The sequence below is a fragment of the Sphingomonas pruni NBRC 15498 genome (assembly GCF_001598455.1).
Taxonomy (GTDB): Bacteria; Pseudomonadota; Alphaproteobacteria; order Sphingomonadales; family Sphingomonadaceae; genus Sphingomonas; species Sphingomonas pruni.
In genome coordinates this window covers 1-47,571 of record NZ_BCYZ01000001.1, presented here as the reverse complement: position 1 = coordinate 47,571, position 47,571 = coordinate 1, and the positions used below count along the sequence as shown (strand labels likewise).

Here is a 47,571-nt window from a genome sequence, read left to right as displayed (position 1 = left end):
GGGCCGGTGCGGTCTCAAAACTCGCTCTTTCGCGAGTTTTCAACAGACGCTTAGCGGATACGAAAAAGGGCCGCGCCTCGCGACGCGGCCCCTTGTTCATTCGAGTCGTCGGATCAGGCCGGCTGCGGCACGCCGGAGGCCGCCGCGACTTCCGCCGCGAAGTCCGATTCTTCCTTCTCGATGCCTTCGCCGAGCTGGAAGCGGACATAGTCCTTCAGCGTGATTGGCGAGCCGGCTTCCTTGGCAGCCGCGGCGACCACGTCGGAGATCTTGGTCTTGCCGTCCATCACGAACAGCTGGCTGACCAGGGCATTCTCCTTGCGGTACTTGGCGATCGCGCCGTCGACCATCTTGGCGACGATGTCGGCGGGCTTGCCGCTCTCGGACGCCTTTTCCTGGGCGATCGCGCGCTCGCGCTCGATCACTGCCGGGTCGAGGTCTTCCTCGTTGAGCGCCAGCGGGAAGGCCGCCGCGATGTGCATCGCCAGCTGCTTGCCGAGCGCTTCGAGCTTGTCGGCCGGAGCCTCGCTCTCGAGCGCGACGAGCACGCCGATCTTGCCGAGGCCCGGCGCCTGCGCGTTGTGGACGTAGGACACGACCGCGCCCTTCGACACTTCGAGCTTCTTGGCGCGGCGCAGCGTCTGGTTCTCGCCGATCGTCGCGATGTTGTTGGTCAGCACTTCCTCGACGGTCTTGCCGCCGAGCGGCGCCGCCTTGATCGTCGCGATGTCGTCGCCCAGCTCGAGCGCGACCGAGGTCACGTCGCGGACGAACGCCTGGAACTGGTCGTTCTTGGCGACGAAGTCGGTTTCCGAATTGACTTCGACCGCGGCGCCCTTGGTGCCGGAAACCTCGACGCCGACCAGGCCTTCGGCCGCGGTGCGGCTCGACTTCTTGGCGGCGGCCGCGAGGCCCTTGGTGCGCAGCCAATCCATTGCTGCGTCCATGTCGCCGCCGGCTTCGCCCAGCGCCTTCTTGCAGTCCATCATGCCCGCGCCGCTCTTCTCGCGCAGGTCCTTGACCATTGCTGCCGTGATCTCGGCCATGTCTTCAGTCCTTCTAGTCAGAATGTGGTTGCGGGCGAGGCGGGGCTGCGTCGCCCTACCCCGCCCGCATGACGGTTCGGCGACGGATTAGGCGTCGATCTGGCGCTCGGCCTCGGCGGCCATGTCGGCCTGCTGGGCTTCGTCACCGACGACCGGCTCCGCGTTCAGCGCTTCCTCGACCGGGGCTTCGACCTGCGCACCCAGATCGACGCCGGCATTGGCCTGACGCTGCTGGCCACCACGGGTCGCGGCGATGGCAACCGCTTCGCAATAGAGGCGGATCGCGCGCGCGGCGTCGTCATTGGCCGGAACCGGGAAAGCGATGCCGTCGGGCGAGACGTTCGAATCGAGGATCGCGACGACGGGGATACCCAGCGTGTTGGCTTCCTTGATCGCCAGCTCTTCCTTGTTGGCATCGATCACGAACATCACGTCGGGAACGCCGCCCATGTCGCGGATGCCGCCGAGCGAAAGCTCGAGCTTGTCCTTCTCGCGGGTGAGCTGCAGCACTTCCTTCTTGGTCAGGCCGTGCGTGTCGCCCGAGAGCTGCTCTTCGAGCGCCTTGAGGCGCTTGATCGAGTTGGAGATCGTCTTCCAGTTGGTGAGCATGCCGCCCAGCCAGCGGTGGTTGACGAAATGCTGACCGGCGCGACGCGCGGCGTCGGCGATCGGCTCCTGCGCCTGGCGCTTGGTGCCGACGAACAGCACCTTGCCGCCCGACGCGACCGACGAGCTGACGAATTCGAGCGCGCGCGCGAACAGCGGCACGGTCTGCGACAGGTCGATGATGTGGACGCCGTTGCGGTCGCCGAACAGATACGGCTTCATCTTCGGGTTCCAGCGGTGGGTCTGGTGGCCGAAATGCGCGCCCGTTTCGAGCAATTGCTGCATGGTGACGACAGGTGCCGCCATAGGGATAACTCCTTCCGGTTGTGCCTCTGGGAAGCGGGAACCGAGAAGTCTCGGCACCGGGTTATGATGCTTCCCATGCGGGTTTGAGGCGCGCGCCCTAGGCCAAAGTTCCGGCAAAGGCAAGTGGGTGGTACGCACGCTCGTCATGCTCACAACCGCTTATCGCGGACTTATTCATGCTATGTTCCGCTTTTTCGCTTGACGTGCGGAACATCAACAGAACATACAGCGATCATCCACAGGACGCGGAACATCTGAATCGCCCAATGGTTGGTTCAACACGGATCGCGGTCCACCCAGAGGGGAAGTCGCAATGTTTACGATCGTTGCTGTCCTGATGTTCGCCGGTGCGCTGTTCGCGGCGGGCGCGACCATTTATTCGACCGTAATTCCGGCATTGCCCAACATTCAGGCCGCGCTTGCCGGCAAGGATCGTGCATCAATCGTTCCGCCACTGCCGCCGCGTCATGCCGCGGCAACGATCAGGGTAACGGTGCGGTCGGTTTCGGCGCAGCCGACATATTGGCGCGCTGCCGCCTGATCCGCGCGTAATTGCGCGCGCTGAACGGGATCAACCCTAGATAGATAATGCAGACCCCTATCAGGGTTGGCCATGGTGCAGAGATTAGCGCCACGCCGATAGCGACGATCACTGCCAACGCCTCGAACCGGATATTCCGCCGCAACCTGAGCGACGCCCAACTGAAAGTCGCGACGCTGGAAATCATCAGCAGCGCAATGAATGCCATCCATGGCGCGACCAGCCACCATTGACGCAACCACCCGCCCAATTCGGGTAGGCCCATCTCTTCGGTGACAAACCACAGATAGAGCGGCAACATGGCGCCGATTGCCCCTGCCGGCGCGGGAATGCCGGTCAGATAGCCGGCCGCCTTGCGCGGTTGTTCGGTAGCGTCGATCTGCGCGTTGAAGCGTGCGAGCCGCATCGCGCAGAATACCGCGAACAGTAATGCGCAGATCCATCCGAACCGTGGCGCGTTAGTCAGCGACCAGAGATACAGGATCAGGGCAGGCGCGACCCCGAACGAAATCGCGTCGCTAAGCGAGTCGAGTTCCGCGCCGAACCTGCTGGTCCCGCGCAACAACCGCGCAACCTGTCCGTCCACGCCGTCTAGCACGCTCGCTATGAGGATCATCACCACTGCCATGTGCCAGTCCTGGGCGATGGCAAAGCGGACGCCGGTGAGTCCTGAACAGAGCGCGAGCGCGGTCAGCGCGTTGGGCGCGATGGTACGGAGCGGGAGTCCGGCAGGACGACGGCGGACCGGACGCCTCACTGTCCCTCAACCATTGGGAAAGCGATTGGGCACATTGTCACTGGGTGACGCCGCTCATTGTCTCGCCGCCGGTCCGGCCGATAATCGTCTCGCCCGCGATGGTGCGCTGGCCCAGGATCACCTGACAAATAGTGTCAGCCGGCAGAAACACGTCGACCCGGCTACCGAACCGGATCAGCCCGATGCGCTGACCGGGCGCGACCATGTCGCCCTCCTTGACGAAGGCGACGATCCGGCGTGCGACGAGCCCGGCGATCTGGGTAAAGCCGATCAACCGGCCGTCCTTGCCCTCGACGACGAGATGCTGGCGCTCATTCTCTTCGCTCGCCTTGTCGAGGTCGGCATTGAGGAACTTGCCGGAAATATAAACCACGCGGCGGATGATCCCCTGGATCGGCGTACGGTTCACATGGACGTCGAACACGCTCATGAAGATCGAGACGCGGATCAGCGGCGCCGTTCCCAATATATCGAGCTCGGCGGGCGGCACCACCGGCTGGATCATCGTCACCAGCCCGTCTGCGGGGGCGATCACCAGGCTGTCGTCGCGCGGCGTCACGCGGATGGGGTCGCGGAAGAAAGCGGCCACGCCCAGCGTCAGGAACGCCAGCGGCCAGAACAGGACTTTCCAGATAAGTAGCGACAGCAATGCCGCGACGGCGGCGATGATGACGTAGCGACGCCCTTCCGGGTGCATCGCGGGAAAGCGCCACTTGACGGTGGACGTGCCGATTTCCGGCGGATCGAGTGAAGGCATGGGCGCCATCTAACCGTGTTGCTTGTGCGGTACAATGCGCGGGAAGCGAGACAGTCTCCCGGAGCGGTGAGCGGGCACGGCGCTTGACCCCCCTCCCCGCTTCACCCTAGAGGCCCGACCGAAAACCCCCATCAGGAAAGCGGATATGGCGAAGATCAAGGTGAAGACGCCCGTCGTGGAGATCGACGGCGACGAAATGACGCGGATCATCTGGGAATGGATCCGTGAGCGCCTGATCAAGCCGTATCTCGACATCGATCTCGATTATTACGATCTCGGCATCGAGCATCGCGATGCGACCGACGACAAGGTGACCGTCGACAGCGCCAAGGCGATCCAGAAGTACGGCGTCGGCGTGAAATGCGCGACGATCACCCCCGACGAGCAGCGCGTCGAGGAGTTTCACCTCAAGAAGATGTGGAAGTCGCCCAATGGCACGATCCGCAATATCCTGGGCGGCGTCGTCTTCCGCGAGCCGATCGTGATCTCGAACGTCCCGCGCCTGATCCCCGGCTGGACCAAGCCGATCGTGGTCGGCCGTCACGCCTTCGGCGACCAGTATCGCGCGACCGACTTCCGCGTGCCCGGCCCGGGCAAGCTGACCATGACCTGGGTCGGCGACAATGGCGACAAGATCGAGGAGGAAGTGTTCCAATTCCCCTCATCGGGCGTCGCGATGGGCATGTACAATCTCGACGATTCGATCCGCGACTTCGCCCGCGCTTCGATGCACTACGGCTTGAACCTCAAGTGGCCGGTGTATCTGTCGACCAAGAACACCATCCTCAAGGCCTATGACGGCCGCTTCAAGGACCTGTTCCAGGAAGTGTTCGAGGCCGAGTTCGCCGACAAGTTCAAGGAAGCGAACATCACCTATGAGCACCGCCTGATCGACGACATGGTCGCCTCGGCGCTGAAGTGGAGCGGCGAGTTCGTCTGGGCCTGCAAGAATTACGACGGCGACGTCCAGTCTGACCAGGTCGCGCAGGGCTTCGGCTCGCTCGGGCTGATGACCTCGGTCCTGCTCTCGCCGGACGGCAAGACGGTCGAGGCCGAAGCGGCGCACGGCACCGTCACGCGCCACTATCGCCAGCACCAGCAGGGCAAGGCGACCTCGACCAATCCCATCGCGTCGATCTTCGCCTGGACCGGCGGCCTCAAATATCGCGGCAAGTTCGACGGCACGCCCGACGTCACGCGCTTCGCCGAGGAACTCGAAAAGGTCTGCATCGAGACCGTCGAGAGCGGCAAGATGACCAAGGACCTCGCGCTGCTGATCGGGCCGGATCAAGCGTGGATGACCACCGAGCAGTTCTTCGAGGCGGTCCGCGAGAATCTCGAAAAGCGCATGGCCGCCTGGGCGTAAGCGCCTAGATTCCTAGCCATTCCAAGCCGCCGGACAGGTGCTCGGCGGCATAATCGACCTGCAGCACCCTCCGCCGGCCCGGTTCACGCGCGGCGTCGGAGGCGTGCAGGATCGGCGTTGCATAGGCCCAGATGTCGCCGGCCTCTGCCAGGCAGCGGTGCATGCCGAGACGTTCCACTATAGCGGAAATTTCGGCTTCCCTGACCCGTCCGAGAAGGTGAGATCCTGGCGCTATTAGCAGCGGCGCATTGGCCCCGGGCACCCGATCGAGATGGATACGGATCGTCATCATCCGCTCGAGCAATTCGATCGGCGGCGCGACGTGGTGCAATCCCGCCTTGGTTGTCCACGGCCCGAAGCCCGACACCTCCGCGCGATTGCGGACGACGATCGTACGATCCTGATGCCAGCCGAGCGCCCAATTGGTGGCGGCCGACTTGTCGAACAGGATCATCCGCACCGGTCGCGTCGCAGGGCGGAGGTGCCGCGCCACCAGCGCGCCGATAGCTCCTCGCGCATTGAGTAGATTTGTCAAAGCCGGAATGCCGGTCAGGCGCAGGCCGGCATGATCGGCAGGCTGACTCTCGACCGCCTGCATGATTGCTGAAAGATACCCGGAAGCCGCACCCAGCCAAAGCTCCGCCCCGTCCCCGTCGAGGTTCAGCGCGCGACCCTCCTTAGATGCGACAATCACGCCTTTGCTTCGGGCGACCGAACATGTTCCGGGCGAAAGCCCATGCCGATCAGCCGAGCGGGAATGCGGCGCAGCAGCGGGATGCGGTCGAGCATTTTTGCCGCAAGCGGGGGGGCGTCGAGCGGTTCGCTGTTCGAGAGCAAGGGCGCGATGATCGTATCCTGCACCATCTTCTGCATCCCCTGGGTCAGCTTGACAGCGCGGATGCGACGGTCGTGGACCTTGTGGAGCAACGGATCGGGGTCGTCGCCCGCCGCCATCGGCGCGGCAAGAATATTGGCGGCGGCGACCGCATCCTGCACCGCCAGATTGATTCCGACGCCGCCGATCGGCGACATTGCGTGCGCGGCATCGCCGATCACGAGCAGACCCGGCCGGTCCCACTTCTGCAAACGATCAACCGTCACGGTGAGCAGCTTGACGTCGTCCCAACGGGTCACGCCCTGATCGACCGTCGCGGTTTCCGGTCCGATCGCGCGCACCCGATCGCGGAAGGCATCGAGTCCCTCGGCCCGGATCTTCTCGGCGCCGCCCTTGGGAAAGACGAATGCGCATTGATAATAATCGCCGCGATCGATCAGCACGAACAGGATGCCGGTATCGAACACGCCCATCGTGTCGTTCTCGGGCTGCGCGACCTTGGGGATGCGGAACCAGAAGACGTCCATCGGCGCGCCGATCTGGATGGCGGGCAAGCCGTCGCGGTGCCGTGAATCGCGCCCATCGGCGGCGATGGTCAGCCGCGCACGGATCTCCTGGCCGTCGGCCGTCCTGACCCCGATCACGCGTCCGCCCTCCTCGATCAACTCGGCACCTTCGCAGCTTTGGCGCAGGTCGAACGTGGGGTAGCGACGCGCGGCATCGGCGACGAAATCGAGAAAGTCCCATTGCGGCATCAAGGCGATGTAAGGCGCCGGAACGTTGAGATGCGTCAGGTCGACGATCTGCATGTCGCGGCCGGCAATGCGCGCGCCCAACCGTTCGACCTTCTGGTGTGGGCGCCGGAGCAATTCGTCGAGCAGGCCGAGCTCGCTGAAGACGCGCAAGGTCGATGGATGGACGGTGTCGCCGCGAAAATCGCGCAGGAAGTCCTTGTGCTTCTCCAGCACCGTGGTCTTCAGGCCGGCGCGCGCGAACAGCAATCCCGCGACCATTCCGGCCGGTCCGCCGCCGATAATACAGACATCGACATCAGTCATGACCTGACAAACTCCCTTCGGCCTGCTTTGATGCCGGCATGGCAATTGGTCTCGACAACAAGGGGTTCAGCGACGCGCTGGTGATTCTCGGTGCCGCGGGCATCGTGATCCCGGCTTTCGCACGGTTCAAGGTCAGTCCGGTGATCGGGTTCATCCTGGTCGGCATGCTGGTCGGACCGTCAGGGCTCGGGGCGCTGGTCGGGCAATACCCTTGGCTCTACCACATCACCATATCCGACGCGCACGCGATCGAGCCCTTCGCCGAGTTCGGCATAACCTTGCTGCTGTTCTCGATTGGTCTCGAACTCTCGCTCAGACGCTTGTGGGGAATGCGCGCCGCGGTGTTTGGAGTCGGTGCGGCCGAATTGCTGGGATGCGCAGCGGTCATTGGCGCCGCATTGTTCCTGGCCGGAGACAATTGGGGCGGCAGCCTCGGGCTAGGGCTAGCGCTGGCTTTGTCGTCCACCGCGCTCGTCTTGCCAATCGCCGGGACGACAAGTCCGGTCGGAAGAGCTGCCTTTGCCATGCTGCTGTTCGAGGACCTGGCGCTAGTCCCAATCATCTTCACGCTCGGCGCGATGGGCGGGCGTGGCGGCGATATCGTCAGCGTCCTTATCTGGGGAGCAATCGCGATCGCGGCGATCTTCCTGGTCGGCCGCTTCGTCCTCCCGCGGCTGTTCGCACAGGCCGCGCGGACCAAGAGCCCCGAACTGTTCCTGGCCATCTCGCTGCTGGTCGTCATCGTCGCCAGCCTCGCCACCACAGCCGCCGGCCTGTCGCCGATCGTCGGCGCGCTGCTCGCCGGCGTGCTGATCGCCGAGACCGAATATCATAGCGAGGTCGAAGTCATCACCGCGCCGTTCAAGGGCCTCGCGCTCGGCGTGTTCCTGATCACCGTCGGCATGAGCCTGAGCCTCGATACATTGATCGATCGCTGGGGCGATTTCGTGCTGGCCTTGCTCGGCGTCGTTGCGGCGAAGTCGATCGTCACCTTCGCTTTGCTCAAGCTGTCCAAGGCGCGCAACGGCGTCGCCGCCGAAACCAGCCTGTTGATGGCCAGCCCGTCGGAAACCACGCTGATCGTGCTCGGCACCGCGGCAGCGGCAGGGCTGATCGCGCAGCAGGACGCGGCGTTCTGGCAGACGGTGACGGCATTGGGTCTGACAATTACGCCGGCGCTGGCGGAGATCGGTCATGCGGTGGCGCGGCGGCTCGAAGCGCGCGAGGCGCTGGCACCCGACCTCCAGCTCGCTGAGGAAGGTCCAGGTACGGTGGTGATCGGCTTTGGCCGCGTCGGGCGGATGGTCGCGGACATGCTCCGCGAGCACGGCCAGCCCTATATCGCGGTCGAGGCCGATATCGACACGGTCAACGCGGCGCGGCGTGACGGCTACTCGGTGCTGTTCGGCGATGTCGCGCGGAGCGAACTGGTCGACCGCCTCAATCTTGGCCGGGCCAAGGCGCTGGTATTGACGATGGACGATCCGGTGCTGATGGCGCACTTGACCAAACGGGTTCGCGGCTGGGTTCCGGGCCTGACCATCCTGGCGCGCGCACGCGATGCGTCGCACGCCGCCGAGCTCTATCGCGCAGGCGTCACGGACGCCGTGCCCGAGACGCTTGAGAGCTCGCTGCAATTATCCGAAGCGGTATTGGTCGAATTGGGCGTCGCGATGGGACCAGTGATCGCCTCGATCCACGAAAAGCGCGACGAACTCCGCAAATCGATCAAGGAAGAGGCCGGAATCGATCGCGAGCCGCGGCTCCGCCGGGTGAAGAAGGTGGAGGCTTCCTAGGCGGTTGGGCCATGTCCAACGCCGCTGCGGCGACATCCAGCACTTACCCGGTAAAAGCCGGGGCCAAGTATCGGCGCGCCTGAGACGACAGGTCGCCATCGCCAATTCATCGAAGCTGGGCCCCGGCCTTCGCCGGGGAAGCGCATAAATCAGCCTGCGATCGCCGCCTTCACCGCCGCAACCGCATCTTCGCCCTTGCTGCCGTCGGGGCCGCCGCCTTGGGCCATGTCGGGGCGGCCGCCACCGCCCTGCCCGCCGAGTACTGCGACCGCTTTACGGAGCAGATCCACTGCGTTGAACCGGCTCGTCAGATCGTCGGTCACACCGACGGCGATCGAGGCGCGGCCGTCATTGACCGCGACTAATACCGCCACGCCCGAGCTGATGCGCGCCTTGGTCTCGTCGACCGCACCGCGCAGTCCCTTGGCCTCGAGCCCCTCGACCACCTGACCGACGAAATTGATGCCATCGACCTGTTCAGGGCCCGCGGGAGCGGCACCGGCACCACCGCCCAGCGCCAGCGCCTTCTTGGCTTCGGCCAGTTCGCGTTCGAGCCGGCGGCGTTCCTCGACCAACGCCGCGACGCGCGCGGGCACTTCGTCCGGCGTCGCTTTGAGCACGGCGGCGGTTTCGCGCAGCTTCTCGTCGCGGCCAGCCAGATAAGCGCGCGCCGCTTCGCCGGTCAGCGCTTCGACGCGGCGCACCCCCGACGACACCGCGCCTTCGCTGACCAGCTTGAACAGGCCAATATCGCCGGTCGCATTGACGTGCGTGCCGCCGCACAATTCGAGACTGTAGATCTTCTGCCCGTCGCGCCCCATCGACACGACGCGCACCTCGTCGCCATATTTCTCGCCGAACAGCGCCATAGCGCCTTCCTCGATCGCTTCCTCGGGCGTCATCAGCCGCGTCGAGACGGCGTCGTTCTGACGGATATAGGCGTTCACATCGGCCTCGACCTCGGCCAGCCTGGCCGGATCGATCGCGGTCGGCTGCGAGAAGTCGAACCGCAGCCGTTCGGGCGCGACCAGCGAGCCCTTCTGCGCGACATGCGTGCCCAGCCGCTCGCGCAGCGCCGCGTGCAGCAGATGCGTCGCCGAGTGATTGGCGCGGATCGCATTGCGGCGCTCGCCGTCGACCACCAGGTGCACGGCGTCGCCGATCGCGAGTTCGCCCGCCTCGATCTTCGTCCGATGCGCCCACAGCCGACCGAGATGCTTCTGCGTGTCGAACACGCGGCCTTTCAGCCCCTTGTCGTTGGTCGCGAGGCCGGCATCGCCGACCTGACCGCCGCTCTCGGCATAGAAAGGCGTCTGGTTGAGCACGATGTCGACCTCGTCACCGGTGACGACCTTTTCGACGCGCGCGCCGTCCTTGATCAAGGCGACGACCTCGCCCTCGCCCTGCTCCGAGGTGTAGCCGATGAACTCGGTGCCGCCCTTTTCCTCGACCAGATCGTACCAGAGCTCGTCCGACGCCTTTTCGCCCGATCCCTTCCAGGCGGCGCGTGCGGCGCGCTTCTGCTCGGCCATGGCTGCGTCGAAGCCTTCGCGATCGACCTGCAGGCCCTGGGCGCGCAATGCGTCCTCGGTCAGGTCATAGGGGAAGCCGTAGGTGTCGTAGAGCTTGAACGCGGTTTCGCCCGCCAGGGTCGAGCCTTTGGCCATGCCGGCCGTTGCTTCGTCGAGGAGCTTCAGCCCCTTGTCGAGCGTGCGGCGGAACTGCTTCTCTTCCTGCTGCAAAGTCGCCTCGATCAGCGGCTGCGCGCGGATCAGTTCGGGATAGGCGGCTCCCATCTCGGCGACGAGCGCCGGGACCAGCCGGTGCATCAGAGGATCCTTGGCGCCGAGCAGATGGGCGTGGCGCATCGCGCGGCGCATGATGCGGCGGAGCACATAGCCGCGCCCTTCATTGGCCGGCAGCACGCCGTCGGCGACGAGGAAACCCGACGAGCGCAGATGATCGGCGATCACGCGATGGCTCGCCATCTGCTCGCCGATCGCCTTGGTGTGGGTCAACGCTTCCGAAGCGGCGATCAGCGCCTTGAACGTGTCGGTGTCGTAATTGTCGTGGACGCCCTGCAGCACCGCGGCGACGCGTTCGAGCCCCATGCCGGTGTCGATCGACGGCTTGGGCAGGTTGCCGACGATCTCATTGGCTTCCTGCTCGAACTGCATGAACACCAGGTTCCAGATTTCGACGAAGCGATCGCCGTCCTCGTCGGGCGATCCCGGAGGGCCACCGGGAATGTGATCGCCATGGTCGAAGAAGATTTCCGAGCACGGACCGCAGGGGCCGTTGTCGCCCATCGCCCAGAAATTGTCCTTGGTCGCGATGCGGATGATCCGCTCTTCCGGCAGGCCGGCGATCTTCTTCCACAGATCGAACGCCTCATCGTCGGTATGATAGACGGTGACGGTCAGGCGATCGGCCGGAATGCCCCATTCCTTGGTCAGCAGCCCCCAGGCGAGCGTGATCGCGCGTTCCTTGAAATAGTCGCCGAACGAGAAATTGCCGAGCATCTCGAAAAACGTGTGGTGCCGCGCGGTGTAGCCGACATTGTCGAGATCGTTGTGCTTGCCGCCGGCGCGGACGCATTTCTGGCTCGACGTCGCGGTCGAATAAGGTCGCGATTCCAGGCCGGTAAACACGTTCTTGAACGGCACCATGCCCGCATTGACGAACATCAGCGTCGGGTCGTTCTGCGGCACCAAGGGCGCCGATTGCACGGCGGTGTGGCCGTTGGCGGCGAAGTAATCGAGAAAGCTGCGGCGGATGTCGTTGGTCGAGGTCATGGCCGCGACTTAGGGGACACGGGAGCGCTACTCAAGCCGATGGTGTGTGGAGGCGATTGGGGGTACGATGCGCAGGCGTTCCAATTGGGGAAATGGACGATGCGCCTCTGGCTTGTCACCTTACCGCTCCTCGCCCTAATCCCGGCATCCGTCGGCGAGGCGACGATGCGGCCGAGCACCGCCGATCTGCTCGCCGGCATATCGATCTGCGGAGACGATTTGCCGATCGGCGCGACGCCGCAGCTCTATCCTGGATACGGTAACGGCGGCTTCCCGATTACGACCGCCAATCCGCGCGCGCAGGCATTCTTCGACAATGGCATGCAGCTTGCCCATGCCTTCGCGCACAGCGCCGCGAGCGCCGCCTTCGCCGAAGCGGCCAAGCTCGATCCGAAATGCGCGATGTGCGAATGGGGTGCGGCGTGGAGCGACGGCCCGACGATCAATTTTCCGATCGGCGCGGACCAGCAGAAAGCTGCGCTCGCAAAGGTGCTGGTGGCCGAGAAGCTGCTGACGCCGCAGGCGCCGCAGCGGGAGCGCGATCTGATCGCCGCGCTCAAGCTTCGGTATGTCGATGGCGGGGGCAAGGGTGCCGGGGACCTGGCGTTCGCGAAAGCGATGGACGCGCTGACGCTGCGCTATCCGCAGGACGATGAGATCGCCACGATCGCCGCCGATGCCTGGATGATTCCGACCGCGCTTACCAGCGGCACCGCCAATCTGCCGCGCGCGGTCGCGCTGCTCGAAGGCGTCCTCAAGCGTAACCCCGACTACACCCCGGCGATCCATTTCTACATCCACGCGACCGAAATGAGCGGCTTTCCCAAGCGCGCAGAACCCTATGCCGACAAACTCGGCCGGCTCGCCCCGGCGTCGAGCCATCTTATCCATATGCCGTCGCACACTTTCTATTGGGTGGGCCGCTATCAGGACGCCGCCGACGCCAATGTCGCCGCGGTCGATCTGGGCCAAAGCGACGCGCGGATCGCGGGGCTGATCAAGCCGGGGCAGGTCTGGATGCTCCCCTATCACGGCCACAACGTCCAATATGGCGTCGGCGGCGCGCTGATCTCTGGCGACGGCAAGGCGGCGCTGGCGCTGGCCGACCCCCTGATCGCGGCCACCGCCAGCCTGCCCGACCCCAACAATCTGTTCATCCAGATGGGCGTCGGCACCGCCTATTTCGCGGAAGGACGCTTCGCCGACCCGGCCAAGGTGCTGGCGATGGCCGATCCCGGCGAGAAGCAGCCCTATATCCGGCAATATTGGCAGTACGCGCGCGGCGAGGCGCAGGCCCGGCTGGGCAATGCCGCAGGAGTCCGTGCCGAACGCGCGAAGATCAGCCTGCCGCCGCTTCCCGCCAAGCCGGACGACCTCGCCAATCAATCGCGTCAGCTCGTGCGGATCGCGCAACTCGTGCTCGATGGCCGCGCGGCGATGATTGACAAGCGGCCGGAGTTGGCCGCGCGCGCCTATCTCGCCGCCGCGAAACTCGACGAGGCGAGATTGATGAAGACGCTCAGTGATCCCCCGGCCTGGTGGTACCCGGTGCGCCGCAGCTACGCTGCCGCCTTGCTCGCGCAGGGCAAGGCGCGTGCGGCGATACGGCAGGCGACGCGCGTCCTGGCGCGGAGATCAAACGACCCGGTTGCGCTATCCATTCGGGCGGATGCCGAAGAGGCGCTGGGCATGAAGGATGCGGCGGCGGCGGATCGGGCGGCGGCACTGCGCGGTTGGCGCGGCGACAAGACGGAGTTGACGCCCACGCTGGCCTAGCTGGTGAGCAGCGGCGTACGGTCGCATATGGCGGCAAGCGCCGCGTGGCGCTTCTGCACCGCTTCGCCGTAGAGCGCGACGTCGCCAGGTGCGAGATGCAGGGTCAGCGCCGATCCGTCCTCGCCCAGTTTCGATCGCTCCAGCGGGCCGGCGACACCTCCCGACAAGCGCTGCCCGAGGCGCATCGCCAATCCCCATTGCGCCGCGCGTTTGAGGTCTTGCGCCGGCGCCAGCACGTTGAGCGGCTCGGGCGTCCCGGCGCCTCCACCCAGCGACGTCCACAGCGCCTGCGCGATCAGCGCGCGGCCGCGCCCGTCGATCGCCACCCAATTGCCGTGCAACGCGATCTCGACGCCGCGTTCGGCCCTGAATTCGGGATTGGCGTGCCAGCCGACATCGGCAAGCAGACTGGCGGCGCGACGCAACCGCTCCATTGCCGGCGCGTCCTGAAACAGCGGCGAAATCCAGCGATCGAGCAGGTCGCCATGTTCGGGGAAACGGCCGAGCCGCCGCCCCTCCTCGCGCGTCGCGACGATCAGCGGATCCTGCAGGCGCGTTTCTGCGTCGAGCGCTTCGTAGAGCAATCCTTCGCGAAGCCCGAAGCTGGAGACGATCGTGCGATCGCTCTTGAGGTGGCGAAGCAATGCCGCGAGCAGCGCCGCCGCGTCGTTGAGCATGGGCGCCCGCTGCGACGAGATTCCGGGTACGGTTTTCAGCGTGCCCTTGCCGCTATGGCTGACGCTACGCACCAGCCTACCGATCGTGGCGGGCGACATCGCATATTGCTGGATGATGGGCAGCGGATATTGCCGCAGGTTCATGTCGAGCCGCGCGAGGCTGCGCCATGACCCGCCGACCAGATAGAGCGGCAGGCCCTTGCCCTTGCCGGACCAGCCGGCCTGATCGACCAGCTTGGCGACGCGGCGATCGATCGTTCCCTTGCCCTTCGCCCGCAGTGCCGCGACGCGCAGCACGCCGAGCGGGAACGACACGCGGTCGCGAACCTCTCCTTTCTTGACGCGTACGAGCTCGAGACTGCCGCCGCCAAGATCGCCGACGATACCATCGGCATCGGGAATCGCGGAGAGCACGCCCATTCCCGCGGCGGTGGCTTCCTGTTCGCCCGACAGCAATTCGACCGGCAGTCCAATCCGCGCCGCGGCGTCGAGCAGCACGTGTCCGTTGACCGCATCGCGCACCGCGGCGGTCGCGACCGTCCGCAGGCTCTCCACTTCCATTTCGCGGGCGAGCGCCGCGAACCGTTCGAGCGCCTCGATCGCGAGCTCCAACGCTTCCGGCGCCAACTGGCCCGTTTCGGCAAGCCCGCGCCCCAGCCCTGCCATGACCTTTTCGTTGAACAGCGTCGCCGGCAGCCGCGCTGGCCCCTGGTAGACCACAAGCCGGATCGAGTTCGATCCGATATCGATGATGCCCGCCCGGGGCGGCGAGGTGGCCGATTCGGGCCTCTGTTTGCGGAACAGGAGGGTCGCCACGCTAGCGGCGCCGCGTCAGCGACAATTTCGGTACCGCGCCCCCCTCGAGTGCGGCGCCCCGGCCGGACAAGGACGGGTTGGTCATGAAATAGCGGTGCAGGTTGAACGGCCGCGGACCCGGCTCGATGCGGTCATAGGTCCCGTCGGCGTGGAGCACCCAGCTCTGCTCGGTGTCGATCAGATTCGCTACCATCACCTGATCGAGAATCTGATCGTGCACGGTCGGGTTCAGGATCGGCAACATATATTCGACCCGGCGGTCGAAATTGCGCGGCATCCAGTCGGCCGATGAGATGAATATCTTGGCGCCGTCATTGGGCAGCGCCTTGCCGTTGCCGAAACACCAGATCCGGCTGTGTTCGAGGAAGCGCCCGATCACCGACTTGACCCGGATATTCTCCGACATGCCGGGTACGCCGGGCCGCAAGCAGCAGATGCCGCGAATGATCAGATCGATTTCAACGCCGGCATTGGACGCTTCGTACAATTTCTCGATGATCGCCGGATCGACGACCGAGTTCATCTTGGCCCAGATCGCGCCCGGCCGTCCCTCATTGGCATTGGCGATCTCGGCATCGATCAGGGCGGTCAGGCGCGTACGCATGTCGCGCGGCGAGATGCCGACCAGTTTCAGCGTCGGTTCGACATAACCGGTGACGTAGTTGAAGATCTGCGCGGCGTCCCGACCGATATCCGGATCGGCGGTGAAGAAGCTGAGGTCGGTATAGATGCGCGCCGTGACCGGATGGTAATTGCCGGTGCCGAAATGGCAGTAGGTGCGATATTCGCCGCCCTCGCGCCGCACCACCATCGAGACCTTGGCGTGGGTCTTCCAGTCGAAAAAGCCATAGACGACCTGGACGCCGGCGCGTTCGAGCGCGGAGGCCCAGAGCAGGTTCTGCTCCTCGTCGAACCGCGCCTTGAGTTCGACCACTGCCGTCACCGACTTGCCCGATTCGGCCGCGGCAATCAGCGCGTTGATCACCGCCGATTGCTTGCCGGCGCGATAGAGCGTCTGCTTGATCGCGACGACGTCGGGATCGGCCGCCGCTTGCTTCAGGAATTCGATCACCACTTCGAACGTCTCGTACGGGTGATGGACGACGATATCCTTGGCCTTGATCGCCGCGAAACAATCGCCGCCGAACTCGCGGATACGTTCGGGAAAGCGCGGGCTGAACGGCACGAACTTCAGATCCGGGCGATTCTCGTCGATAATCGCTTCGAGGTCGTGGACGCCCAGGAAGGCGCCGCTTTCGGTGACGAAGGCATCGCCCCCGGCCAGTTCCTCGCGCAGCACCACGCCCAGCGCTTCGGGCATGCCCGATTCGAGTTCGAGCCGGATCACCCGGCCGCGCCGCCGCCGCTTGATCGCATTGGCGAAATAGCGGACCAGATCCTCCGCCTCTTCCTCGATCTCGATATCGCTGTCGCGCAACACGCGGAATTCGGCGGCACCGTTCACCGCGTAACCGGGGAAGATCAGGGTCGAGAAGCGCTTCACCAGCGATTCCACCGCGACGTAGCGCGCCGGCTCGCCCGGCAGTCGGACGAACCGCGCCATCGCAGCCGGCAGCATGAGCAGTTCGCGGATCATCTCGCCGTCCGACGCACGCGTCAGGTCGAAGATCACCGCCAGCCCCTTATTGGGCATGAACGGAAACGGATGCGCGGGATCGAGCGCCTGGGGAGTCAGGATCGGGAAAATCTGTTCGCGGAAATGGTTTTCGAGCCACGCCGCCTCGTCCGCGGTGACGGCTTCGTCGATCTGGCGCGATCCGAGCACGTGGATTCCCGCCTCGGCCAGTTGATGACGCAAGTCACGCCAGACATTGCGCTGATCCTCGACCAGCGCATCGGCGCCGGCGACGATCGCGGCGAGTTGCTCGCGCGTGGTCAGGCCATCGGGCGAACGGCGTTCGACTTCCTGCTTCTGCTGGCCCATCAACCCAGCGACGCGGACCATGAAGAATTCGTCGAGATTGGAACCCGAGATCGACAGGAACCGCACGCGTTCGAGCAGCGGGTGGGCGGTGTTACACGCTTCTTCGAGGACCCGTCGATTGAACGCCAGCCAGGAGAGTTCGCGGTTGAAATAGCGCTCGCCGCTCTCCCCGCTTTCGAACGGATCGTCATCATTGGCGAGGCGTGCGATATGGGCGGGGCGAGTCATTGTTCACCTTGTTGGGTGGTATCGGCTGCGGACGGCCGGGCGATGATTCCCGCCTCGGCCAGTGTGGCCCTTGCCAGCGGGATCGACAAGCGCTTGCGGCGTTCGAGCACTTCCTGATCGAGCACGTCGACGACACGTTCCACCGCAATGAAACTGCGTTCGAGCCGCGCGATCAGCCACTGGATCAGGTCCGGGCGCGCATCGAGCCCGCGACGCAGGAACTGGCGTTCGAGCAGCGCCTGCATCAGCGCGTCGTCGGGGGGGCCGATCTCCGCGATCGGGCTGGCGGCAAGCCGCGAGCGCAGATCGGGGATGCCCACTTTCCAGGCCGGTGGCGCGGCATTGGCGACGAACAATTGCGGACGACGCGCTGCCTGGGCGTCGTTCCAGGCGTGGAACAGCTCCTTTTCGGGCCGCAAATCGGCGTCGTCGACGATCCTGCCGCCGCTCCGGCTAGCGAATACGCGCGCCAGCAGGCTGCGCCCGGATTTGCGCGGACCGACCAGCAAGGCGGTCATCACCGGCCAAGTCCCCCAATGTTCGAGCTGATGGAAGGCATGGGCATTGGACGGAGTGACGAGGAACTCGTCATCGCCCGGTCCGGGCGGCCAAGCCAGCGGCAGGCCGAACTGCTGGCTCATCCGGTCGGTCGGTCGTCCGACGGGACCGACGGCGGAGGCAACGATGGCCGCCGGATCCGGAGCGTCGCGCCGCTACGGCCGACCTGGAAACCCCGCGCTTCGAGCGCCGACGCCAGCGCCGCCGGATCGCCGCTATAGTTGAGCCGCATCACCGACACCCCGCCGATCGCCATGCTGGTGGTGTTGGCGCCGCTGACGCCCGGCACGCCGCGGACCGCGCCCTCGATTGCAGAGACCGACGCGGCGCTCGGCGTATCGAACTGGAGGGTGATCGCAGCGCCGCTCGTGACCGCAGTCGTGGCGTCGGCGGTCGTCGCCTCACCGGTCGGCGTGTCGGTCGGTGTTGGCGTTGCCGTCGGCGTCGCCTGGGGCGGCGGAATATAGGCAAGGCTGGGGTCGACGCCGAGCGCGCCGTTGCGCAGTCCATCCTGATAGATCGTGTCGATCCGCTTCACGCCGGCGTCGAGCAAAGCCGGCACGCCGGCCTCGCTGTCGACGCGCAACGCGAATCGCGCCATCAAATCGTTGTCGGGGCCGTGCCGCGCCTCGAACACGCCGACGACGGGGCCGCCCGGCCATTGGCGATAGAGCGTGACCGACGGCACCAGCACGTCGGCGGCGGCATATTGGTCGAGCACGCTGCGCCACCAGCCGCGATCGCGCCGGCCCGCCTGGCCCTCATTGACCAGAAGCGAATCGGCGCCGACGCCGGTCGGGCGAATGTAGTCGACCGAGCTGTCTCCGGCGCGGAACCGCTGCCAAGCATCGGCCCAGGCCGTCTTCTGCTCGAACGCGACCGCGCTGCCGCCGGACCATTGGACCGGGATGACCAACATCGGTGCTGATCGCGAAATATCGCCGACCGCGCCCATCAATCCGCCCAGCCGCGCCCGGCTGAACAGCACGCCCAGTTTGGCGATGTAGCGATTGGGCCCGATCTGCTCGTTCTGGATGACAATGCCGGTCACCATCGAATCGAGCACGCTGTCCGCCGGTACGCCGCCGCCGCCGAATTTCGACGACAACATCTGATAGGCCTTGCGCTGGGCAAGTCGCCACCCGGCGATCCGCGCGGATTCGGCATCGGGGCCACTGACGTCGACATCGACATTGTCGACCTGATAGCTGCCCGACGCGTCGATCGGCTCATTCATGTCGATCTTGTCGCCGCTATCGTCTTGCGCGGCGACCATTCCGGCGCCCCCGGCAAGAGCAAGGGCCGCGGCTAAAGCGGAGGCATGGAAGAAACGGCTGCGGCGCATGTCGGCGCCCTTTTGGCGAAGCAGACGTGGAAATCCAAGCGTGTTGTCGCTAGTCGCGTCCATATGAGCGAAGATCAGCGCCGCAACAGCCCCTATACCTACGCCGATGCCGGCGTCTCGATCGCCGCGGGAAACGCGCTGGTCCGCGCCATCGGGCCGCTCGCCAAGGCGACGCGCCGGCCCGGTGCCGACGCCGATCTCGGGGGATTCGGCGGGTTCTTCGATCTCAAGGCGGCGGGATTCAACGACCCGTTGCTAGTCGCCGCGAATGACGGCGTCGGCACCAAGCTCAAGCTCGCGATCGACAGCGGGCGACACGACGGCGTCGGTATCGACCTGGTCGCGATGTGCGCCAACGACCTGATCGTCCAGGGCGCCGAGCCCCTGTTCTTCCTTGATTATTATGCGACCGGAAAGCTCGACAACGCGATCGCCGAGCGCGTGGTGGCGGGCATTGCCGAGGGCTGCCGTATCGCCGGCTGCGCATTGATCGGCGGCGAGACCGCGGAAATGCCCGGCATGTATGCCGTTGGCGATTACGACCTCGCCGGATTCTGCGTCGGCGCGGTCGAGCGCGACCGCGTGCTGACCGGTAAGGACATAGCGGCCGGGGACGTGATCCTCGGGCTCGCTTCGTCGGGCGTTCATTCCAACGGCTATTCGCTGGTCAGGCGATTGGCGGCCGACAAGAGCTGGAAGCTCGACCGCCCTGCCCTGTTCGATGCCGACACGCTGTTGATCGACGCGCTGATGGCGCCGACGCGCATCTATGTGAAGAGTTTGCTGCCGCTGATCGCCGAGGGCCGAATCAAGGGATTGGCGCACATCACCGGCGGCGGCCTGCTCGAGAACATTCCGCGTGTGCTGCCCGATGGCGCGCATGCGCGGATCGACGCCGACGGCTGGGATCAACCGCGCCTCATGGCGTTTCTGCAGGCGCAGGGCGCAATCGAGCCCGAGGAAATGGCGCGCACGTTCAATTGCGGGGTCGGGATGGCTGTCGTAGTCGCCGCGGGCGAGGCCAAAGCGGTGAGGGCCGCGCTGGCGGCAGCGGGTGAGACGGTGCTAACGATCGGAACGATCGAGACCGGGCAGCGAGGCTGTACTGTTCAGGGCTCGGCCGGCACCTGGAGCGCCCGCGCCGACTGGACGGCGACGCACAACGCGTGACTGACTCTGTTCCCGATCTTTTGCACGCTTCCCCGGCGAAGGCCGGGGCCCAGCTTCGGCGTCCTGAGTTGGAGAGGACATCGCTCTCTAGCGGGCAACAGTGGAACTGGGCCCCGGCCTTCGCCGGGGAAGCGTCGGTTTTTTGGGGTCGGGTTCATTGATGAAAAAAGTCGGTATCCTGATCTCCGGCCGCGGCTCGAACATGATGTCGATCGTCGAGCACGCGGCCGATGCTTATGAAGTCGTGGTGGTCGCGTCGGACAAGCCCGAGGCGCCCGGTCTCACCTGGGCGCGCCAGCACGGTATCCCGACCTTCGCGCTGTCGCCCAAGGGCATCGGCAAGCTCGCTTATGAAGCCGCCATTTCCGCGGCGCTCCGCGAAGCGGGCGTCGAGATCGTCGCCCTTGCCGGCTATATGCGGTTGCTCTCGAACGAGTTCGTCGCCGAATGGCGTGGGCGCATCATCAACATCCATCCGTCGCTGCTGCCCAAATATAAGGGCCTCGATACGCATGCGCGCGCGATTGCGGCTGGCGACCTGGAAGCGGGATGCTCGGTGCATATCGTGACCGAGGAGCTCGATGCCGGCGAAGTGCTGGGACAAGCGCGCGTGCCGATCCTGCCCGATGACGATGCCGAGACGTTGGCCACTCGGGTCCTGGCGGAAGAGCATCGCCTTTATCCGCGGATTCTGGCAGATTTCGCGGCGCGATGAGTCCCGATCCCGACGCCGACCTGAAGCGGATCCGCGCGATCTGCATGACCTTTCCTGAGGCGGCCGAGAAGCTGTCGCACGGATCGCCGGCCTTTTTCATCGAGAAGGGCAAGGTCTACGCCTATTTCTGGCACAACCATCACGGCGACGGACACACCGCCGCCTTGGTCAAGACCAGCGGGCGTGAAGAGCAGGCGATGCTCGTCGAGATGGACCCCGATTTCTATCACGTACCGCCCTATCTCGGCCCGTCGGGCTGGGTCGGGATGGAATTGAACGGCGACGCAACCGATTGGCAACGCGTCGAGGACAGGATCGCGATGAGCTGGGAAATGGTGGCGCCGCGCCGCCTTCTGGAGGCCGGCGGACGATGACCGAATCCGCTCCCCCACCTCCGCCTTCCGAAACTCCCGCCGAACGCGCCGAAAAGGCGGCGATCCGGCGGCGCTGGATTTCGCTGGCCGAATGGGTCGGCATCGCCGCCTTGCTGATATCGGCCGCCGGCTTGTGGATGAGCTGGTCCGATCGCAAGGCCGATCAGGCCGAACGCGCGACCGAGAGCAAGGAGAAATCGCTCGTCGCCTTCACCGCCTCGCGCAGCGGCAGCCACGTGCTGACGCTCAACGATCCCGATCACCGCATTCAGGAGATCGATGTCACCTTCCCGCCAGCGTTAGGCGTCGATACGCAAACAGGGCTGACCAGCCCGCAGATCGACGCGAATTGGTTCGAACGCGCCTTGCTCAAGGTCACCGACAAAGGCGCTGACAATCGCGAAGGCCGCCTCCCTGTGCTTATCACCGCGACCTGGTGGGACGGCGACACGAAGAAGACCGACCGGGCGATCTATCAGGTCCGGTGGAAAACAGCCGGGCGCTTACTCGGCGGCCGCAAGCTCGAACTCGAAGGCGCCAGCCTGGCGGAACGCGGCGGGAGTCCGGCGCGGCTCGATGCTCTATGGACGAAGGAAAAACCGGCGGAATAATAAGGGCCGCCCGTCCGCGCCCGGCGTCACCCGATCAAAGCTGTAGCGCGTAAATCACGTCGTCGCACAATGTAGCGCCGACCTGATATTGCCGTTCGCCCACCTTTGCGAAGCCCTGCTTCTGGTAAAATGCGCGGGCGCGATCGTTGCCGGCATAGACACCGAGCAACATGCGCTTGCAGCCCAGTCCCCGCGCATCGAGCAGCGCCTGCGCCATCAACGCCGGGCCCAGTCCGGTACCGTACGCGCGCGACAGCGTGTAAATGCGGCGGAGTTCGATGTCGGCGGCGCCGGTTTCGACCGCCGGCAGATCGGGCGTGGTCAGCACCGAATAGCCGATCGGCGCTGCGCCGTTGGCGATCTCGGCGACGACGACGCGACCAGCCGCCGCCTCGGCCCAATCCCGAAACGCGTCCGGGTGATTGGCCTTCGCGCAATGCGCGACGATATCGACACCCTGAAGAATGCCGGCGAACGTCTCCAGGAAACAGGCGGAAGCGACCAGCGAAAGCGCCGCGGCATCGGCCGCGGTCGCTCGCTTCAGTCGCCAATCGGCGTCAGCCGACAATTTCTTCGGGCTTGAAGAAGAACGCGATCTCGATCGCTGCATTCTCGTCCGAATCCGATCCGTGGACAGTGTTGGCCTCGATCGATTCGGCCAGTTCCTTGCGGATCGTGCCCGGTGCGGCGTTCTCGGGGTTGGTCGCGCCCATGATGTCGCGGTTGCGCTGAACGGCGTTCTCGCCTTCAAGCACCTGGACGACCACCGGACCGGAGATCATGAACTCGACCAGATCGCCGAAGAACGGACGCGCCTTGTGGACGGCGTAGAAGCCCTCGGCCTGCTCGCGGCTCATGTGGATGCGCTTCGACGCGACGACGCGGAGACCCGCCTCTTCCAGCATCTTGGTGACCGCACCGGTGATGTTGCGGCGGGTGGCATCGGGCTTGATGATCGAAAACGTGCGGTTGGCGGCCATGGCGGTCGCTCGCTCCTCTATTGCTGGGGCTGTGGAAAACTGGCGGCTCCCTAGGCGGGGAGCGTCGCGGATGCAACCCGCCCGTTGGTATTGGAATCGGGCTCAGGCCGCCTTCGACCAGCGCCCGTTATCGCCCTGCCTCCAGTAATTGCGCTCGACGCCGTCGCGCGTCGCGAGCGACTTCCATGCCTCGCGCGCTTCGACGATCCGATCGCCGTCGAAGAAATGGAACGCGCGGTCGAAATCGAGCGCTTCGTCGCGCCAACGCCCGTCGATCAGCGCGATATTGCGCGCGGCGTTAGCGGGAACGGGCGCCTCGCCGATCAGCACCGGCTGGGCCGCGTCGTCCTCGCCACCGGCCTGGCCGTGCGGCAGGAAGCTGTCGGCCGCGAACGTCCACAGCAGGCGGTCGATCGCGGTGCGCTGGGCCGCGTCGTCGCTGACTACCAGCAACCGTCCCCCGCCCGCCACCACGCGCTGGGCGATGCTGGGCAAGGCGCGGTCGAGCGGGGTGACGGTAAGGTGGTAGAAATCGACTTGCATCGCAGCGTGGCCGTCAGCCCTCGTAATTGTCGGCGACGAAGCGGTCGAGCAAGCGCACGCCAAAGCCCGTCGCGCCCTTGTCATAAGTATTGCCCGCCTTGTCGGCCCACACCATGCCGGCAATGTCGAGATGCGCCCATTTGACGCCGTTTTCGACAAAACGCCCGATGAATTGCGCCGCGGTGATCGATCCGGCGCCACGCGGGCCGACATTCTTCATGTCGGCGATCGGCGAATCGATCAGCTTGTTGTACGCATCGGTCATCGGGAAGCGCCACAACAGGTCGCCCGACGCGCGGCCGGCAGCGAGCAACTGGTCGGCAAGGGCATCGTCATTGGCGAAGACGCCGGCATGCTCGTTACCCAGGCTGATGATCATCGCCCCGGTCAGGGTGGCGAGATCGACGATCGCCTTGGGATGATGGGTGCGCTGCACCCAGGTGACGCAATCGCACAGCACCAGCCGCCCTTCGGCGTCGGTATTGAGCACCTCGATCGTCTGTCCCGACATCGAGGTCAGAATGTCGCCGGGCCGGATCGCGTTGCCGTCGGGCATGTTCTCGACCAGCCCGCAGACTCCAATGACATTTGCCTTGGCCTTGCGCGACGCCAGCGCCTTCATCGCGCCGACCACCGCGCCGGCGCCGCCCATGTCCCACTTCATGTCTTCCATGCCGGGCCCGGGCTTCAGCGAAATGCCCCCGGTGTCGAAGGTCACGCCCTTGCCGACCAGGGCGAGATCGGGATCGCCCGCGCCCTTGCCGCTCCACTTGAGCGCCAGCAGGCGGCCTTCGCGCGCCGACCCTTGCGCAACGCCGAGCAGCGCGCCCATACCGAGCTCGCGCATCTCGTCGGGACCGAGCACGGTGACTTCGAGGCCGAGCCCGTCGACGCTCGCCAGCACGCGCTCGACGAAGGTCTCCGGATAGACCACGTTGGGCGGCTCGGCGACCAGAGTGCGAGTCAGGTCGAGGCCGCCGGTCACCGCGAAATTGTGCTGCCACGCCGCTTCGGCGCCATCGGGAGCACCCACGATCGTAGCCTCGGCAAAGGTCGGCTTCTGCTTTTCGGGCAGCTTGGTGCGATAGGTATCGATCCGCCAAGCGCGCTGGGCGAGCGCGGCGGCGAACCGTCCAACCGCGGCCGGGCTCGGCTGGACCGCACTGAGATCGATTGCCGCGCTGATCGCATTGGTCAGCAAGCGCGCGGTAACCGCGCCGCCCGCACGTTCCCAATCCGTCTCGCTGCCGTCGCCGATCCCGAGCAGCAGGACGCGGTTCACCGCGCCATCGGCACCGACAAACGCTTCCGCAATCGCGCCCGCTTCGCCCTCGAACCGCGCAGCAGCAGCCGCCGCCGCGAGCACTTCCTGACCGCTACGGCCGCCAATCGCCGTGTCGAGCCCGTTCTTTTGCACCGGGATAACCAGTGCATCGGCGACAGGCAGGGTGGCGGCGAACTCGATCTTCATGGAATGCAACCTCAATCAAAAACACGAAATGCGTGCTGGACGCGTCTCTCTAGGCCGCTATTGCGCTGGCTGCAAAGGCCGGCCCCGGCGATTGCGGATCGGCGGCATGGATGCGATACCGGCGGCCCGGCATGTCAGGGACCGTCGCCGGAAAAAGGGTGTTTGGTGATCGTCACGCGTTCCGCATTTTTGGCCGGCTCGGCGATTCTTCTCGCGCTTACAGCCGTGACGCCGGCGTGCGCGCAGGATCTTCAGGACCGCCCGGTCGAGCTGCCGCCGCCGTCGGAAACGCCGGCGCCGGCCGATCCCGACCAGGTGCAATTCTCCGCCACCACGCTGCAATACGATACCGACACGGAGGTCGTCACGGCGACCGGCGACGTGCGGATGTATCGGCAGGGCGACAAGTTGCGCGCCGACAAGGTGGTCTGGAACCGCAAGACCGGCAAGGTGACGGCGATCGGCAACATCGCGGTCACCAACCCCCAGGGTGACACCGCTTATGGCGACCAGATCGACCTGACCGATTCGCTCAAGGACGGCGTGGTCGACAATATGCTGGTCGTGCTCGAACAGGGCGGACGACTGGCCGCGGTCAAGGGCGAGCGTAGCGAGGGCGGCGTCGTCACCCTGCGCCAGGCCGCCTATACGCCCTGTTCGGTGACCGATTCCGGAGGATGCCCCAAGGAACCGTCTTGGAAGGTTACGGCGGTGAAGGTCGTCTATCGCCCCGATCGCGAGCGCATCTATTTCACCGGAGCCCGATTCAACCTGTTCGGCTTCGCCACCGTTCCGCTGCCCAAATTATCGACCCCTGTCGGCAATGGCGCGCAAAGCGGTCTTCTTAGCCCGGATATCCGCTACAGCCGCACCAACGGGTTCGAGGTCGGCGTCCCTTATTATTTTCGCCTGGCCGACAATAAGGGTCTGACGATCACCCCGCGGCTGTTCACCAGCGTCGCGCCGATGGTCCAGGCGCAATATGAGCAATTGTCGACCAAGGGCGCGTTCAGGATAACCGGCTACGGCACGGTGTCGCCGCGAAGCGATCTGCTCGCGACACCGACGCCGGCGACGACGCAGAATGCGTTCCGCGGTTATCTGGATGGTGTTGCGCGGTATCAGCTCGATCCTAATTGGTCTGTCTCCGGCTCGCTCAGGATCACGACCGACCGTACCTTCTTGCGCCGCTACGAAATTTCCAACGACGACCGCTTGCGCTCTACCTTCAGCGTCGAACGCATCGACGCTAACAGCTATTTCGCGATCAATGGCTGGCTGGTGCAGACGTTGCGGCTCGGCGACCGTCAGGGGCTGCAGCCGATCGCGCTGCCCGAATTCGACTATCGCCGGCGGATCGACGACATTCTCGGTGGCCGCCTCAATCTTCAGGCCAACACGCTCAGCATCGCGCGTACGGCCGGGCAGGACACGCAGCGTGCCTTTGTCAGCGCGCAATGGGATTTGCGCCGCATCACACCCTGGGGCCAGGAAGTGACGCTGACAGCGTTCGCGCGCGGCGATCTCTACAATGCCAGCGACACGGCCGCGACCACCATCATCAGCTATCGCGGCCAGAACGGTTTCCAGGCGCGCGCCATCGCGGCGCTGGCGCTGGACGTCAAATGGCCGCTGATCGGGGAGTTCCTGGGCGGCACGCAGCGATTGACCCCGCGGTTCCAGGTCGTTGCCTCGCCGGCCACCCCGAACCTGAAGGTTCCCAACGAGGACGCGCGCGCGGTCGACCTCGAGGATTCTAACCTGTTCGCGCTCAATCGCTTCCCTGGTTACGACCGGTGGGAGGATTCGACCCGGTTCACCTACGGGCTGGATTATTCGCTCGATCTGCCGGGCATCTCGATCAACGCGACGATCGGACAGAGCTATCGCTTGTCGAGCAAGCCGACGATCTTCCCTGACGGCACCGGCCTCACCGATCGCTGGTCCGACATCGTCGGTCGCACCGAAGTGCGGTTCCGCGACTTCGTGTCGTTCGTTCACCGGTATCGGCTCGACAAGGACAATTTGGCGATCCGCCGCAACGAGGTCGACGCGACCGTCGGGACCAAACGCACGTATCTGCTGGTGGGATATCTTCGCCTCAACCGCAATATCGCCCCGACACTCGAGGACTTGCGGGACAGCGAGGAGTTGCGGCTGGGCGGCCGCGTCGGATTCGCGCGGTTCTGGTCGATCTTCGGGTCGACGACGATCGACCTTACCGACAGGAATGAAGATCCAACGTCCTTATCGAATGGGTTCGATCCGGTTCGACATCGGCTTGGCGTGCAGTATGAAGACGATTGCCTGCGGCTCGGCCTGACTTGGAAACGCGACTATCAGGATACTGGCGACGCCAAGGCCGGCAACAGCTTCCTGTTGACGCTGGCGTTCAAGAATTTGGGTCGCTAAGCATGCGTTCATGCGAAATCGGGCAGGCGTAGATAGTTTGTCGGGTGCGCCCGGTTGTTCATGGGGTTTCTTTCAGGTGAAAATTTTCTCGACTTCGGCGCGCATCGCGCTTGCGCTTGGTGCCGGCGCGATGATCGCGGCGAGCGGCGCCGCGATCGCCCAGACCGTACCCGATAACGGCGTGCCGCAAACCGGCCTGGATATCCCCGAGAACCTGCAGATCTTCGGCAAGCTCGATCCCAACGTCCGCAAGCCGACGGCGATCGTCAACGGCGTCGTGATCACCGGCACCGATGTCGACCAGCGGATGGCGCTGATCATCGCCGCCAATCAGTATCAGCTCAACGATCAGGAACGCGATCAGCTGCGGCTTATGGTGTTGCGCGGCCTGATCGACGAAGTCCTGCAGATCCAGGAAGCCAAAACCAGCGACATCACGATCACGTCGGCGGAAATCGACCAGGCGCTCGGCCGCGTCGCCAAGAATTTCAACCAGCCCCCCGAAAAGTTCGGCGCCTTCCTGCGCTCAATCGGATCGTCGGAACGGTCGGTCCGCAAGCAGATCGAGGGCGAGCTCGCCTGGCAGCGCTATCTTCGCCGCACGGTCGAGCCGCGCGTGAACGTGAGCGAAGAGGAAGTGCAGTCGATCCTCGATCGCATGACCAAGGACAAGGGTACCGAGGAATATCACCTCTACGAAATCTACAAGAGCGCGGGCACCAATCCGCAGGCCGTGGTCGCCAGCATGCAGGCGATGATGCAGGCGATGAAGGACGGTAAGCAGACCTTCCGATACTTCGCTCAGACCCAGTCCGAAGCGACGACGGGTCCGAGCGGTGGCGACGACGGCTGGGTCCGGGCCGCGATGCTGCCCAACGAAATCGCGACTGCCGTGTCGCAAATGCAGCCCGGACAGCTTGCCGGGCCGATCGAGCTCCCGGGCGGGTTTGACATCCTGTACCTGGCGGAAAAGCGGCAGGTGCTGGGGATCGATCCGCTCGCGGCCAAGCTCAGCCTGAAGCAGGTCAAGATCACCTTCCCGGCCGGAACCACGCAGGAGCAGGCGCAGAGCCGTGCCGCCGAATTCGCCAAGGCGACCCAGGCGATCAACGGCTGCGGTGCGGCCAACCAGGCGGCGGCGGGTATGGGCGCGGAAATAGTCGACAACGACTCGCTCACCGTACGGGATCTGCCCCAGGCCCTGCAGCAGATGGTCCTCAACATGCAGATCGGCCAGGCGACTCCGCCGTTCGGATCGCCGTCCGAAGGCGTGAGCGTACTCGTGTTGTGCGGACGCGACGACGCCAAGGCGCCGACGCTGCCCAACGCGTCCGACCTGCAATATCAGATGGAACAGGATCGCGTGAACAAGCGCGCGCAGAAGATCCTGCGCGACCTGAGGCGCGACGCGATCGTCGAGTATCGTTGACGGAGGTCTTGAGATGACGGTCCTACCCCCGCTGGCAGTCGCGATGGGCGACCCTGCCGGGGTCGGACCGGAGATCATCGCCAAGGCCTGGGCTCGTCGGCAGGAAGAGCGGCTGGCGCCGTTTTTCGCGGTCGGCGACGTTCGCGCGATCGCGCGTGTCTGGGACGGCCCGGTCGCGCACATCGATTCGCCAAGCGGCGCGTTGGCTGCGTTCGACGACGCCTTGCCCGTGCTGACGGTCGAAGACAGCGGAGAAATCGTGCCCGGTCGTCCGGACCTGGAGGGCGCGCGCTGCGCGCTGCATTCGCTCGAACTGGCAACCGGGCTGACCCGCTCCGGGGCCGCTGGCGCGCTGGTCACCGGGCCGGTATCGAAGGCGCAACTCTATCAGATCGGTTTCACCCATCCCGGCCAGACCGAGTTCGTCGCCGAGCGTGTCGGGGTCGCCGCCAGCGCGACGGTGATGATGCTCGCGGGCCCGACATTGCGCGTGGTGCCGGCGACGACTCATGTCGCGCTCAGTCAGGTTCCGGGGCTGATCACCACGGGCCTGCTCGTGGCAAAGGCGCTGGTCACAGCCCGCGCGCTGGCGCGCGATTTCGGCATCGCCAGCCCGAGACTGGCCTTTGCCGGGCTCAATCCCCATGCCGGCGAGCAGGGAGCGATCGGGCGAGAAGAGATCGACGTGATCATTCCCGCCGTCGAAGCCCTGGTGGCGCAGGGAATCGACGCGACCGGTCCGATGGCCGCCGACACAATGTTCCACGCGCGCGCCCGGGCAACCTTTGACGCGGCGATCTGCTGCTATCACGACCAGGCGCTGGTGCCGCTAAAGACGCTGCATTTCGACGAGGGCGTCAACATCACGCTCGGCTTGCCGATCGTCCGCACCTCGCCCGATCACGGCACCGCGTTCGGCATTGCCGGCCAGAACCGCGCCGAGCCCGGCGCAATGATCGCCGCCCTTCGCCTCGCCGCGGAAGCCGCCCAGCGCCGCGCCGACGCGCTCGTCGCGGCGTGACTCCCGATCTGCCGCCGTTGCGCGAGGTCATCGCGCGCCATGGTCTTTCGGCGTCCAAGGCACTCGGCCAGAACTTCCTGTTCGACGGACAATTGCTCGCGCGGATCGCGGCGATCCCCGACGATTTGACGGATGCCGAAGTGCTCGAAGTCGGCCCCGGCCCCGGCGGCCTGACCCGTGCCTTGCTCGCCGCCGGCGCCCGCGTCACGGCGATCGAACGCGACCGGCGCTGCCTGCCTGCACTCGCCGAGCTTGAAGCGGCCTATCCGGACAAGCTCAAGGTGATCGAGGGCGATGCGCTCGAGGTCGACGCGCCGGCGCTGTTCGCGGGCCGCCCGCATATCGTCTCCAACCTGCCCTACAACGTCGGCACGGCCTTGCTCATCCGCTGGTTGTCGGCCGATTGGCAGCCCTGGTGGCAAAGCCTGACCCTGATGTTTCAACGCGAGGTAGCCGGGCGCATCGTCGCCACGACCGACAGCGATGCTTATGGCCGTCTCGCTGTACTGGCCCAATGGCGGTCGTCGGCCCGCATCGCGATGAACGTTCATCGCTCGGCATTCACGCCGCCGCCGAAGGTGATGTCGGCGGTGGTGCATATCGTGCCCGGCGAGCAGCCGGAAGGCGTCGCCTTCGCCAAACTGGAGCGCTTGACGGCGGCGGCGTTCGGCCAGCGCCGCAAGATGTTGCGTCAGAGCCTGAAGGGCGTGCCCGGCGCGCTTGACGCGCTGGAGAAAGTCGGGATCGATCCGGCACGCCGTGCCGAGACTGTGTCGGTTGCCGACTTTGTCGCGCTTGCGCGTTGCCTGCCCTGAGCGCTTCTGCACGAAGCGTAGAACCGCGTTATAGTCAGCATGATGAGTTCAGCCGTCATGCCGGGCTTGTCCCGGCATCCACCGTGCAGGTTAGCGCAGCAGCAGTAGCTTCTCATTGAGCTTGGCGCCCGGCGGACCCCGGCACAAGCCCAGGATGACGATTCAGCTCAGTCGAGCCGAATTCGGCTCCAACTATTTCGACGCGTCGGCGGTTTCGGGGACCTTGGTCGCGGGCGCCGCGTTCGGCGGGGGGCCCTTCGCGATAACCGAGGCTAAGGTCGTCGCTTCCGGGCACGGCTTCCTGGCGCACAAGGTCTTGATCCGCGCAAGATTCTCGCGCGCCGCTTCCATCGCTCCCTTGGCGACCAACGCTTCACCCTGCCCGCGCAACGCAGTCACGTCATTGGGCTCGATCGTCAGCGCCTCACGGTACAAGCGAATCGCCTTGCCGGGCAGTCCCTGGCGCGTCGCGACGGTGGCGAGTTCCAGAAACGCGGCGCGGTTGCGCGGGTCGACCGCCAGCGCGGTTTCGATAAGGTCGGTCGCGCCATCGAGATTCCCCGACGCTGCGGCTGCGCGTCCCTGCATCAGCAACGCCATCGACCGCGGGTCGATCTGCGCATCGGCGCGCTGGCCTTGCAAGGAAGTCGAAACGCTCAATCCCGCCAAAGCGATTGCGAGCGCTACGGGCGAAAAACGCATGATCGTCTCCACACGGGGCACAATGCCACCGGTTAGGGCCTGCACTCAGTTACCGCAAGGCCGTGACGGAGCCGATTTTGGTGTCCGGCTAGGAGCAAGGAGGGAGCGATGCTGATAGCATCGTGACCGACGCGGGACGACGTCCGGACGCCAAAATCGGCCCGCCGCTTTGCGGTTGCCCGCAGGAGCCCGCCGAGCGTCGTCGCTTGCTTGCGCGTAGCCTCGGCTACGCGTCTGTGCTGCGCTCCTAGTCGGCGGGCTCCTGCGGGCAATCACGATCCTCGCGGTAACTGAGTGCAGGCCCTACCATGGCCGAACCAGCCGCGCGACAAAAAAGCCGTCAGTCGCATCGCGCGCCGGGGTCAGCCGTTTGCCCGCGCCACGTGGGCGTCCCTGCGCGATAGGCGCCTCGGCGATCCATCCCGGGTGATCGGTAAGGAAACGATCAATCTGCCCTGTCCCTTCCGCGTCGAGTAGCGAGCAGACGATGTAGACGAGTGCGCCACCCGGGCGGACAAGGGTGGCGCCAAGATCGAGCAGGCGAGATTGTGTCGCGGTTAGGCGAGCAATCCGCGGCGGGCTCAGCCGCCAGCGTGCTTCCGGATTGCGCCGCCACGTGCCCGTGCCCGAACAGGGTGCGTCGATCAGCACGACATCGGCGCGATCGGTCCAGTCCTCCAGCGCGGCGGCTTCGCGGTCGCCATCGAGCAACCGTGTTTCTATGATCGTCGCGCCGGCACGTTCCGCGCGCGGCGCGAGCCGGGACAGCCGAGCGCGATCGACATCGCTCGCCAGCACGACTCCGCAATTGTCCATCGCGGCGGCCAGCGCCAGCGCCTTGCCGCCGGCGCCGGCGCACAGGTCGATCACCTGCATGCCGGATTGTGTTCGCGCAGCCGCAGTCACCATCTGGCTGCCGACGTCCTGGATTTCTATCAGGCCGTCCCGCCAGGCCGGCAGCTGATCGACCATGGTGCCGGTCGGCAACCGCAACGCATCGGGCGCGCCGTCGACCAGGCGTGCCTCGGCGATTTGGTCGACCAGCCCGGCGGGCGTCGCCCGCAGCCGATTGACCCGCAAGTCCAGCGGTGCACGATCGATCAGGCTTGCGATATCGGCCGAATCCAGTCCCGATTCCGCCAATTGCCGGCCCAGCCAGCCCGGCACGCGCGATTCGACTGCGCGCGGTTCGGACGGATCGATCGCTTGTGGTGCGTGCGCCGAGCCGTCGAACATCGCCGCGACCGCGGGATCGATCCCGACCAGCGCGACCATCGCCGCGCGCCCGGATGGGGGCGGCTCGCCGAAGCGGCGGATGGCTTCGTAAACCAGCTCGCGCACAGCGCGGCGATCCTTCGACCCGGCATAGCGCCGCGTCGCGAAATAGCGCGCGATCAGCGTATCCGCGGCCGCACCGCCTTCGCGCGCGGCGACAATGATGGCGTCGAGCAGCTCGATCGCCGCCGACAGGCGTGCGCCAGGGGTCATCGCGTCGGGTAATTCGGCGCCTCGCGCGTGATCGTCACGTCGTGGACATGGCTTTCCTGCAAGCCCGCGCCGGTGATCTGGACGAATTGCGCGCGCTTCTGCAGATCGGCGATGGTCCGCGACCCGGTATAACCCATCGCCGCGCGGATGCCGCCGACCAGCTGATGGATGACGTCGCGCGCCGGACCCTTGAACGCGACCTGGCCTTCGATGCCTTCGGGCACAAGCTTCATCTGGTCTTTGATGTCACCCTGGAAATAGCGGTCGGCCGAGCCGCGCCCCATCGCGCCGACCGATCCCATGCCGCGATACGATTTGTATGCGCGCCCCTGATAGAGGAAGGTGTCGCCCGGAGCCTCTTCGGTGCCGGCGAGCAGCGATCCAATCATGCAGGTCGACGCGCCCGCCGCCAGCGCCTTGGCCATGTCGCCAGAGGTGCGGATTCCGCCATCGGCGATCACCGGAACGCCATGCTTGGCCGCGACCTCCGCGCAATCCATCACGGCGGTGAGCTGCGGCACGCCGACACCCGCGACGACGCGCGTGGTGCAGATCGATCCCGGCCCGATGCCAACCTTGATCCCATCCGCGCCGGCATCGATCAGCGCACGCGTCGCCTCGCCCGTCGCGACATTGCCCGCGATGACCTGGACCGAATTCGATAGTTTCTTCACGCGCTCGACCGCGCGCGCGACGTCCTTGTTGTGGCCGTGCGCCGTATCGATCACTACCAGGTCGAGCTCCGCATCGACCAGAGCGGCGGTCCGCTCAAACCCCTTGTCGCCGACCGTGGTCGCGGCGGCGACGCGCAGCCGGCCCGCTTCGTCCTTGGTCGCATCGGGATAGGTGACGGCTTTCTCGATATCCTTCACGGTGATCAGCCCGACGCATTTGTAATCGTCGTCGACCACCAGCAGTTTTTCGATCCGGCGCTGGTGGAGCAGATGCCGGGCCTCTTCGTGGCGGACACCGATCGAAGCAGTCGCCAGATTGTCCTTCGTCATCAGTTCGGACACCGGCTGCTTGGGATTACCGGCGAAGCGCACGTCACGGTTTGTCAGGATGCCGACCAGCCTGCCGTCGGCCTCGGTCACCGGAATGCCGCTGATGCGGTGATGTGCCATGAGCGCCTGCGCCTCTGCCAGCGTAGCATCGGGCGCGATCGTGATCGGATTGACCACCATACCGCTTTCGTAGCGCTTGACGGCACGAACCGCGGCGACCTGTTCCTCGACCGACAGGTTGCGGTGGAGAACGCCGATCCCGCCCAATTGCGCCATCACGATCGCCATGTCCGCTTCGGTCACCGTGTCCATCGCCGAGGACAGGATCGGGATCGACAGCGCGATGCCGCGGGTCAGGCGGGTGCTGGTATCAGCCCCGCTCGGTAGTACGTCGGACTCCCCCGGTACGAGCAATACGTCGTCAAAGGTCAGGCCGAGGCGAATATTCATGGGGAGTGCCAATCTCTCGAATCGAGGGTTGGCGGTCCATGTAAACGCGAGGCGCCGGATTAGCTAGGGGTGGGCCACGGGAGTCGCATTTCGCTATATTGGCGCCCGCGATCTGCTACTATCCGGGCCAGATCGGCGGTCCAGCCGAACGCGCTTTGGGGGAAGTTGTGATGGGAGCAATCATCGGATTGCTGGTTGCTGTCGTGGTGCTGGTCGCCATCTTCAGCTCGGTCAAAGTCGTACGGCAAGGCTATCAATATACCATCGAGCGCTTCGGCAAGTTCACTTATGCCGCGCAACCCGGCCTGACCTTCATTACGCCCCTGTTCGACCGGATCGGCCGCCGCGTGAACATGATGGAGCAGGTGCTGGACATTCCCGGGCAGGAGATCATCACCAAGGACAATGCGATGGTCGCGGTCGACGGGGTGGTGTTCTTTCAGGTGCTCGACGCGGCGAAGGCGGCCTATGAGGTCAGCGACCTGTATGTCGCGATCATGCAGCTGGCGACGACCAATCTGCGCACCGTCATGGGGTCGATGGACCTCGACGAATTGCTGTCCAAGCGCGACGAGATCAACGCGCGTCTTCTGTCGGTGGTCGACCACGCGACCGAGGCTTGGGGAGTCAAGATCACCCGCGTCGAGCTGAAGGACATACGTCCGCCCGCCGACATCGTCAACGCCATGACCCGCCAGATGAAGGCCGAGCGCGAGAAGCGCGCGACGATCCTCGAATCCGAAGCGGCGCGGCAGAACGAAATCAACCGCGCCGAAGGACAGAAGCAGGCGCAGATTCTCGAGGCCGAGGGCCGCAAGGAAGCCGCATTCCGCGATGCCGAGGCGCGCGAACGCTCCGCCCAGGCGGAAGCCACCGCGACCAAGATGGTATCCGACGCGATCGAAGGCGGCAGCACCCAGGCGATCAACTATTTCATCGCGCAGAAATATGTCGAGGCGATCGGGCTGTTCGCGACCTCACCCAATGCCAAGACGATCCTGTTCCCGGTCGAGGCGACGCAATTGATGGGCACCTTGGGCGGGATCGGCGAACTGGCGCGTGATGCGCTGGGCGGCGACGGTGGCTCGCCGGCCAATGTTTCGGTGCCGCGGACACGATAGGACGACCATCATGACGTTGTTCGGAATCGACTGGAGCCCCGGCGCCCTCTGGCTCGCCGCGGCGCTCGCGCTGGCCATCGCGGAACTGGTCGCGCCGGGATTCTTCATGATCTTCATCGCCGCCGGGGCGGCGCTGACCGGGTTCGTCATGCTGGCGGTCCCTGGGCTGGGCTGGATCGCTCAGGCCCTCCTGTTCGCGGCGTTCAGCGCGACGGCCGTAGCCATCGGCCGTCGATGGTATCGTCACAGTCCATCGACGGCGGCGTCGCATGGCCTGAACGACCGGACCGCCAAGCTGATCGGCAAGACCGTCGAGGTGTGCGAGGCAATCGTCGCGGGCGAAGGTCGGGTCAAGGTCGGCGATGGCGCCTGGGCCGCAACAGGACCCGATGCGCCCGCCGGAGCGCTCGTGCGGATCACGGGCGCCACCGGGAGCGTCTTGTCGGTGGAACTGGCCTGAGCGCTTGGGCTCAGGCCCTGAAACTTCAAGCCTTGTTGCCGCCGCCGAACAAGCTGGAGGCCAAGCCGCCGAGTTGGCTCAGGATACCCGAATTTTCCGCGCCGTTGACCAGCGTCGCGAACTGACCGAGCGAGCCTTCGCCGCCGATATGGCCGACGATCTGGCTCAGCACGTCGGAGCCGAGGCCGGTGGCAGCCGCCGCGCCTTCTACAGTATCGCCCGGCGCCGTATGCGATTGAGCCAGCGCCATGATCGCGCTCTCGGCCTGTTCGGGGGTGATCCCAACCTTGGCGGCGAGGTTCTGGACGTCGGCGTTCGAATTTACTTGCGAGAGAATGCCATCGAGCAACGACATGGAACTTCCTTTCACTGGGCCGGAGGCGAAACGACTCAAGCTTTCCGTCAGATACGCGGTTGCCGTCCGGTCAGGAAGCCAGATCGGGAGGCAAGTAGTCGAGCCGGGCTTGCGCCGAGAACAAGCGGTCGCGGGAATAGAGCGTAAGTGGCCAGTCACGCCGCCCCTCGGGGGCGGCGAGGAGCGCATTGACCTTTTCCGCCAGCGGCAAGTCGCCGCGAATTGTCGCGAGGAAGCGACGTATCGCCGCGACATAGGTCATCGTAATCGTGTGATGATAGCCCTGGGTGGCGTCATTCACTCCGCCGACCGCCTCGTTATAGCCGGAGATGATCGCAGGCAGATCGCGCTCGACATCGATATCTGGCCGCTCGGTCAGGAGCCACAGACAGGCGGCAAGGTGCGCTTCGTGCGTCCACTCGGCCTTGGGCAAGGTTCGTGCGAGCAGCCCCTCCCCCACATGGCGGACGGCGGCGTCGTTAGCGAAGAATCGGATTTCATGGTCGGTCACTGGTCGGGCTTCCTTGGGGGAGGCCCGACCGAAGGTCGAGCCTAGTCTGCGGTGGCGGGGGTTCGGGGCGCGGATTGTCGCACCCCTTCGTCGACGTGATCCGCGAATTGCGCGAAATTCTCGACGAACAGATCGACCAGCTTCGCCGCCGTCGCGTCATATTCGGCCTTGTTCGCCCAGGTTTCGCGCGGATCGAGGATGTGGCTGTCGACTCCCGGCACCGCGACCGGCACTTGGAAGCCGAAATTGGGGTCGGTGCGGAACTCGGCATCGTTCAGGCTGCCGTCCAGCGCGGCGTTGAGCAGGGCGCGCGTCGCCTTGATCGGCATGCGCTTGCCGACGCCATATTTGCCGCCGGTCCAGCCGGTATTGACCAGCCAGCAATCGACATTGCCCCTGGCGATCCGCTCCTTGAGCAGATTGCCGTAGACGGAGGGATGACGCGGCATGAACGGCGCGCCGAAACAGGTCGAGAAGGTCGCCTCGGGCTCGGTCACGCCGATCTCGGTGCCGGCGACCTTGGCCGTATAGCCCGACAGGAAATGGTACATCGCCTGGTCGGGCGTGAGCTTGGCGATCGGCGGCAATACGCCGAACGCGTCGGCGGTCAGCATCACGATGTTGCGCGGCACGGGCCCCATATTCGCCGCGGACGCATTGGGGATGAAATCGATCGGATACGCACCGCGCGAATTCTCGGCGAGGCTGTTGTCGTCGAGGTCGAGGACGCGGGTCTCCGGATCCATCACCACATTTTCGAGGACCGTACCGAAGCGCTTGGTCGTCGCGTAGATCTCCGGCTCGGCCTCGGCCGACAGGCGGATCATCTTGGCGTAACAGCCGCCTTCGAAATTGAACACCGCATCGTCCGACCAGCCATGCTCGTCATCGCCGATCAGCGTGCGGCTGGCATCGGCCGAAAGCGTCGTCTTGCCGGTGCCCGACAGGCCGAAGAACACCGCCGAGCCACCTTCCGGCCCGATATTGGCGGAACAGTGCATCGGCATGATGCCCTTGACCGGGAGCAGATAGTTGAGGAGGCCGAACACCGACTTCTTCATCTCGCCGGCATATTCTGTGCCGCCGATCAGGATCAGCTTTTCGCTGAAATTGACCGCGATCACGGTCTCCGAACGACAGCCATGGCGCTCGGGATCGGCACGGAAGCTGGGCAGGTCGATGATCGTATAGTCGGCGGCGAAATGCGCGAGGTCGTGCGCCGATGGGCGGACCAGCATCGTCCGGATGAACAGGCTGTGCCAGGCATATTGCGTGACGACACGCACGCTGACGCGGTTCGACGCTTCCGACCCGCCGAACAGATCCTGGACGAACAGCGTGTCCTGCTTTGCAAGGTCGGCGAGGAAATCGGCCTTGAGCGCGGCGAATGCCTCGGGGCTCATCGCCTTGTTGGTCTTGCCCCACCAGACCGTCGATTCAGTCTCGGCATCGCGGACGATGAACTTGTCCTGCGCCGAGCGCCCGGTGTGCCGGCCGGTGGCGACCACTAACGGCCCGTCGGCGGCGAGATGACCTTCGCCGCGGGCGATAGCGTGCTCGACCAGCGGGGCCGTTCCGAGGTTCCAATACAGCTTGGCGGCAGTGGCGATGCCCTGCGCGTCCAGCCCCTGTGCGGGGACTCGATCGATCATTCTTCCTCCGATATCGCACGTTGCGGGTTTATCCCGCATACGTATGCATCCTCGTTGTTCGGGCCGAATAGAACCGGTCCGCTCGCCCGTCAAATGGGGCAGTGGTCTAGCGGTGCAAAGGGAACGCCAGAGCGCATTCCCGGCTGGCAACGCCCTGGATTACGCTGCGCCGCGCGTCACCATACGATCACCACCGTTCCCGCTAAATCAAGGGAAGATTGGGGAGTTATTGCACGTATCATCGTAATTGAGACCGCCGCCGATATTAGCTCCAACACCATGAGCCCCCGAGCTTCCTTTTCCATCTCAACGCTTGTCGCGGAACCGGTCATTTCTGCTCCTCTATCGGGCAATAATGTCCTGCCACCGGCTGAAAGACGTTCGGATGGAATGCCGAAACCATCGTTTCGTCGTACGGATTTCCGAAGAAGTCTTCGCCTGCAGGCCTATCCGGTGAGATCGTCGCCTCGGGATCGCACGCTCTACCCTTCACTGCTTCGTAGCACGCAGGAAAAAATGAGCTCCTCGTTGTGGGTGTGAATTTGACCTTGGGCTCACTACAGGACGGCATACCTTTTCGCCCATCCTCGGCGCAAAACGCGGGAGCGACCCCATTCTCATAAATCCAAACGGCGCAGTAAGGGTGCTCCATCTCGTAGATGGTACTTCCCGAGAAGGGCCGATCTTTATAACGTATACGATAATTTGGAGATTTAGAGTTTGTTTGAGACGGAATGCTCGACCCCTCCAAGTTACTAAATCGGCGACGCGACAATAATTCTGCGTGTGTGTCGGGCTTGGCGGGTGAACTGTAATCCTTAGCGCAAAATGGCGTTGACGGTTTCACGGGATGCAGCTGATCAATCCGGCAGTACGTCGATCCACCAGGGCCAGTGCGCGAGCAGAGCTTGTGCCAATCAGTCCATAGCGCGCATTTGGGATGGCTCTTGTCGAACGCCTTGAGCTCCTGGTCTGGCTTTGAGGCATCATACGGCGCTGGATAGTCGGGGCCGTCTCTCTGACCGGATGCAATATGTGATATTTGACCGACGGCGGCTGTGCCGAGGATCGCTACCAGCACGACGGTCAATACTGGCACCGCCTTATGCCGCGTGAGAACGTCGCTCCACAGTGACATGTCGCCCCCTTAAATTCCACCCCGGAATGCTACAACGCATTCCCACCGGGTCATATAAGTCAACGATATTATGGCAGATTCTAGAATAACTATGAAAACTTATGCCGTTTTGGATTAGGCTATTCGCGATAAGACTTGGAACTGCGGCGACACATTCGTTAACCCCTTTACTCCATTTTGGGCGAAACTAGCCTGAGGCAATGGCCCGCCCTTCCCCGCATTGCCCCCCGGCATTCCGCGCCACGTGACGCGGGGCGGCAATCGCTGCGAGTGAGGGTTCTTCGAGGACGCTACTACGAGCTCCATCTCGACCTAGTTGTCGCGCGCAGCGGCGCGATCGGGGGTGGCGATCTGGTCCTATTGCCTGATGCCCGACCAGGTCCATGTCATCCCTCGCGCTCCACCCAAGCCATTGCCACTGGGGCGCACACGCCCTAGTCGTTCCGATCAATCTGTTTGGGAATGTCCGTACGATGACGGCCACCATCGCGCTCGTCGATGACGATCGCAACATCCTGACGTCGGTGTCGATCGCCCTGCAGGCCGAAGGTTTCCTGACCCGGGTCTATTCGGACGGCGAGACCGCGTTGAAAGCGCTGGTCGACAACCCGCCGGATCTGGCGATCTTCGACGTGAAGATGCCGCGGATGGACGGGCTGGAACTGTTGCGGCGGCTGCGCGAGAAGAGTCAGATCCCGGTCATCTTCCTGACCAGCAAGGACGACGAACTCGACGAGGCGCTGGGCCTCGCCATGGGCGCGGACGATTATATCGCCAAGCCGTTCAGCCAGCGCCTGTTGATCGCCCGCATTCGCGCCATCCTGCGCCGCACCGAATTGAGCCATGCCAGCCCCGGCGGTGACGAACCTCCGGCCGAAACCGCCATCGATCGCGGTCGGCTGCAGATGGATCCGGCGCGCCATCGCGTGACCTGGGCCGGCGACAATGTGACATTGACGGTGACCGAATTCCTGATCCTCGAGGCGCTCGCGCAGCGGCCCGGCGTGGTCAAGACGCGCAACCAGCTGATGGATGCGGCCTATCAGGACGACATCTATGTCGACGACCGCACGATCGACAGCCATATCAAGCGCGTCCGGCGCAAGTTCCGCGAGGTCGATGCCGAATTCGATGCGATCGAAACGCTCTATGGCGCCGGCTACCGCTTCTCGGAGGAGTGAGGCGGAGGGTGACGGCCGCGACCTGACGCTGAAATGGTCGGGTCGGATTTCGCTCACCGCGCGCATCCTCGCGCTCAACATCTTCGCGTTGGCGCTGCTTGCCGGCGGGTTCTTCTATCTCGATTCGTACCGGACGCGGATTCTGGACAACCGCACCGCCCAGGCCAGTCGCGAGGCGCGGCTGATCGCGGCGGCGATGGTGTCGACGCCGGCCGATCGTCGCGGCGACCTGGCGCTGCGTCTCGCCCGCGATACCGACACCCGCATCCGGCTGTTCGCCGCCGATGGTACGCCGACCGCCGATACGCGCGCGATGGGGCTGCGCAATTTCGTGCTGATCGACCCGAACAAGGAGGGTTGGGGTTTGCAAGCCGCGCGCTTTTTGGACGCGGTGATCGACACCGTCGTCAACGCGCCGCGCGCGCCGCTCTATCGCGAACGCAAGGAGGGCGCCGAATGGCCCGATGTCCGCACCGCACGCACCACCCAAGCCGCGCCGGCAACGGTCTGGCGCGCGCCTGATCGCACGCCGGTCATCACCGCCGCGGCGGGCTTGGGCGATGGTGAAGTCGTGATGACGACGGTCAATGCCCGCGACATCACCCAGACGGTGCGGCTCGAACGTTTCCGGTTGGGGGTCGTGCTCGCGATCGTCACGCTGGTGTCGATCTTCCTGTCGCTGTTTCTGGCACGGACGATCGTGCGGCCGTTGCGCCGACTGGCCAGGGCTGCGGTTCGCGTCCGGTTGGGCCGCGCCCGGGAGGTGGTCGTCCCGCGGCTGCCATCACGCAGGGACGAGATCGGCAGCCTCGCTCGCGCGCTAAGCGACATGAGCCAGGCACTGCGGGCGCGGATCGATGCCACCGAGGCGTTCGCGGCGGACGTTACGCACGAAATGAAGAACCCCCTCGCCTCGCTGCGATCGGCAGTGGACGGGCTGGCCAACGTGAAGGATCCCGCACTGCAAGAGCGATTGCTGGCTATCGTGCGCGACGACGTCCACCGGCTCGACCGGCTGATCACCGACATTTCGGAAGCGTCGCGGCTCGACGCACAGCTCAGCCGCGCCAAGTTCGACGCGGTCGACGTGCTCGCGATGCTCGCAGCCTTGATCGAGCAGCGTATCACGCGAGGGATCGAGCGCGGCGTGCGGATCCGCTTCGACGACCGCGCACACGGCGTCGCGCTGGTGATGGGCGAAGGAGCCCGACTGGAGCGCGTGTTCGAGAATCTGTTCGACAACGCGGTGTCCTTTTCACCCGACAATGGTCTGATCACGGTTGCCGCGACCCTTGCCGATGACGACCTGGTGATCCGCGTCGAGGACGAAGGTCCCGGTGTGCCCGAAGAAGCGCGCGAAGCGGTGTTCCGGCGTTTCCAGTCGATCCGACCGGAAAATGAGGAATTCGGCAAGCATTCCGGACTAGGGCTCGCCATTGCGCGGACGATCGTCGAGGGGCATCAGGGCACCATCGCGGTCGAATCGCGTGAAGACCGTCTGAGCGGGGCCAGATTCGTCGTCCGGTTGCCGCTCGCTCCAACCTAGGGAGGCAGCCATCTCGACCGCGCTCTCATTCGAAACGCTTCACGTTTCCAGCGTCGCCATTGGCGGGCGCGCGGTATTGATCGAAGGCGAATCGGGGGCCGGCAAGTCCGACCTCGCGCTGCGCCTGATCGACCGCGGCGCCACGTTGATCAGCGACGATTACACCTTGCTTCAGCGCGCCGGCAGCGAACTGATCGCGTCGCCGCCCGACACGATCGCCGGCAAGATCGAGGTACGCGGCCTGGGCCTCCTCGATACTCCCTATGTCGAGAAGATCCCGGTAGCCCTGCTCATTCGCCTGACGGATGCGCCGGAGCGGTTGCCGCTGGCGGATGACGTCCGCCGCATCGCCGGCCTCGACATCCGCGAGGTCGCAGTCGATTCGCGCACGGCATCGGCGCCGATCAAGGTCGAACTGGCGTTGCGGCACCTGGTCGGCCCGAAGGCGTGACTCGCGCCAAGGAGATCCTGCTCGTCACCGGCCTGTCGGGCGCGGGCAAGTCGACCGTGCTCAAGACGCTCGAGGATCTCGGCTGGGAAACCGTCGACAATTTGCCACTGCGGCTGCTCGACCGGTTGCTGGGCACGCCCTTGTCGGAAAGCACCGAGAGCGATTCGCCGCTAGCGGTCGGGATCGGTGCAAGGACGCGCGACTTCGACCCCGAGAGTATCGTCAAACGGATTAAGAAGCTGCAGGCCGAGCATGGCTATGACATCGGCACCTTGTTCCTAGATTGCAGCGGCGCCGAGCTCGAGCGGCGCTACGCCGAGACGCGGCGGCGCCATCCACTCGCGCTCGACCGCCCGGCGAGCGACGGCATCGCACGCGAACGCGAGTTGCTCGCGCCACTGCGGCGCTGGGCCAACCGCCTGATCGACACGACCGATCTGTCGTCGAACGAGCTCGCCCAGCAAGTCCGCGCGACGTTCGGCGGCGATGGTCTGGGCGAACCTACCCTGTCGGTCATGTCATTCGGATTCGCGCGCGGCGTCCCGCGCAACGCCGATCTGGTGTTCGACATGCGGTTCCTGCGCAATCCGCATTGGGACGAGAAATTGCGCCCTGGAACGGGACTCGACGCGGGCGTTGCTGCCTATGTCGCGGCGGATCCGGCCTATGATGACGCCATGAAGCAGATCGAGGACCTGCTCCTGCTCCTCCTCCCGCGCTACCGAGCCGAGGGAAAAGCCTATGTTACCATAGCGTTCGGCTGTACTGGTGGGCGCCATAGATCGGTTCATGTCACGGAACGGGTCGCGAAGCGGTTGCGCGACGCGGGGTTTTCGCCCACGGTCACGCATCGGGATCTAGGGGCGGCACCGCAGGACTCCTTAGAGGGTGCGCCGCGGACGGGTTTGGGATAGTAAGCAACGCATGATTGGTCTTGTTTTGGTGACGCACGGACGTCTCGCGTCCGAGTTCGTCACTGCAATGGAACATGTCGTGGGTCCGCAAGAGCGCGTCGAATCGATCGCGATCGGTCCTGACGACGATATGGAGGCGCGCCGCGCCGACATCGCCACCGCGATCGGCAAGGTCGATGACGGCAAGGGCGTGATCGTCCTGACCGATCTGTTCGGCGGCACGCCGTCGAACCTCGCAATCTCGCTGCTCGAGCGCGGGCGGGTCGAAGTGATCGCGGGCATCAACCTGCCGATGCTGATTCGCCTCGCGTCGGCGCGCAAGTCGATGAAGGTCGTCGACGCAGTGATCGCCGCGCGAGAGGCGGGACGCAAATATATCGCCGTGGCATCCGAGGCGCTTGGCGAGGCTGCTGCCTGATGCCGGCGGTCAGCCGCACGGTACAGATCATCAACAAGCGCGGCCTGCATGCGCGCGCATCCGCCAAGTTCGTCACCCTTGCTTCGACCCAGCCGGTCGAGATCCAGGTGGTCAAGGACGGCCCCGCGGTCACCGGCACCTCGATCATGGGATTGATGATGCTGGGCGCGGCGATGGGCGACACGATCACGATCAGCGCCGATGGCGACGGCGCGGAGAGCGCGGTTGGCGCCTTGTGCGAGCTAGTCGAGGCGAAATTCGGCGAGGATTGAGCGAGCGCAGGCGACGTAGCGGCGCTATGTCCCCGAATGGCGCCGCTCCGGCCGGCGTGGTGCAACGACGACCGATGGCATGGCTTTGCCACGCCGCAACGCGATAGGTTACTTCATGCCCCGCGAGATCACCGCTTTCTCCAACACCCTGGTCAAGCGGGTCCGGTCCTTGCGCGACAAGAAGCATCGCAAGGCAGAGGGGCTGTTCTTGGCCGAGGGTCTGCGCATCCTGACCGAGGCGCGTGAGGCGGGGCGGCTGCCGGACTATCTGTTCTTCGCCGCCGACAGCGCGAAGCATTCGCTGGTCCTCGCATTAGTCGAAGCCGTCGAAGCCGCCGGCGGCGAGGCGATCCAGACCAGCCACGACATCCTTTCCAAATTGTCCGGCAAGGACAATCCGCAGGCGGTGGTCGGGGTCTTTCCCGAATTCACCACGCCGCTCGACGCACTCGATCGTTCCACCGCATCGATTTGGCTGGTCGCCGAGCGGCTGCGCGATCCGGGCAATCTCGGCACGATCCTGCGCACCGGCGATGCGGTCGGCGCCGGCGGACTGATCCTGATCGACGATTGTGTCGACCCCTTTTCGGTCGAGGCCGTACGCGCGAGCATGGGCGCGCTGTTCACCGTACCGATCGCGCAAGCGCGCTGGGACGAGTTCCTGCCCTGGTTACGTTCTGGGCCGGGCCAACTCGTTGGGCTCAGCCTGCAAACCGACCACAATTATCGCGGCGCGAGCTATCAGGCACCGACTTTCCTGCTGACAGGTAACGAGGCCCAAGGGTTGCCCGATGCGTATGAGGCCGAGTGCGACTTGCTGGTCAAATTGCCGATGCTCGGCAAGGCCGACAGCCTGAACGCAGCCGTCGCGACCGCTGTGATGGCCTACGAGGTGCTCGCGCACCATCGCCGGTAGTGCCGGTCAGGTCGTCTTCTTGCGCTGTTCCTTGATATATTCGATCTCGCCCAGCGATTTGGGTTCGTCGGGGATGATCGCCAGGCACTTGCGATAGGCAGCCTCGGCATCGTCGAGCCGTCCGAGCTCGACTAGGTCGTAGCCAATTCCGCGAAACGAAACGCAGCGCTCGTAGTCGCGCCGTTCCGGCGTGAAACTGGCCGCAGCCTCGGCGTTCGTATAGGCGTCGATGGAGCGCTGCCATTCCCTCTTCTTCAGAAAGACATAGGCTAACTCATTGAGATAGCGAGAGTGCTTGGGTGCGAATGTGATCAAACGCTCGAATGTCGATTGCGCATCGTCGAGGCGATCGAGGTCGACCAATGCGAATGCTTTTACGTACAGCGCTTCGCACCATGTCGACGGCACGAGGCGGACGGCGCCTGTGCCCCCGGCGGTAGTCAGATAATAGCCTTCCTGTTCGGCGGTCTGCGAACAATAGATGTGGCGCTTCTCGCCCGAAAAGTCCTTCTCGAACGACGCCACCACCGGGTCGATCATCGACAGGGCATGCGCCGGATCGCCGGCCTGGATCGCGGAGAAGGCGTGGCCGATCGTTACCGCAGCCGCCGAGTCGCGGTCCTTATCCTGTCCCGCAGCGCTCATCGGCAACGCCGCCAGCATCGCCGCGACCATCACGCCAGTCATTTTCGTCATCGCCCTGCTCCCCCACAGGCACGAGGATCATGCCTCGGACGAACGATCCGCTATCTCGCCTACGGACGCAAGCTTCACCAGCGGGCGCGGCGACTGCTCGACGATCGGCGGAGAGTCGATCGACCGTCCGGCAGTGTCGATGTTGAAATCCTCAAACCTTTTGGCCTGGGTCAAAACCTGCGTCTCCAGGCTGCCGACAAAGGCATTATAGGCATCGTTGGCCAGCCCGATGTTGCGCCCCAGCCGGGCGACATGGCCGCCCATCACGGCCAGGCGGGCATAAAGCTCCTTGCCCAATTCGGCGATCTGCCGCGCCTCTCCCGCCAGCTTCTCCTGCCGCCAGACCGCGGCGACGGTGCGCGCGATCGCGATCAAATTGGTCGGGGTCGCCAGCAATACGCGGCGGTCGAACGCGAAATCCCACAGGCCCGGATCCTGTTCGAGCGCGGCCGACAGGAAATGTTCGCCGGGTACGAACATAATCACGTAATCGGGGGCTTCTTCGAACTGCGTCCAATAGGCCTTGGCGCTGAGCGACTGGACGTGGGCGCGCATCGACGCGGCGTGGCGGACCAGCCCCGCGGCGCGTTCGGTGTCGTCGATCGCGCCGAATGCGTCCTGATAGTCGTTGAGCGAGACCTTGGCGTCGATCACCAGAGCGTTGCCGCCGGGCACGCGGATGATGACGTCGGGCCGCAGCCGACCGCCCTCGCCGTCATCCACGCTGACTTCCGCCTGGAAATCGGCATGTTCGCTCAGGCCGCAGCTTTCGAGCACATTGCGCAGCTGTTGCTCGCCCCAGCGCCCGCGTGCCTTGGGCGCATTGCGCAGCGCATTGACCAGCTTGGATGCTTCGGAACGGACCGATTCCTGCCCCACCCGCATCGCCTCGATCTGGCCGTGCAGCGTACCGAAGGCGTCGCGGCGATCCGCCTCGACCTTGGCCACTCCTTCTTCGTAGCGCTGCAGACGCTCATGGACGGGCTGGAGCAGGGCGCGAAGATGCTGGCCACTGGTCGCTTCCGATTCCTTGAACCGTTCGTCCGCGCGCTGGAGGAATTTGGTCTGCGCTTCGTCGAGCAGCCGCTGCCCGACCTCAGCGAATTGCGCGGCCAGAGCATCTTTCGCCGCAATGATCTCGGTCAGCCGCGCCTCGAACGCCGCCTCGCGCTCGCGCGACGCCGCCTGATGCGCGTCAAGCGTGCGCATCGTCGTATCGCGCTCGGCGGTCACCTCGATCAGTTGCCGGCGAGTCACGTCAAGCTGCTCGGCATGGACCCTGGCCGTCGCCAATTCGGCCACGCCGCGGCGCGACGCGAACAGCCAGCCGATCACCAGCCCGACGACGAGCGTTCCCAACGCAACGATCAACACTTCAATCACAATTCACCCGTGAGACCCAATCAACAGCCGGAACATAGATCGAACGACGATACCGGGACAGCCCCAATTTGGCTATGGGCTTCCACTCCCCTCCCGCTTGCGGGAGGGGTCGGGGGAGGGCGTGTCGGGGATGGGCAGCCCAAGCTGAACCGGGGCCCCCCCCC

Annotated in this window: 45 protein-coding genes; 21 read left to right on the top strand and 24 right to left on the bottom strand. The window is 65.0% G+C overall.

Annotated features, from left to right (window positions below; all coding sequences use genetic code 11):
* Nucleotides 1-113 precede the first annotated feature (113 nt).
* Together tsf and rpsB are read right to left on the bottom strand one after the other, a co-directional pair.
* Nucleotides 114-1,046, bottom strand: coding sequence for a translation elongation factor Ts (gene tsf / locus SPR01S_RS00220; protein WP_066583215.1), 933 nt, complete (start codon nucleotides 1,044-1,046; stop codon nucleotides 114-116).
* An 87-nt stretch (nucleotides 1,047-1,133) separates the two neighbouring features.
* On the bottom strand, nucleotides 1,134-1,958 hold the full coding sequence (gene rpsB / locus SPR01S_RS00215) for a 30S ribosomal protein S2 (RefSeq protein WP_066583214.1): 825 nt from the start codon (nucleotides 1,956-1,958) through the stop codon (nucleotides 1,134-1,136).
* A gap of 313 nt (nucleotides 1,959-2,271) precedes the next feature.
* Between rpsB and SPR01S_RS00210 the strand changes: the two genes are divergently transcribed.
* Nucleotides 2,272-2,499, top strand: a complete 228-nt coding sequence (locus SPR01S_RS00210) for a hypothetical protein (RefSeq protein ID WP_066583212.1) — start codon at nucleotides 2,272-2,274, stop codon at nucleotides 2,497-2,499.
* Here the strand turns inward: SPR01S_RS00210 and SPR01S_RS00205 are convergent.
* Both SPR01S_RS00205 and SPR01S_RS00200 read right to left on the bottom strand, forming a co-directional pair.
* Nucleotides 2,441-3,256 (bottom strand): CDP-alcohol phosphatidyltransferase family protein, encoded by an 816-nt coding sequence (locus tag SPR01S_RS00205; RefSeq protein WP_066583210.1) that lies wholly within the window; start codon nucleotides 3,254-3,256, stop codon nucleotides 2,441-2,443. The genes SPR01S_RS00210 and SPR01S_RS00205 overlap by 59 nt on opposite strands.
* Nucleotides 3,257-3,293: 37 nt before the next feature.
* Nucleotides 3,294-4,013 (bottom strand): phosphatidylserine decarboxylase, encoded by a 720-nt coding sequence (locus SPR01S_RS00200; protein ID WP_066583209.1) that lies wholly within the window; start codon nucleotides 4,011-4,013, stop codon nucleotides 3,294-3,296.
* A 145-nt stretch (nucleotides 4,014-4,158) separates the two neighbouring features.
* Here SPR01S_RS00200 and SPR01S_RS00195 point away from each other — a divergent pair, with 145 nt between their 5' ends.
* Nucleotides 4,159-5,379, top strand: coding sequence for an NADP-dependent isocitrate dehydrogenase (locus SPR01S_RS00195; protein ID WP_066583208.1), 1,221 nt, complete (start codon nucleotides 4,159-4,161; stop codon nucleotides 5,377-5,379).
* Nucleotides 5,380-5,383: 4 nt separating this feature from the next.
* Here the strand turns inward: SPR01S_RS00195 and SPR01S_RS00190 are convergent, their stop codons facing one another.
* Both SPR01S_RS00190 and SPR01S_RS00185 read right to left on the bottom strand, forming a co-directional pair.
* Nucleotides 5,384-6,073, bottom strand: a complete 690-nt coding sequence (locus SPR01S_RS00190; RefSeq protein ID WP_245661814.1) for a phytanoyl-CoA dioxygenase family protein — start codon at nucleotides 6,071-6,073, stop codon at nucleotides 5,384-5,386.
* Nucleotides 6,070-7,272 carry an FAD-dependent oxidoreductase gene (locus SPR01S_RS00185; protein WP_066583206.1) on the bottom strand — a complete coding sequence of 401 codons (1,203 nt, stop codon included), beginning with the start codon at nucleotides 7,270-7,272 and terminating at the stop codon, nucleotides 6,070-6,072. The genes SPR01S_RS00190 and SPR01S_RS00185 overlap by 4 nt, the downstream gene beginning before the upstream one ends.
* 38 nt (nucleotides 7,273-7,310) lie before the next feature.
* Here SPR01S_RS00185 and SPR01S_RS00180 point away from each other — a divergent pair, with 38 nt between their 5' ends.
* Entirely contained in the window at nucleotides 7,311-9,068 is a 1,758-nt protein-coding gene (locus SPR01S_RS00180; RefSeq protein ID WP_066583202.1) for a cation:proton antiporter domain-containing protein, read from the top strand.
* Nucleotides 9,069-9,217: 149 nt separating this feature from the next.
* Here SPR01S_RS00180 and alaS read toward each other — a convergent pair whose 3' ends face one another.
* Nucleotides 9,218-11,863 carry an alanine--tRNA ligase gene (alaS, locus tag SPR01S_RS00175; protein WP_066583199.1) on the bottom strand — a complete coding sequence of 882 codons (2,646 nt, stop codon included), beginning with the start codon at nucleotides 11,861-11,863 and terminating at the stop codon, nucleotides 9,218-9,220.
* A gap of 99 nt (nucleotides 11,864-11,962) precedes the next feature.
* Here alaS and SPR01S_RS00170 point away from each other — a divergent pair, with 99 nt between their 5' ends.
* Nucleotides 11,963-13,639: a hypothetical protein gene (locus SPR01S_RS00170; RefSeq protein ID WP_066583194.1), complete on the top strand. Its 1,677-nt coding sequence runs from the start codon at nucleotides 11,963-11,965 to the stop codon at nucleotides 13,637-13,639.
* Here the strand turns inward: SPR01S_RS00170 and SPR01S_RS00165 are convergent.
* Genes SPR01S_RS00165 through SPR01S_RS00150 form a run of 4 tightly spaced genes read right to left on the bottom strand, consistent with a single transcriptional unit; the run spans nucleotide 13,636 to nucleotide 19,208 of the window.
* A complete protein-coding gene (locus SPR01S_RS00165; RefSeq protein WP_066583188.1) occupies nucleotides 13,636-15,132 on the bottom strand; it encodes a Ppx/GppA family phosphatase in 1,497 nt (498 codons plus the stop codon). The genes SPR01S_RS00170 and SPR01S_RS00165 overlap by 4 nt on opposite strands.
* Before the next feature lies 1 nt (nucleotide 15,133).
* Nucleotides 15,134-17,305 (bottom strand): RNA degradosome polyphosphate kinase, encoded by a 2,172-nt coding sequence (locus SPR01S_RS00160; protein ID WP_066583185.1) that lies wholly within the window; start codon nucleotides 17,303-17,305, stop codon nucleotides 15,134-15,136.
* Nucleotides 17,302-17,946 (bottom strand): HdaA/DnaA family protein, encoded by a 645-nt coding sequence (locus SPR01S_RS00155; RefSeq protein WP_066583183.1) that lies wholly within the window; start codon nucleotides 17,944-17,946, stop codon nucleotides 17,302-17,304. The genes SPR01S_RS00160 and SPR01S_RS00155 overlap by 4 nt, the downstream gene beginning before the upstream one ends.
* A complete protein-coding gene (locus tag SPR01S_RS00150) occupies nucleotides 17,943-19,208 on the bottom strand; it encodes a hypothetical protein (RefSeq protein ID WP_066583226.1) in 1,266 nt (421 codons plus the stop codon). The genes SPR01S_RS00155 and SPR01S_RS00150 overlap by 4 nt, the downstream gene beginning before the upstream one ends.
* 63 nt (nucleotides 19,209-19,271) lie before the next feature.
* On the opposite strand from SPR01S_RS00150, the gene purM reads away from it, so the two are divergent.
* From purM to SPR01S_RS00130, 4 genes are all read left to right on the top strand, one after another.
* A complete protein-coding gene (gene purM / locus SPR01S_RS00145; RefSeq protein ID WP_066583181.1) occupies nucleotides 19,272-20,378 on the top strand; it encodes a phosphoribosylformylglycinamidine cyclo-ligase in 1,107 nt (368 codons plus the stop codon).
* A 160-nt stretch (nucleotides 20,379-20,538) separates the two neighbouring features.
* Entirely contained in the window at nucleotides 20,539-21,093 is a 555-nt protein-coding gene (purN, locus tag SPR01S_RS00140) for a phosphoribosylglycinamide formyltransferase (RefSeq protein WP_066583179.1), read from the top strand.
* A complete protein-coding gene (locus tag SPR01S_RS00135; RefSeq protein WP_066583178.1) occupies nucleotides 21,090-21,467 on the top strand; it encodes an MmcQ/YjbR family DNA-binding protein in 378 nt (125 codons plus the stop codon). The genes purN and SPR01S_RS00135 overlap by 4 nt, the downstream gene beginning before the upstream one ends.
* Nucleotides 21,464-22,078, top strand: coding sequence for a hypothetical protein (locus SPR01S_RS00130; protein WP_066583174.1), 615 nt, complete (start codon nucleotides 21,464-21,466; stop codon nucleotides 22,076-22,078). The genes SPR01S_RS00135 and SPR01S_RS00130 overlap by 4 nt, the downstream gene beginning before the upstream one ends.
* 34 nt (nucleotides 22,079-22,112) lie before the next feature.
* Here SPR01S_RS00130 and SPR01S_RS00125 read toward each other — a convergent pair whose 3' ends face one another.
* The 4 genes from SPR01S_RS00125 to SPR01S_RS00110 all read right to left on the bottom strand — a co-directional run bounded on the left by SPR01S_RS00125 (nucleotide 22,113) and on the right by SPR01S_RS00110 (nucleotide 25,072).
* Complete coding sequence (locus SPR01S_RS00125; RefSeq protein WP_245661813.1) at nucleotides 22,113-22,646, bottom strand: GNAT family N-acetyltransferase; 534 nt, start codon at nucleotides 22,644-22,646, stop codon at nucleotides 22,113-22,115.
* Complete coding sequence (ndk, locus tag SPR01S_RS00120) at nucleotides 22,636-23,058, bottom strand: nucleoside-diphosphate kinase (RefSeq protein ID WP_066583168.1); 423 nt, start codon at nucleotides 23,056-23,058, stop codon at nucleotides 22,636-22,638. The genes SPR01S_RS00125 and ndk overlap by 11 nt, the downstream gene beginning before the upstream one ends.
* 102 nt (nucleotides 23,059-23,160) lie before the next feature.
* Nucleotides 23,161-23,601, bottom strand: a complete 441-nt coding sequence (locus SPR01S_RS00115; protein WP_066583164.1) for a DNA polymerase III subunit chi — start codon at nucleotides 23,599-23,601, stop codon at nucleotides 23,161-23,163.
* Between the two features lie 13 nt (nucleotides 23,602-23,614).
* Nucleotides 23,615-25,072, bottom strand: a complete 1,458-nt coding sequence (locus tag SPR01S_RS00110; protein ID WP_066583163.1) for a leucyl aminopeptidase — start codon at nucleotides 25,070-25,072, stop codon at nucleotides 23,615-23,617.
* Nucleotides 25,073-25,237: 165 nt separating this feature from the next.
* Between SPR01S_RS00110 and SPR01S_RS00105 the strand changes: the two genes are divergently transcribed.
* The 4 genes from SPR01S_RS00105 to rsmA all read left to right on the top strand — a co-directional run bounded on the left by SPR01S_RS00105 (nucleotide 25,238) and on the right by rsmA (nucleotide 30,749).
* Nucleotides 25,238-27,484 (top strand): LPS-assembly protein LptD, encoded by a 2,247-nt coding sequence (locus SPR01S_RS00105; protein ID WP_245661812.1) that lies wholly within the window; start codon nucleotides 25,238-25,240, stop codon nucleotides 27,482-27,484.
* A gap of 76 nt (nucleotides 27,485-27,560) precedes the next feature.
* A complete protein-coding gene (locus SPR01S_RS00100) occupies nucleotides 27,561-28,913 on the top strand; it encodes a peptidylprolyl isomerase (protein WP_066583160.1) in 1,353 nt (450 codons plus the stop codon).
* A gap of 13 nt (nucleotides 28,914-28,926) precedes the next feature.
* The gene (pdxA, locus tag SPR01S_RS00095) at nucleotides 28,927-29,934 is read left to right on the top strand and encodes a 4-hydroxythreonine-4-phosphate dehydrogenase PdxA (RefSeq protein ID WP_084250817.1); all 1,008 of its coding nucleotides are present in this window, start codon (nucleotides 28,927-28,929) and stop codon (nucleotides 29,932-29,934) included.
* Nucleotides 29,931-30,749: a 16S rRNA (adenine(1518)-N(6)/adenine(1519)-N(6))-dimethyltransferase RsmA gene (rsmA, locus tag SPR01S_RS00090; protein ID WP_245661811.1), complete on the top strand. Its 819-nt coding sequence runs from the start codon at nucleotides 29,931-29,933 to the stop codon at nucleotides 30,747-30,749. Before pdxA ends, rsmA begins: the two co-directional genes overlap by 4 nt.
* A gap of 192 nt (nucleotides 30,750-30,941) precedes the next feature.
* On the opposite strand, the gene SPR01S_RS00085 is transcribed toward rsmA, so the two are convergent.
* The 3 genes from SPR01S_RS00085 to guaB form a co-directional block, all read right to left on the bottom strand.
* The gene (locus SPR01S_RS00085; RefSeq protein ID WP_066583221.1) at nucleotides 30,942-31,451 is read right to left on the bottom strand and encodes a tetratricopeptide repeat protein; all 510 of its coding nucleotides are present in this window, start codon (nucleotides 31,449-31,451) and stop codon (nucleotides 30,942-30,944) included.
* 303 nt (nucleotides 31,452-31,754) lie between these two features.
* Nucleotides 31,755-32,939 carry an RsmB/NOP family class I SAM-dependent RNA methyltransferase gene (locus SPR01S_RS00080; RefSeq protein ID WP_066583154.1) on the bottom strand — a complete coding sequence of 395 codons (1,185 nt, stop codon included), beginning with the start codon at nucleotides 32,937-32,939 and terminating at the stop codon, nucleotides 31,755-31,757.
* Entirely contained in the window at nucleotides 32,936-34,393 is a 1,458-nt protein-coding gene (gene guaB / locus SPR01S_RS00075; RefSeq protein WP_066583150.1) for an IMP dehydrogenase, read from the bottom strand. The genes SPR01S_RS00080 and guaB overlap by 4 nt, the downstream gene beginning before the upstream one ends.
* Before the next feature lie 170 nt (nucleotides 34,394-34,563).
* On the opposite strand from guaB, the gene SPR01S_RS00070 reads away from it, so the two are divergent.
* Both SPR01S_RS00070 and SPR01S_RS00065 read left to right on the top strand, forming a co-directional pair.
* Entirely contained in the window at nucleotides 34,564-35,514 is a 951-nt protein-coding gene (locus SPR01S_RS00070; protein WP_066583217.1) for an SPFH domain-containing protein, read from the top strand.
* Nucleotides 35,515-35,524: 10 nt separating this feature from the next.
* Nucleotides 35,525-35,974, top strand: coding sequence for an NfeD family protein (locus SPR01S_RS00065; RefSeq protein WP_066583149.1), 450 nt, complete (start codon nucleotides 35,525-35,527; stop codon nucleotides 35,972-35,974).
* A gap of 25 nt (nucleotides 35,975-35,999) precedes the next feature.
* Here SPR01S_RS00065 and SPR01S_RS00060 read toward each other — a convergent pair whose 3' ends face one another.
* The 4 genes from SPR01S_RS00060 to SPR01S_RS21375 form a co-directional block, all read right to left on the bottom strand.
* Complete coding sequence (locus tag SPR01S_RS00060; RefSeq protein WP_066583146.1) at nucleotides 36,000-36,329, bottom strand: hypothetical protein; 330 nt, start codon at nucleotides 36,327-36,329, stop codon at nucleotides 36,000-36,002.
* A gap of 70 nt (nucleotides 36,330-36,399) precedes the next feature.
* Nucleotides 36,400-36,840, bottom strand: coding sequence for a hypothetical protein (locus SPR01S_RS00055; RefSeq protein WP_066583141.1), 441 nt, complete (start codon nucleotides 36,838-36,840; stop codon nucleotides 36,400-36,402).
* A gap of 41 nt (nucleotides 36,841-36,881) precedes the next feature.
* Complete coding sequence (locus SPR01S_RS00050; protein ID WP_066583139.1) at nucleotides 36,882-38,492, bottom strand: phosphoenolpyruvate carboxykinase; 1,611 nt, start codon at nucleotides 38,490-38,492, stop codon at nucleotides 36,882-36,884.
* 328 nt (nucleotides 38,493-38,820) lie between these two features.
* Nucleotides 38,821-39,630, bottom strand: a complete 810-nt coding sequence (locus tag SPR01S_RS21375) for a hypothetical protein (RefSeq protein ID WP_157081810.1) — start codon at nucleotides 39,628-39,630, stop codon at nucleotides 38,821-38,823.
* 473 nt (nucleotides 39,631-40,103) lie between these two features.
* Between SPR01S_RS21375 and SPR01S_RS00045 the strand changes: the two genes are divergently transcribed.
* The 7 genes from SPR01S_RS00045 (at nucleotide 40,104) to SPR01S_RS00015 (ending at nucleotide 45,328) form a co-directional block, all read left to right on the top strand.
* Nucleotides 40,104-40,811, top strand: coding sequence for a response regulator transcription factor (locus tag SPR01S_RS00045; RefSeq protein WP_066583136.1), 708 nt, complete (start codon nucleotides 40,104-40,106; stop codon nucleotides 40,809-40,811).
* Nucleotides 40,780-42,357: a sensor histidine kinase gene (locus tag SPR01S_RS00040; RefSeq protein WP_066583133.1), complete on the top strand. Its 1,578-nt coding sequence runs from the start codon at nucleotides 40,780-40,782 to the stop codon at nucleotides 42,355-42,357. Before SPR01S_RS00045 ends, SPR01S_RS00040 begins: the two co-directional genes overlap by 32 nt.
* Before the next feature lie 10 nt (nucleotides 42,358-42,367).
* Nucleotides 42,368-42,808 (top strand): HPr kinase/phosphorylase, encoded by a 441-nt coding sequence (locus SPR01S_RS00035; protein WP_066583130.1) that lies wholly within the window; start codon nucleotides 42,368-42,370, stop codon nucleotides 42,806-42,808.
* Entirely contained in the window at nucleotides 42,805-43,722 is a 918-nt protein-coding gene (rapZ, locus tag SPR01S_RS00030) for an RNase adapter RapZ (protein WP_066583128.1), read from the top strand. Before SPR01S_RS00035 ends, rapZ begins: the two co-directional genes overlap by 4 nt.
* A gap of 10 nt (nucleotides 43,723-43,732) precedes the next feature.
* On the top strand, nucleotides 43,733-44,140 hold the full coding sequence (locus tag SPR01S_RS00025) for a PTS sugar transporter subunit IIA (protein ID WP_066583126.1): 408 nt from the start codon (nucleotides 43,733-43,735) through the stop codon (nucleotides 44,138-44,140).
* A complete protein-coding gene (locus tag SPR01S_RS00020) occupies nucleotides 44,140-44,412 on the top strand; it encodes an HPr family phosphocarrier protein (RefSeq protein WP_066583121.1) in 273 nt (90 codons plus the stop codon). The genes SPR01S_RS00025 and SPR01S_RS00020 overlap by 1 nt, the downstream gene beginning before the upstream one ends.
* Nucleotides 44,413-44,527: 115 nt before the next feature.
* Nucleotides 44,528-45,328 carry a TrmH family RNA methyltransferase gene (locus tag SPR01S_RS00015; protein ID WP_066583119.1) on the top strand — a complete coding sequence of 267 codons (801 nt, stop codon included), beginning with the start codon at nucleotides 44,528-44,530 and terminating at the stop codon, nucleotides 45,326-45,328.
* 6 nt (nucleotides 45,329-45,334) lie between these two features.
* Here the strand turns inward: SPR01S_RS00015 and SPR01S_RS00010 are convergent, their stop codons facing one another.
* Complete coding sequence (locus SPR01S_RS00010; RefSeq protein WP_066583115.1) at nucleotides 45,335-46,024, bottom strand: tetratricopeptide repeat protein; 690 nt, start codon at nucleotides 46,022-46,024, stop codon at nucleotides 45,335-45,337.
* Nucleotides 46,025-46,051: 27 nt separating this feature from the next.
* The gene (locus SPR01S_RS00005; RefSeq protein WP_066583114.1) at nucleotides 46,052-47,407 is read right to left on the bottom strand and encodes a DNA recombination protein RmuC; all 1,356 of its coding nucleotides are present in this window, start codon (nucleotides 47,405-47,407) and stop codon (nucleotides 46,052-46,054) included.
* Between the last annotated feature and the right edge of the window lie 164 nt (nucleotides 47,408-47,571).

Coding starts and splice junctions, on each gene's coding strand:
- tsf (WP_066583215.1), bottom strand. CDS start 1,046: ATGGCCGAGATCACGGCAGCAATGGTCAAGGACCTGCGCGAGAAGAGC.
- rpsB (WP_066583214.1), bottom strand. CDS start 1,958: ATGGCGGCACCTGTCGTCACCATGCAGCAATTGCTCGAAACGGGCGCG.
- SPR01S_RS00210 (WP_066583212.1), top strand. CDS start 2,272: ATGTTTACGATCGTTGCTGTCCTGATGTTCGCCGGTGCGCTGTTCGCG.
- SPR01S_RS00200 (WP_066583209.1), bottom strand. CDS start 4,013: ATGCCTTCACTCGATCCGCCGGAAATCGGCACGTCCACCGTCAAGTGG.
- SPR01S_RS00195 (WP_066583208.1), top strand. CDS start 4,159: ATGGCGAAGATCAAGGTGAAGACGCCCGTCGTGGAGATCGACGGCGAC.
- SPR01S_RS00185 (WP_066583206.1), bottom strand. CDS start 7,272: ATGACTGATGTCGATGTCTGTATTATCGGCGGCGGACCGGCCGGAATG.
- SPR01S_RS00180 (WP_066583202.1), top strand. CDS start 7,311: ATGGCAATTGGTCTCGACAACAAGGGGTTCAGCGACGCGCTGGTGATT.
- alaS (WP_066583199.1), bottom strand. CDS start 11,863: ATGACCTCGACCAACGACATCCGCCGCAGCTTTCTCGATTACTTCGCC.
- SPR01S_RS00170 (WP_066583194.1), top strand. CDS start 11,963: ATGCGCCTCTGGCTTGTCACCTTACCGCTCCTCGCCCTAATCCCGGCA.
- SPR01S_RS00160 (WP_066583185.1), bottom strand. CDS start 17,305: ATGACTCGCCCCGCCCATATCGCACGCCTCGCCAATGATGACGATCCG.
- SPR01S_RS00155 (WP_066583183.1), bottom strand. CDS start 17,946: ATGAGCCAGCAGTTCGGCCTGCCGCTGGCTTGGCCGCCCGGACCGGGC.
- SPR01S_RS00150 (WP_066583226.1), bottom strand. CDS start 19,208: ATGCGCCGCAGCCGTTTCTTCCATGCCTCCGCTTTAGCCGCGGCCCTT.
- purM (WP_066583181.1), top strand. CDS start 19,272: ATGAGCGAAGATCAGCGCCGCAACAGCCCCTATACCTACGCCGATGCC.
- purN (WP_066583179.1), top strand. CDS start 20,539: ATGAAAAAAGTCGGTATCCTGATCTCCGGCCGCGGCTCGAACATGATG.
- SPR01S_RS00135 (WP_066583178.1), top strand. CDS start 21,090: ATGAGTCCCGATCCCGACGCCGACCTGAAGCGGATCCGCGCGATCTGC.
- SPR01S_RS00130 (WP_066583174.1), top strand. CDS start 21,464: ATGACCGAATCCGCTCCCCCACCTCCGCCTTCCGAAACTCCCGCCGAA.
- ndk (WP_066583168.1), bottom strand. CDS start 23,058: ATGGCCGCCAACCGCACGTTTTCGATCATCAAGCCCGATGCCACCCGC.
- SPR01S_RS00115 (WP_066583164.1), bottom strand. CDS start 23,601: ATGCAAGTCGATTTCTACCACCTTACCGTCACCCCGCTCGACCGCGCC.
- SPR01S_RS00110 (WP_066583163.1), bottom strand. CDS start 25,072: ATGAAGATCGAGTTCGCCGCCACCCTGCCTGTCGCCGATGCACTGGTT.
- pdxA (WP_084250817.1), top strand. CDS start 28,927: ATGACGGTCCTACCCCCGCTGGCAGTCGCGATGGGCGACCCTGCCGGG.
- SPR01S_RS00085 (WP_066583221.1), bottom strand. CDS start 31,451: ATGCGTTTTTCGCCCGTAGCGCTCGCAATCGCTTTGGCGGGATTGAGC.
- SPR01S_RS00080 (WP_066583154.1), bottom strand. CDS start 32,939: ATGACCCCTGGCGCACGCCTGTCGGCGGCGATCGAGCTGCTCGACGCC.
- guaB (WP_066583150.1), bottom strand. CDS start 34,393: ATGAATATTCGCCTCGGCCTGACCTTTGACGACGTATTGCTCGTACCG.
- SPR01S_RS00070 (WP_066583217.1), top strand. CDS start 34,564: ATGGGAGCAATCATCGGATTGCTGGTTGCTGTCGTGGTGCTGGTCGCC.
- SPR01S_RS00065 (WP_066583149.1), top strand. CDS start 35,525: ATGACGTTGTTCGGAATCGACTGGAGCCCCGGCGCCCTCTGGCTCGCC.
- SPR01S_RS00060 (WP_066583146.1), bottom strand. CDS start 36,329: ATGTCGTTGCTCGATGGCATTCTCTCGCAAGTAAATTCGAACGCCGAC.
- SPR01S_RS00050 (WP_066583139.1), bottom strand. CDS start 38,492: ATGATCGATCGAGTCCCCGCACAGGGGCTGGACGCGCAGGGCATCGCC.
- SPR01S_RS21375 (WP_157081810.1), bottom strand. CDS start 39,630: ATGTCACTGTGGAGCGACGTTCTCACGCGGCATAAGGCGGTGCCAGTA.
- SPR01S_RS00045 (WP_066583136.1), top strand. CDS start 40,104: ATGACGGCCACCATCGCGCTCGTCGATGACGATCGCAACATCCTGACG.
- SPR01S_RS00040 (WP_066583133.1), top strand. CDS start 40,780: ATGGCGCCGGCTACCGCTTCTCGGAGGAGTGAGGCGGAGGGTGACGGC.
- SPR01S_RS00025 (WP_066583126.1), top strand. CDS start 43,733: ATGATTGGTCTTGTTTTGGTGACGCACGGACGTCTCGCGTCCGAGTTC.
- SPR01S_RS00020 (WP_066583121.1), top strand. CDS start 44,140: ATGCCGGCGGTCAGCCGCACGGTACAGATCATCAACAAGCGCGGCCTG.
- SPR01S_RS00015 (WP_066583119.1), top strand. CDS start 44,528: ATGCCCCGCGAGATCACCGCTTTCTCCAACACCCTGGTCAAGCGGGTC.
- SPR01S_RS00010 (WP_066583115.1), bottom strand. CDS start 46,024: ATGACGAAAATGACTGGCGTGATGGTCGCGGCGATGCTGGCGGCGTTG.